General features: G+C 38.5%; 60 protein-coding genes, 3 tRNA genes, 1 pseudogene and 1 riboswitch (1 of these 65 running past the window's edge). Of the genes and pseudogenes, 10 read left to right on the forward strand and 54 right to left on the reverse strand.

Annotated elements, in window-relative coordinates; all coding sequences use genetic code 11:
• The 5 genes from secA to IGJ39_RS09795 form a co-directional block, all read right to left on the reverse strand.
• Nucleotides 1-1639 carry the 5' portion of a preprotein translocase subunit SecA gene (gene secA / locus IGJ39_RS09775; protein WP_430607662.1) on the reverse strand. The gene continues 896 nt to the left of window position 1, outside the view, so 1639 of the gene's 2535 nt are visible here — the first part of the coding sequence; its start codon is at nt 1637-1639; the stop codon falls past the left edge of the window.
• A gap of 217 nt (nt 1640-1856) precedes the next feature.
• Nucleotides 1857-2408 carry a ribosome hibernation-promoting factor, HPF/YfiA family gene (gene hpf, locus IGJ39_RS09780; protein WP_010734910.1) on the reverse strand — a complete coding sequence of 184 codons (552 nt, stop codon included), beginning with the start codon at nt 2406-2408 and terminating at the stop codon, nt 1857-1859.
• Between the two features lie 136 nt (nt 2409-2544).
• Nucleotides 2545-3246, reverse strand: a complete 702-nt coding sequence (locus IGJ39_RS09785; RefSeq protein ID WP_430607665.1) for a ComF family protein — start codon at nt 3244-3246, stop codon at nt 2545-2547.
• On the reverse strand, nt 3227-4552 hold the full coding sequence (locus tag IGJ39_RS09790) for a DEAD/DEAH box helicase (RefSeq protein ID WP_438764571.1): 1326 nt from the start codon (nt 4550-4552) through the stop codon (nt 3227-3229). Before IGJ39_RS09790 ends, IGJ39_RS09785 begins: the two co-directional genes overlap by 20 nt.
• A gap of 263 nt (nt 4553-4815) precedes the next feature.
• Nucleotides 4816-5106, reverse strand: a complete 291-nt coding sequence (locus IGJ39_RS09795) for a DUF7662 domain-containing protein (RefSeq protein ID WP_010734907.1) — start codon at nt 5104-5106, stop codon at nt 4816-4818.
• A 131-nt stretch (nt 5107-5237) separates the two neighbouring features.
• Here IGJ39_RS09795 and IGJ39_RS09800 point away from each other — a divergent pair, with 131 nt between their 5' ends.
• Nucleotides 5238-5882, forward strand: coding sequence for a YigZ family protein (locus IGJ39_RS09800; protein WP_029594000.1), 645 nt, complete (start codon nt 5238-5240; stop codon nt 5880-5882).
• A gap of 83 nt (nt 5883-5965) precedes the next feature.
• Here IGJ39_RS09800 and IGJ39_RS09805 read toward each other — a convergent pair whose 3' ends face one another.
• Both IGJ39_RS09805 and IGJ39_RS09810 read right to left on the reverse strand, forming a co-directional pair.
• Nucleotides 5966-6673, reverse strand: a complete 708-nt coding sequence (locus tag IGJ39_RS09805; RefSeq protein ID WP_430607670.1) for a GntR family transcriptional regulator — start codon at nt 6671-6673, stop codon at nt 5966-5968.
• Between the two features lie 236 nt (nt 6674-6909).
• A complete protein-coding gene (locus IGJ39_RS09810; protein ID WP_430607673.1) occupies nt 6910-11139 on the reverse strand; it encodes an acyl-CoA dehydratase activase-related protein in 4230 nt (1409 codons plus the stop codon).
• A 173-nt stretch (nt 11140-11312) separates the two neighbouring features.
• Between IGJ39_RS09810 and IGJ39_RS09815 the strand changes: the two genes are divergently transcribed.
• Entirely contained in the window at nt 11313-11921 is a 609-nt protein-coding gene (locus IGJ39_RS09815) for a TetR/AcrR family transcriptional regulator (RefSeq protein ID WP_029594141.1), read from the forward strand.
• A gap of 52 nt (nt 11922-11973) precedes the next feature.
• Here IGJ39_RS09815 and IGJ39_RS09820 read toward each other — a convergent pair whose 3' ends face one another.
• From IGJ39_RS09820 to IGJ39_RS09935, 24 genes are all read right to left on the reverse strand, one after another.
• The gene (locus IGJ39_RS09820) at nt 11974-12144 is read right to left on the reverse strand and encodes a hypothetical protein (protein WP_010734900.1); all 171 of its coding nucleotides are present in this window, start codon (nt 12142-12144) and stop codon (nt 11974-11976) included.
• Between the two features lie 115 nt (nt 12145-12259).
• Nucleotides 12260-12331 (reverse strand) — tRNA-Gln (locus IGJ39_RS09825).
• A 6-nt stretch (nt 12332-12337) separates the two neighbouring features.
• Nucleotides 12338-12418, reverse strand: a tRNA-Tyr gene (locus IGJ39_RS09830).
• 87 nt (nt 12419-12505) lie between these two features.
• Nucleotides 12506-12739, reverse strand: coding sequence for a DUF2969 domain-containing protein (locus IGJ39_RS09835; protein ID WP_010734899.1), 234 nt, complete (start codon nt 12737-12739; stop codon nt 12506-12508).
• Nucleotides 12740-12813: 74 nt separating this feature from the next.
• Nucleotides 12814-13698: an ROK family protein gene (locus IGJ39_RS09840; RefSeq protein WP_430607675.1), complete on the reverse strand. Its 885-nt coding sequence runs from the start codon at nt 13696-13698 to the stop codon at nt 12814-12816.
• A gap of 65 nt (nt 13699-13763) precedes the next feature.
• On the reverse strand, nt 13764-14213 hold the full coding sequence (locus IGJ39_RS09845) for a GNAT family N-acetyltransferase (RefSeq protein WP_430607678.1): 450 nt from the start codon (nt 14211-14213) through the stop codon (nt 13764-13766).
• 32 nt (nt 14214-14245) lie between these two features.
• Nucleotides 14246-14521 carry a membrane protein insertion efficiency factor YidD gene (gene yidD / locus IGJ39_RS09850; RefSeq protein WP_010734896.1) on the reverse strand — a complete coding sequence of 92 codons (276 nt, stop codon included), beginning with the start codon at nt 14519-14521 and terminating at the stop codon, nt 14246-14248.
• Between the two features lie 212 nt (nt 14522-14733).
• On the reverse strand, nt 14734-14910 hold the full coding sequence (locus IGJ39_RS09855) for a DNA-directed RNA polymerase subunit beta (RefSeq protein ID WP_010734895.1): 177 nt from the start codon (nt 14908-14910) through the stop codon (nt 14734-14736).
• 14 nt (nt 14911-14924) lie between these two features.
• Complete coding sequence (murA, locus tag IGJ39_RS09860; protein ID WP_065095663.1) at nt 14925-16226, reverse strand: UDP-N-acetylglucosamine 1-carboxyvinyltransferase; 1302 nt, start codon at nt 16224-16226, stop codon at nt 14925-14927.
• A gap of 95 nt (nt 16227-16321) precedes the next feature.
• Complete coding sequence (locus IGJ39_RS09865) at nt 16322-16552, reverse strand: DUF1146 family protein (protein WP_029594144.1); 231 nt, start codon at nt 16550-16552, stop codon at nt 16322-16324.
• Nucleotides 16553-16863: 311 nt separating this feature from the next.
• Nucleotides 16864-17286: a F0F1 ATP synthase subunit epsilon gene (locus IGJ39_RS09870; protein WP_010734892.1), complete on the reverse strand. Its 423-nt coding sequence runs from the start codon at nt 17284-17286 to the stop codon at nt 16864-16866.
• Between the two features lie 13 nt (nt 17287-17299).
• Nucleotides 17300-18706, reverse strand: coding sequence for a F0F1 ATP synthase subunit beta (gene atpD, locus IGJ39_RS09875; RefSeq protein WP_010734891.1), 1407 nt, complete (start codon nt 18704-18706; stop codon nt 17300-17302).
• 22 nt (nt 18707-18728) lie between these two features.
• A complete protein-coding gene (locus IGJ39_RS09880) occupies nt 18729-19631 on the reverse strand; it encodes a F0F1 ATP synthase subunit gamma (RefSeq protein ID WP_010734890.1) in 903 nt (300 codons plus the stop codon).
• Between the two features lie 13 nt (nt 19632-19644).
• The gene (gene atpA, locus IGJ39_RS09885) at nt 19645-21201 is read right to left on the reverse strand and encodes a F0F1 ATP synthase subunit alpha (protein ID WP_010734889.1); all 1557 of its coding nucleotides are present in this window, start codon (nt 21199-21201) and stop codon (nt 19645-19647) included.
• A 22-nt stretch (nt 21202-21223) separates the two neighbouring features.
• Entirely contained in the window at nt 21224-21766 is a 543-nt protein-coding gene (atpH, locus tag IGJ39_RS09890) for an ATP synthase F1 subunit delta (RefSeq protein WP_010734888.1), read from the reverse strand.
• The gene (gene atpF / locus IGJ39_RS09895; RefSeq protein ID WP_010734887.1) at nt 21753-22277 is read right to left on the reverse strand and encodes a F0F1 ATP synthase subunit B; all 525 of its coding nucleotides are present in this window, start codon (nt 22275-22277) and stop codon (nt 21753-21755) included. Before atpF ends, atpH begins: the two co-directional genes overlap by 14 nt.
• Nucleotides 22278-22378: 101 nt before the next feature.
• The gene (gene atpE, locus IGJ39_RS09900; RefSeq protein WP_010734886.1) at nt 22379-22594 is read right to left on the reverse strand and encodes an ATP synthase F0 subunit C; all 216 of its coding nucleotides are present in this window, start codon (nt 22592-22594) and stop codon (nt 22379-22381) included.
• Between the two features lie 49 nt (nt 22595-22643).
• The gene (gene atpB / locus IGJ39_RS09905) at nt 22644-23363 is read right to left on the reverse strand and encodes a F0F1 ATP synthase subunit A (protein WP_010734885.1); all 720 of its coding nucleotides are present in this window, start codon (nt 23361-23363) and stop codon (nt 22644-22646) included.
• A gap of 301 nt (nt 23364-23664) precedes the next feature.
• A complete protein-coding gene (gene smpB, locus IGJ39_RS09910) occupies nt 23665-24129 on the reverse strand; it encodes an SsrA-binding protein SmpB (protein ID WP_010734884.1) in 465 nt (154 codons plus the stop codon).
• A gap of 33 nt (nt 24130-24162) precedes the next feature.
• A complete protein-coding gene (gene rnr / locus IGJ39_RS09915) occupies nt 24163-26526 on the reverse strand; it encodes a ribonuclease R (RefSeq protein ID WP_438764575.1) in 2364 nt (787 codons plus the stop codon).
• A 2-nt stretch (nt 26527-26528) separates the two neighbouring features.
• Nucleotides 26529-27275, reverse strand: coding sequence for an alpha/beta hydrolase (locus IGJ39_RS09920; protein WP_065095661.1), 747 nt, complete (start codon nt 27273-27275; stop codon nt 26529-26531).
• Between the two features lie 202 nt (nt 27276-27477).
• Nucleotides 27478-27714 (reverse strand): preprotein translocase subunit SecG, encoded by a 237-nt coding sequence (gene secG / locus IGJ39_RS09925; RefSeq protein WP_010734881.1) that lies wholly within the window; start codon nt 27712-27714, stop codon nt 27478-27480.
• 200 nt (nt 27715-27914) lie between these two features.
• Nucleotides 27915-28190 carry a GNAT family N-acetyltransferase gene (locus IGJ39_RS09930; RefSeq protein ID WP_019724263.1) on the reverse strand — a complete coding sequence of 92 codons (276 nt, stop codon included), beginning with the start codon at nt 28188-28190 and terminating at the stop codon, nt 27915-27917.
• 90 nt (nt 28191-28280) lie between these two features.
• Nucleotides 28281-29246, reverse strand: a complete 966-nt coding sequence (locus tag IGJ39_RS09935) for an alpha/beta hydrolase (RefSeq protein ID WP_171844985.1) — start codon at nt 29244-29246, stop codon at nt 28281-28283.
• Nucleotides 29247-29537: 291 nt separating this feature from the next.
• Nucleotides 29538-29582: riboswitch (PreQ1 riboswitch) on the forward strand.
• A gap of 23 nt (nt 29583-29605) precedes the next feature.
• On the opposite strand from IGJ39_RS09935, the gene IGJ39_RS09940 reads away from it, so the two are divergent.
• Nucleotides 29606-30580 (forward strand): nucleoside hydrolase, encoded by a 975-nt coding sequence (locus tag IGJ39_RS09940; protein ID WP_065095659.1) that lies wholly within the window; start codon nt 29606-29608, stop codon nt 30578-30580.
• 6 nt (nt 30581-30586) lie between these two features.
• Nucleotides 30587-31165: an ECF transporter S component gene (locus IGJ39_RS09945; RefSeq protein WP_065095658.1), complete on the forward strand. Its 579-nt coding sequence runs from the start codon at nt 30587-30589 to the stop codon at nt 31163-31165.
• A 163-nt stretch (nt 31166-31328) separates the two neighbouring features.
• On the opposite strand, the gene IGJ39_RS09950 is transcribed toward IGJ39_RS09945, so the two are convergent.
• The 9 genes and pseudogenes from IGJ39_RS09950 to IGJ39_RS09990 all read right to left on the reverse strand — a co-directional run bounded on the left by IGJ39_RS09950 (nt 31329) and on the right by IGJ39_RS09990 (nt 37423).
• On the reverse strand, nt 31329-31949 hold the full coding sequence (locus IGJ39_RS09950) for a sugar O-acetyltransferase (protein WP_010734876.1): 621 nt from the start codon (nt 31947-31949) through the stop codon (nt 31329-31331).
• A 99-nt stretch (nt 31950-32048) separates the two neighbouring features.
• Entirely contained in the window at nt 32049-32375 is a 327-nt protein-coding gene (locus IGJ39_RS09955; RefSeq protein ID WP_019723969.1) for a hypothetical protein, read from the reverse strand.
• Nucleotides 32376-32378: 3 nt separating this feature from the next.
• Nucleotides 32379-32672: a hypothetical protein gene (locus IGJ39_RS09960; protein ID WP_065095657.1), complete on the reverse strand. Its 294-nt coding sequence runs from the start codon at nt 32670-32672 to the stop codon at nt 32379-32381.
• A 13-nt stretch (nt 32673-32685) separates the two neighbouring features.
• On the reverse strand, nt 32686-34260 hold the full coding sequence (locus tag IGJ39_RS09965; protein ID WP_065095656.1) for a cutinase family protein: 1575 nt from the start codon (nt 34258-34260) through the stop codon (nt 32686-32688).
• The gene (locus tag IGJ39_RS09970; protein WP_271553678.1) at nt 34253-34645 is read right to left on the reverse strand and encodes a hypothetical protein; all 393 of its coding nucleotides are present in this window, start codon (nt 34643-34645) and stop codon (nt 34253-34255) included. Before IGJ39_RS09970 ends, IGJ39_RS09965 begins: the two co-directional genes overlap by 8 nt.
• A gap of 338 nt (nt 34646-34983) precedes the next feature.
• Nucleotides 34984-35379, reverse strand: coding sequence for a hypothetical protein (locus IGJ39_RS09975; RefSeq protein WP_438764579.1), 396 nt, complete (start codon nt 35377-35379; stop codon nt 34984-34986).
• A 123-nt stretch (nt 35380-35502) separates the two neighbouring features.
• Nucleotides 35503-35700, reverse strand: a pseudogene (locus tag IGJ39_RS09980) (hypothetical protein); the annotation flags it as partial.
• Between the two features lie 18 nt (nt 35701-35718).
• Nucleotides 35719-36144 (reverse strand): hypothetical protein, encoded by a 426-nt coding sequence (locus tag IGJ39_RS09985; protein WP_065095699.1) that lies wholly within the window; start codon nt 36142-36144, stop codon nt 35719-35721.
• Nucleotides 36145-36520: 376 nt separating this feature from the next.
• Nucleotides 36521-37423, reverse strand: coding sequence for a PBECR4 domain-containing protein (locus IGJ39_RS09990; RefSeq protein WP_155756799.1), 903 nt, complete (start codon nt 37421-37423; stop codon nt 36521-36523).
• A gap of 853 nt (nt 37424-38276) precedes the next feature.
• Between IGJ39_RS09990 and IGJ39_RS09995 the strand changes: the two genes are divergently transcribed.
• A complete protein-coding gene (locus IGJ39_RS09995) occupies nt 38277-38657 on the forward strand; it encodes a hypothetical protein (protein WP_438764581.1) in 381 nt (126 codons plus the stop codon).
• Here the strand turns inward: IGJ39_RS09995 and IGJ39_RS10000 are convergent.
• The 9 genes from IGJ39_RS10000 to rpoN all read right to left on the reverse strand — a co-directional run bounded on the left by IGJ39_RS10000 (nt 38654) and on the right by rpoN (nt 50409).
• Nucleotides 38654-39721 carry a WxL protein peptidoglycan domain-containing protein gene (locus tag IGJ39_RS10000; protein WP_065095698.1) on the reverse strand — a complete coding sequence of 356 codons (1068 nt, stop codon included), beginning with the start codon at nt 39719-39721 and terminating at the stop codon, nt 38654-38656. The genes IGJ39_RS09995 and IGJ39_RS10000 overlap by 4 nt on opposite strands.
• Nucleotides 39722-39926: 205 nt before the next feature.
• Nucleotides 39927-41378 (reverse strand): helix-turn-helix domain-containing protein, encoded by a 1452-nt coding sequence (locus tag IGJ39_RS10005; RefSeq protein ID WP_438764583.1) that lies wholly within the window; start codon nt 41376-41378, stop codon nt 39927-39929.
• Between the two features lie 556 nt (nt 41379-41934).
• Nucleotides 41935-42429: a hypothetical protein gene (locus tag IGJ39_RS10010; RefSeq protein ID WP_019723101.1), complete on the reverse strand. Its 495-nt coding sequence runs from the start codon at nt 42427-42429 to the stop codon at nt 41935-41937.
• An 803-nt stretch (nt 42430-43232) separates the two neighbouring features.
• Nucleotides 43233-44531, reverse strand: coding sequence for a phosphopyruvate hydratase (gene eno / locus IGJ39_RS10015; protein ID WP_010734865.1), 1299 nt, complete (start codon nt 44529-44531; stop codon nt 43233-43235).
• A gap of 116 nt (nt 44532-44647) precedes the next feature.
• Nucleotides 44648-45403: a triose-phosphate isomerase gene (tpiA, locus tag IGJ39_RS10020; RefSeq protein ID WP_019723102.1), complete on the reverse strand. Its 756-nt coding sequence runs from the start codon at nt 45401-45403 to the stop codon at nt 44648-44650.
• 94 nt (nt 45404-45497) lie between these two features.
• Nucleotides 45498-46688, reverse strand: a complete 1191-nt coding sequence (locus tag IGJ39_RS10025; protein ID WP_010734863.1) for a phosphoglycerate kinase — start codon at nt 46686-46688, stop codon at nt 45498-45500.
• 106 nt (nt 46689-46794) lie between these two features.
• A complete protein-coding gene (gap, locus tag IGJ39_RS10030) occupies nt 46795-47796 on the reverse strand; it encodes a type I glyceraldehyde-3-phosphate dehydrogenase (protein ID WP_010734862.1) in 1002 nt (333 codons plus the stop codon).
• 40 nt (nt 47797-47836) lie between these two features.
• Nucleotides 47837-48928, reverse strand: coding sequence for a sugar-binding transcriptional regulator (locus tag IGJ39_RS10035; protein WP_171844984.1), 1092 nt, complete (start codon nt 48926-48928; stop codon nt 47837-47839).
• 152 nt (nt 48929-49080) lie between these two features.
• Nucleotides 49081-50409 (reverse strand): RNA polymerase factor sigma-54, encoded by a 1329-nt coding sequence (rpoN, locus tag IGJ39_RS10040; protein WP_062804886.1) that lies wholly within the window; start codon nt 50407-50409, stop codon nt 49081-49083.
• A gap of 59 nt (nt 50410-50468) precedes the next feature.
• Here rpoN and IGJ39_RS10045 point away from each other — a divergent pair.
• A tRNA-Arg gene (locus IGJ39_RS10045) sits at nt 50469-50540 on the forward strand.
• A 108-nt stretch (nt 50541-50648) separates the two neighbouring features.
• Here the strand turns inward: IGJ39_RS10045 and IGJ39_RS10050 are convergent.
• From IGJ39_RS10050 to IGJ39_RS10065, 4 genes are all read right to left on the reverse strand, one after another.
• Complete coding sequence (locus IGJ39_RS10050) at nt 50649-51278, reverse strand: hypothetical protein (protein WP_066026357.1); 630 nt, start codon at nt 51276-51278, stop codon at nt 50649-50651.
• Between the two features lie 302 nt (nt 51279-51580).
• Entirely contained in the window at nt 51581-51979 is a 399-nt protein-coding gene (locus IGJ39_RS10055; RefSeq protein ID WP_260697682.1) for a hypothetical protein, read from the reverse strand.
• A gap of 280 nt (nt 51980-52259) precedes the next feature.
• Entirely contained in the window at nt 52260-52871 is a 612-nt protein-coding gene (gene rpoE / locus IGJ39_RS10060; RefSeq protein ID WP_438764587.1) for a DNA-directed RNA polymerase subunit delta, read from the reverse strand.
• 75 nt (nt 52872-52946) lie between these two features.
• Nucleotides 52947-53378 carry a DUF1934 domain-containing protein gene (locus IGJ39_RS10065; RefSeq protein ID WP_104871761.1) on the reverse strand — a complete coding sequence of 144 codons (432 nt, stop codon included), beginning with the start codon at nt 53376-53378 and terminating at the stop codon, nt 52947-52949.
• Nucleotides 53379-53631: 253 nt separating this feature from the next.
• Between IGJ39_RS10065 and IGJ39_RS10070 the strand changes: the two genes are divergently transcribed.
• Genes IGJ39_RS10070 through yidA form a run of 3 tightly spaced genes read left to right on the forward strand, consistent with a single transcriptional unit; the run spans nt 53632 to nt 56643 of the window.
• Nucleotides 53632-54465, forward strand: a complete 834-nt coding sequence (locus tag IGJ39_RS10070) for a lipoate--protein ligase family protein (protein WP_019723162.1) — start codon at nt 53632-53634, stop codon at nt 54463-54465.
• The gene (locus IGJ39_RS10075; RefSeq protein WP_065095691.1) at nt 54449-55819 is read left to right on the forward strand and encodes an HD domain-containing protein; all 1371 of its coding nucleotides are present in this window, start codon (nt 54449-54451) and stop codon (nt 55817-55819) included. Before IGJ39_RS10070 ends, IGJ39_RS10075 begins: the two co-directional genes overlap by 17 nt.
• Before the next feature lie 14 nt (nt 55820-55833).
• Complete coding sequence (gene yidA / locus IGJ39_RS10080; RefSeq protein ID WP_010734853.1) at nt 55834-56643, forward strand: sugar-phosphatase; 810 nt, start codon at nt 55834-55836, stop codon at nt 56641-56643.
• A gap of 70 nt (nt 56644-56713) precedes the next feature.
• On the opposite strand, the gene IGJ39_RS10085 is transcribed toward yidA, so the two are convergent.
• Entirely contained in the window at nt 56714-57157 is a 444-nt protein-coding gene (locus IGJ39_RS10085; protein ID WP_019723164.1) for an NUDIX hydrolase, read from the reverse strand.
• Nucleotides 57158-57290: 133 nt separating this feature from the next.
• Between IGJ39_RS10085 and gloA the strand changes: the two genes are divergently transcribed.
• Nucleotides 57291-57665 (forward strand): lactoylglutathione lyase, encoded by a 375-nt coding sequence (gloA, locus tag IGJ39_RS10090; protein ID WP_010734851.1) that lies wholly within the window; start codon nt 57291-57293, stop codon nt 57663-57665.
• The last annotated feature ends 6 nt before the right edge of the window (nt 57666-57671 follow it).

The following is a 57671-nucleotide window of genomic DNA, read 5'->3' on the forward strand; positions in this document are numbered from 1 at the left end:
TCATCAAGTCATCTTCAAGAGACAAGTAGAATTGTGACATCCCTGGATCTCCTTGACGACCGGCACGTCCACGTAACTGGTTATCGATACGTCTTGATTCGTGACGTTCTGTACCAATAACGGCTAATCCACCCAACTCACGAACACCTAGACCTAACTTGATATCCGTACCACGACCAGCCATGTTCGTTGCAATCGTAACTGCTCCTTTTTGACCAGCATTCATGATGATCTCGGCTTCTTTAAAGTGGTTTTTGGCATTTAGTACTTCATGAGGGACGCGTTCTCGGTTCAATAAATCAGAAAGCAATTCAGACGTTTCAACAGCGACAGTACCTACAAGAACAGGTTGTCCTTTACGGTAACGATCTTTGATATCTTGAACGACTGCATTGAATTTGCTTGTCAATGTCGGATATAACAAATCTGGACGATCATCACGAATGACCGGACGATTTGTAGGGATTTGAATGACTTGGATGTTGTAGATTTCTCTAAACTCTTCTTCTTCTGTCTTCGCTGTCCCTGTCATACCAGATAATTTCTTATACATACGGAAATAGTTTTGGAATGTGATCGATGCCATCGTTTTTGTTTCATCTTCGATCTCCACGCCTTCTTTGGCTTCAATCGCTTGGTGCAAGCCATCAGAATAACGGCGTCCATCCATGATACGACCAGTAAATTGGTCAACGATCATTACTTTTCCATCTTGGACCACATAGTCGATATCTAAAATCATGATATAGTTTGCGCGTAATGATTGATCGATATGATGCGTTAAAGCAGAATTTTCGATATCATATAAGTTATCTAAACCGAAAGTTTCTTCGGCTTTTTCAATTCCCGCTTCAGTCAAGCTGATCGTTTTTGATTGAACATCGATTTTATAATCTTCTTCTTCTTTCAATCGTTTGACAAAGTTATCAGCACGCGTATATAACGCAGTTGACTTTTCTGCTTGTCCAGAAATGATCAGTGGCGTTCTTGCTTCATCGATCAAGATCGAATCGACTTCATCGACGATCGCATAGTTCAATGGACGTTGTACCATTTGATGACGATAAACGACCATGTTGTCTCTCAAATAGTCAAACCCTAGCTCGTTGTTTGTACTATACGTAATGTCACAATTGTAGGCTTCACGTTTTTCATCTGCTGATTTTGAATTGATATTCAAACCAACTGTCAAACCTAAGAAGTTGTATAACTCACCCATCTCATTGGAGTCACGGGTAGACAAGTATTCATTGACAGTAACTACGTGAACGCCTTCTCCTGTCAAAGCATTTAAATAAACAGGCATCGTAGCAGTCAAGGTTTTCCCTTCACCGGTACGCATCTCTGGAATATTTCCATCATGAAGGACGATCCCCCCCATCAACTGCACAGGGTAAGGGTACAATCCTAATACGCGTTTTGCTGCTTCACGAACGACTGCGAAAGCTTCTGGTAAAAGTTGATCTAATGTTTCCCCTTTTTTATATCTTTCCTTAAATTCGGTTGTCTTTGCTTGTAATTGTTCATCTGTTAATGCTGCCATATCATCAGCATGAGCTTCGATTTTTTTTACAATATTTTCTAAACGTTTTAGTTCTTTCTTATCATTTTCGATAATCGAACGAATAAAATTGGCCATGCGTTGTTTAATCTCCTTTTATATAATATCCAAACTATGTAGACTCTGTTTCTTATTTTATCATTAGTTGTGGATAAATGAAATAACTTAAGACAATTAAAGTGATATCTTCATAATTATTTCATATTCTTTTTTATCTATTCAATCCGAAAAAAAAGCTTGCAGTAGTCATTAGAGACCACTGCAAGTTTTTCTCATGTTATTCTTTCGTTATTTATCAATCAGTTTCGATCAATCCATATTTGCCATCTTTACGACGGTAAACAATGCTTGTACCATTCGTTTCTGCATCTTCAAAGATGAAAAAGTTATGGCCTAACATATTCATTTGTAAAACAGCTTCTTCGCTGTCCATTGGTTTCAATGACAAGCGTTTTGTACGCACGATATCTAATTCAGACTCATTTTCTTCTTCGTCTTCATTATTGAACATAACCGCCGCATTTGCTGTATTCAAACCAGTTTCACGAGATTTGCGATTGATTTTTGTTTTGAATTTGCGGATTTGACGTTCCAATTTATCTACAACCAAATCAATACTTGCATATAGATCTGGTGAAGTTTCTTCGGCACGTAGTACGAGATAAGGTAATGGAATCGTAACTTCCACTTTTGCTGTTTTTTCAGTATAAACTTTTAAATTCACATGCGCCGTAGCATCGGGAGCATCGCTGAAATAACGTTCTAATTTTCCTACTTTTTTCTCTACGTAGTCACGAATCGCTTCAGTTACTTCGATATTTTCGCCGCGTACATTATATCTAAACATAAAAACTACCCCTTTCATCTACCACAATCAAGAAGGAGAAGGACCACTCTTTCCCTCTTCTTACTTCTATTATATCGAACTCGTAAGCATTTGCAAACTAAATCGCTGTCATTTTACTGCTGTTTCTACAAAAAGCTTATCTAGCAAGTGAGAACGTCTGTACTTTATTGGGTGACTGCGCCAATAGGCAGGTTGCTGCATGGAACATCGTCTGGCCAGTCGTATAAACATCATCGATCAGTAAGATATTTTCCCCTTTAATTTTCAGTGTAGATGGCTGATAAACAAATGGTTGGGGCGCAATCAAACGTTGCTCTCTTGTTTTTTTAGATTGTGGTGTATGGTGTTTTTCTCTGATCAGCAATTCTTGAAAAGGCAGCCCAGCAGCTCTCAATAGTTCACTCACTTGATTAAATCCCCTTTCGCTGATCCTTTCTGTAGACAATGGGATCGGACAAAAAACAAACGACTTATATTGTTTTCGTAATTCTTGTAACTCTAAGCTGAATGTGTGTGCCAACAGGATATCCCCCATGAATTTATATTGTTTGAGCCAAGTACGGAACGCTTCATCATAGCGGAAGAACGCACGATGACAAAAACGATAGTCAGGATAACGCGTACGCCAATGCAAGCAATCTCGGCAATAGTCATGTTGATCAATCGCCTGTTTCGTCCATACTTTTTGGCAGCCTTCGCATTGATGGCTACTCTCCTGTTGTATTCGTTGGAATAAGAATTGACATTCCTGGCAACGTCTCGCTATTTTTTTCAGTCCAAGCAATTCACTAACTGTTATATTTCTACTAAATGTTTTCTTACAGTATACGCATCTCATCTCGTTGCTCTTTTCCTTTTTTATTCATTTGTTTGATTTCTTTACACGCTTTTGTGATAGCACGTGTCTTTTCTTCATAGAAAAAATAGACCTGACTATTGGTGAATCCTCCCTTTCGATCGGCACGTCCAGCAATTTGGACCAGTGATGATTTGCTGAATACCGGATGGTCGGCACCTAAAACAATGACTGAGATCCGTTCAAAAGTCACCCCACGCTCTAAGATCATCGTGGTCAAAAACACATCGTAGTGTTGCTGTCTCATATTTTGGACTTTGCTACTACGTGCTTCATCTTTTGATGAGGCGGATGTCATACGACATGACAATTGTTTTTTTAATTGTTTCTCCAATTGCTCCATTAAAGAGATACTCGGGCAAAACAATAGCACATGGTTTTCTTTGACTAGCTCTTGGATCAAGCGACACAATCGTTGATTCTTTTTTGGGTGTAAACAGCGATTAGCCCACTGATCCCAAAAAAGCAGTTTCGGTTCTGGCAATAATCGTTGATGAAAGCGTAAAGCCAACTGATGAACAGTCATAGCTGTTCGGCTTTTTTTCAATAACTGGTCATCGGGTGTCGCACTTAAATATATCAGTTGGCCATTTCTTTGTAGCGCGGTTTCTACTGCATAAGCTAACCCTTGATCCCCCACAAATGGAAAAGCATCCACTTCATCTACTACTAAAAGAGCAAATGCTCGGTAAAAACGATACAACTGATGCGTCGTACAAATCACTAAAGAACCATAGCGATCAGGTTCGTCTGATTTCCCATGAAGCAGGCGGATCTTTTCTTCTGGGAAGACCTTGCTAAGTCGTAGGTATAATTCCTGACAAACATCGATCCTTGGTGAGGCGATAGCAACTCTCCTACCTTTAGCTAAGGTCGTTCGGATACTGGCGTAAAGCATCTCCGTCTTGCCTGAACCGGCAACTGCCCAAACCAAATGCTCACCCGATCGTTCACTTAGATCATCCGAAATTCGCTGTTGTAGTGTTGTTAATTGACCTTCCCAACAGTGCTTTATATGACGCTTCTTTCCATTTGGTTGTTCGAATAAGTAGAGCTGTTGCAGGGTATCGCAACGCCCCAAAAATAGACAGTGGGGACAGTAGTAGATAGACGCATTGAGCCTTGCTGTTTGCAAAGTGGTCGTTTGACTGCAACGATTGCAATAAAGCTGCTTCTTTTTTATTGTGACTGCATCGACCACTACATAGTTCAATTTTTCATAAGAATGTTCATTCCCATATACTTCTTTAGTTAATAATCGCCGCCCAAAAAAATCTTCCGCTTGCATGTGTACTTCTCTCCCTTCGCAAAATAGATACGCAAAAAAAGAAATCCTTCATGCAGAATCAATCGGATTGATCCAATTAGAAAATCAGCTCATAAGCGGACGAACGAACGTGATGATTTCAATGAAAAACAAAAAAAGTATGAAACTGAGTCAGCGGGCCATTTCTTTAACAGAAACTTTCGGACTCAGATCATACTGATATATGTAGCTAGACCTAAATTTGGACTTGAATCGAGGGATCGGATCAACAGCTAGAAAAATAGTTATTCGTCAAACAACCAACTGGATTTGACTAATTGATTGAATACGATAAATTCTTTTTCTAAATTGATGACCACCACTTCATAGCCAGCATTGATCCAGCCATAGGCGCCTTTTTCAGGATGTTTATAGTCGTTCGCCCACCAATCGGTACTTTCTCGTGCAGAACGGGGCAAGGCACTACTTGGAAAAAGCAACTCATCGATTTGAGTAAATGTCAGCGTGATTTGAGAGCCACCATTTGTCTTTAAATAATGAGTGATGGCATCATACTTTTTGACTCGTTCTTTCATGTTACGCACCTCACTTTTCTTTATTATCCCATATTCCCTTCGTTAAGCAACTATTAACATAATTGTCATGCAGAAAAAAATTCTCTATACTTGAAAAGAGACGAGAACAAACAATGAAAGTAGTGAAACAGATGTTAGAACGTTATTACACGATCAAAGAAAATGGTCAAAGTGAGCTTGAAATAAAAAAATCACGTTTTATCTGCTCACTGAAACGAGTTGAAACGGAAGAAGAAGCAAAACAATTTATCCAAGAAACAAAAAAAGAACATTGGAAAGCCAATCATAATTGTAGTGCGTTCGTGATTGGTGAAAAAAATGAGATTCAACGAAGTAGCGATGATGGTGAACCGAGTGGAACTGCTGGCGTGCCGATGCTAGAAGTCATCAAAAAAAATGAACTAATCAATGTTGCAGCTGTTGTGACTCGTTATTTCGGCGGGATCAAGTTAGGTGCAGGCGGCTTGATTCGTGCATATGCGCATTCGGTTTCCCACGCATTACAAGAAATTGGCATCGTTGAAGGGACATTGCAACAAGAACTATCGATTCATATTGCCTATCCCCAGCTAGGAAAAATAGAAAACTTCTTGGCACTCCAGCAGGTGAATGTGAAAGAAATCCGCTATACAGAAAAAGTCATCGTTGTTTGCATGATCAATGAAAAAGAGGTCTCTGCTTTCCAAGAAGCAATCATTGAACTTTTGAGCGGTCAAGTGACATTTACTGAAGGCGCTGTTTCTTATCATGAACAACTCATTCAAGCAAGAGAGTGACTTGAATGGTATAGAAAAGACCAGAGAATAGAAAATGGCATATCTGCCTCCTATTCTCTGGTCTTTTTATTCAATATGAACGATCATCTTTCTAAATAAAACTCAAAGCGGTCGCCGACATATTGGGTACGTACGTATTCAAATGGCGTGCCATCTTCAAAGTAAGAAATCTGTCTTAAACGTAAAACGGCATCTCCTCGCTTGACCTCTAAATATTCAGCAATTTTTTCTGAAGCTAAGACTGCTGAAATTGTTTGTTTCGCCGCACCAATCTTGTTTCCTCTTTTTTCTTCGAGTGTTCGGTACAATGACTCCGTAATTTCTGCTTTGCTGTATCCGTCGATGATTTTTTGCGGAATACTCGCAATTTCAAAGCAAATCGGGATATCATCAGCAAAACGAATACGTTCCATTCGTAAGATAGTATCATCTTTTTTTAGTTGCAATTTCTCCATTTCACTCGAACTTGGTGACGTGAGAAAATAAGAAATCGTTCGACTGGATGGTACACGATTTTGTGATTCCATGATTTCGGTAAAACTGGTTGCACCAGACATCTTTTCTTGGACTTTTTCTCGTGCCACGTAGGTACCTGATCCAATTTTTCTTTCAAGGATTCCTTCATCGGCTAAGTTTTGGATTGCTTGTCTTAAAGTCATTCGACTAACATTGAACTTGATGGCTAATTCTCTTTCTGAAGGAAGACGATCTCCAATTTTCCAGACGCCTTGCTCGATTTCAGTTTTGATTTGATCGTGAATTTGTATATATACCGGTAATTGATTCGACATAACATCTACCCGTCCTTTCATTTCTATTTTATTATAACTGGTATATACCTAATTCTCAACAAAAAAGAGCCCATCATGCGGTTCATTCCACTGCCTTGCCCTCCGACATAATAGCGTTTGGATAGAGACCTATGATCATTCACTCTTATTCAATAAGTAATTAAAGTAACAAGCCCTTACTATTCTTGCTCGGAAACGACAGAATCAAAAAGGCTGGCTCAAGTTTACCCAATTAATCATTGATCCAATGTTTTCATGGCCGTTGCCATCATCAAACGGATTCGATTCAATTGATTGACTACGGAAGCACCTGGGTCATAATCGATTGCCGTAATGTTGGCTTTTGGGTAACGATGACGAAGCTCTTTGAATACCCCTTTGCCTACAACATGATTCGGTAGACAGCCAAATGGTTGCATACAAACGATATTAGGCACATCAGTTTCCAACAATTCAATCATCTCCCCGGTTAAAAACCAGCCTTCACCAGTCTGATTGCCAATTGATAAAATCTGGCTTGCTTCCTCTGCTAATTGATGAATTGGTGTTATTCCATCAAAGCGTTGTGATTTCCTTAACGCTTTATCCATTGGCTTTACAACCTGTTCAATCAAGCGGATAAGAAACTGCGCGACCCATTTGCTTTTTTTCGAATGACCTAAATGTTCATATTTCCAGATTTGGTTGTATATCGAATAATTCATAAAGCCCATGATATCAGGAACAACGACTTCAGCTCCTTCTTCTTCTAATAATCGGACGATATCATTATTGGCTGTCGGTGAATACTTGACTAGGATCTCTCCAACAATCCCTACTTTAGGTTTCGTTTGGTTCGTTAGCGGAACCGTGTCAAAATCATGGATGATTTTCGCCATATTTCGATTGAAATTTGTCAAAGAACCATTTTTGACATTGCGTTCCACTCGTTCAAGCCATTGTTGGTGCATTTCATCAATCGTGCCTTTTTCTATCTCATATGGTCGAGTGCGGTAAACGACTCGTTCAAAAAGATCGCCATATAAAAAAGCAACAGCTAAACGTTTCAACAATGGCAATGTGAACGTAAAACCAGGAGAAGATTCTACCCCTTGATTGCCGAAAGACACTGAAACCACAGGTATCTGTGGGAAGCCAGCTTCATCAAGCGCCTTGCGAAGTAGTGGGATATAATTAGTCGCTCGGCATCCACCTCCTGTTTGGGTCATCATCACGCTGGTATGATTTAAATCATATGTGCCACTTTCCAATGCCTCGACTATTTGCCCAATCGAGATGATTGCTGGATAACACGCGTCATTGTTGACATACTTCAACCCAACATCAACGGCACTGCCACTTTCACTTGGCAAACAAACGACTCGATATCCCGAGGATTTTAGAGCAACATCAACTAAACCAGATTGATGGATAGGACTCAACATTGGCAATAACAAGGTATGTGTTTTCTTCATTTCTTTGGTAAAGGTGATTTTTTCTGGTGTCAGAAATTGTTTTGTTGGTTGAAATTGTTGTTTGGTTCGTGCATTGACTGCCGCTTTTAATGAGCGCAAGCGTATCCTGATAGCACCTAAATTTGCGCCTTCATCGATTTTTAGGACAGTGTATAACTTGCCATATTGCCCCATGATTTCTTCCACTTGATCCGTTGTCACCGCATCGATACCGCAGCCGAAAGAGTTTAATTGCACTAATTCTAACTCCTTAGATTTGGCGACGACTCGGGCAGCTGCATATAACCTTGATTGATAGACCCATTGATTCACTACTCGTAATTGCCCCACATCTCCTAGATGAGCAATGCTATCTTCTGTCAAGACATGGAAGCCTTCTTGTGTGATCAATTCTGCAATCCCATGATTGATTTCCGGATCTAGATGGTAAGGACGACCTGCAAGGACGATGCCACGTTCATTGTTTTGATGCAGCATCCTTAAGGTTTCTTCTCCTTTTCGCTGAATCTCTTTTTTAAAATCGGCTAATGCTTCATATCCTTGGTGTAAGGCTTCTTTTATTTGATCTTCTGAAAATCCATAGTCAGAAAATGTTTGGTGTAACGTCTTTGCCACTGATGCTTCGTTCGCTAGATTCAAAAACGGTTGACGGTAATCGATCCTTCCTTCCCGAATCGCATCGACATTATTTTTGATGACATCTGGATAACTTTGAACGATGGGACAATTAAAATGATTGTCCGCTTGGTTGTTCTCCTTTTGCTCAAAGATCACGCCCGGATAAAAAATGCAGGAAACCCCAGCATCGATCAGTGACTGGATATGGCCATGCACCAGTTTTGCTGGATAGCAGACGGTATCACTGGAAATCGTGTCGATTCCTTGTTCGTAGATTTCCTTACTCGAACGAGGGGATAAGACTACTCGAAAGCCTAAAGTACGAAAGAAAGTCTGCCAAAGAGGAAAGTTTTCATACATATTCAATACTCTTGGAATCCCGATTTCCCCGTTGACAGCTTCTGTTTTTCGTAATGGACGGTAACGGAATAATTGCCGAGATTTTTCAGCCACTAAATTGATTTTCTTATCGGCTTTTTTGATTTTGATCTGTGCCCCACGTTCACAACGATTACCAGAAATCAACTTCCGACCATCAGAAAATAAAGTGACCGTCAATAGGCAATTGTTCTCACACAACCCACAGTGCGTCAATTCTTTTTCTGTGGTCAACTGAGACAATTCTTCGAATGAGAGTACTTCACTTATTTCCCCTTTTTGATATTCTTCCAAAGCAATCAAAGAAGCCCCATATGCACCCATCAATCCTGCGATAGAAGGACGAACAACTTCTCTTCCACTGATTGTTTCAAATGCTCGCAAGACTGCATCGTTGTAAAAGGTTCCACCTTGGCACACGATCTTATTGCCTAGATCTTCTGGTTTTCTGATTTTGATCACTTTGTAGATCGCATTTTTGATCACAGAATAAGATAGACCAGCCGAGATGTCTCCAACAGAAGCGCCTTCTTTTTGGACTTGCTTGACCTTTGAATTCATGAAGACCGTACATCTGGAACCTAAGTCCACAGGGTTCTTGGCTGAAATAGCAGCAACCGCAAAATCTTGGATTCCATAACCTAATGACTTAGCAAATGTTTCGATAAATGAACCACAACCTGAAGAACAGGCTTCGTTCAATTGAATCGAGGACAATGCACCGTCCTTGATCGTCATTGCCTTCATGTCTTGTCCGCCAATATCTAAAATAAAATCGACACCTGGTTGAAAAAAATTTGCTGCTTTATAATGCGCCATCGTTTCGACTTCACCAATATCGATTTTCAATGCACTCTTGATCAACGCTTCACCATACCCAGTCACTACCGCTTTACCGATAAAGCAGTCTTTGGGCATTTGCTCATACATATTTTTCAATACGTTGATGGTTGTTTCTAAAGGCTGTCCTTCATTGTTTCCATAAAATGAGAATAATAGCTCTCCTGATTGATTGATCAAGGTGACTTTCGTCGTTGTCGAACCAGCATCAATACCTAGAAAAGCCACCCCCTGATGGGTAGCTAGCGCACGTTCTTGCACCTTCGCTTTTTCGTGTCGGCTGCGAAAATCAGCTAACTCTTGATCGTTCTGAAACAATGGCGCTAAAGAACGAGATGGATGAAGCAACTCTTGCTCTTGGCTTTTCAATTTCTGGATTAATTCACTGAGTGTTTTTTCCTTTGAAGTTTTTGCGTGATAAGCTGCCCCTAATGCTACGAATAGTTGCGGATTTTCTGGAAAAATCACTTCTTCCGTCGATAGACCGAGCGTTTCAATAAAGCGTCGCCGTAATTCAGACATAAAGTAAAGTGGGCCACCTAAAAAGGCGACCTTTCCTTTGATCTTTCTGCCTGCTGCTAAACCAGCGATCGTTTGATTGACGACGGCTTGAAAAATACTAGCAGCGATATCGGCTTTCGCCGCTCCTTCATTGATCAGTGGTTGTACATCCGTTTTAGCGAATACACCACAGCGAGAGGCAATTGGATAAAGCTGTTGGTACGCTTTAGCTAGTTCATTCAACCCATTTGCATCGGTTTTCAATAGTGCTGCCATCTGATCAATAAACGCGCCTGTCCCTCCCGCGCAGCTACCATTCATGCGTTGTTCTAAAGAAGAACCAAAAAAAGTGATTTTGGCATCTTCTCCCCCTAATTCAATTGCTACATCTGTTTCGGGAATCCTTTCTTCAATCGTTTTTGTACATGCAATCACTTCTTGGATAAAAGGTAATTGTAGATGTTCCGCTAATCCCATACCGCCAGAACCAGTGATGGCAAAAGCAATCCCCTGATCTTGTAAGGTTGTTTTGGCTTCTTCTAATATGTTGATGGTTGCTTTTCTGATATCTGCATAATGTCGTTCGTATTTAGCAAAAAGAGTTTCGCCATGGTTATCAAGAATCACTAATTTTACTGTCGTTGAACCTACATCGATACCTCCGTACATTTTCATCGTCTCGCCACCTTCTTAAAAAAACGCTTTGTTGAACATTGAACAAACCGTCTGTTATACTACATATATCTATTTTAAAACGATTTAGAGCGATTGCAATAAGCAATAATCGTCAGTTTGTGAGATAAACAACAATCGTGTGCGATTTGTCGACCAAAAGTGAGGAGATTTTTATGATGAAGAAAAACGATCTTCGAGTGAAACGTACCAACAAAATGATTATTGAAGCGTTCTTACGTTTACTAGAAACAAAAAGTATGGAGCGAATCACGATCCAAGAAATCGCCGATGAAGCAATGATCAATCGTGCGACTTTTTATGCTCATTTCAAAGATAAACAAGATCTCTATGAGCATTTATTCCATATCGCTATCCAGACATTTACCTCGATCTTAGATTTGGAACCCTTGATGGAAGGCAATAAATTGAAGCTGAAACGGGTCAACCGCGCCTTAACTCAAATTTACCAATTGGTGGCTGAGAACAAAGCCATATTTATTACGACTTTGGACGGCACTTCGATCGAGTTTTTCAGAAAAAAGTTGAAAATTTTCTTATCAGAAAAATATGCCACTATCTTTGATCGTCTAAAAATCACAGAGAACGAACTAGAAGTACCTATTGACTTTATCACAGAATACATAACTGCCATTTTCACCGGTACTTTACATTGGTGGGTCACTAGTGATACCGAGATGACACCACAGCAGTTAGCTACTTTAGTCATCAAATTAGTGGGAAATGGTCACTTGACCGTCTTAGGGATCGAGATTGAAAAATAACAAAAGCTCTGAAGAACACAAGATTATGTGAACTTCAGAGCTTTTGTTATTCTTAACGATTTTTAGACAACCATTTTTTGGTATGATTTGTTGGACGTTTCGCTTTGATTTGGACAAATTTTTCTGATTTTTTCGGTACATGGATCTCTACATTGTACTTCTCCGATTTGATCATATCGTAAATTTTTTCTGCTGTTTCATCTACTTTTTGTTTCCACTTCATTTGTGCCGCCTCCTTTTTTCTTCTTATATCTACTCTAGCCTATAATAGCAAAATCAGCAAGAAACAAGGTGTTTTACACAAAAAAAGAGTGATCTGCAACTGATCACTCTAGGAACTGGGGTAGCTGGATTCGAACCAACGCATGAGGGAGTCAAAGTCCCTTGCCTTACCGCTTGGCTATACCCCAATGAAATGGAGGAGAGTGGATTCGAACCACTGAACCCTAAGGAACGGATTTACAGTCCGTCGCGTTTAGCCACTTCGCTACTCCTCCGAAAGGTTTGTATCAACCTGACTTAGTTATAATACCTAATTTTCCAAGTGATTGCAACCCTTTATTGAAAATTTTTTTGATATTTTTTTATTCGTGTAAATTCCAATGACGAATTACTGTTTCTATCGCATTTTCAAGACTTTTTTCTTTGCCAAAGTCTTCTTCTCCCAAGAAAATCTCAAATTCTTTTGGGCCATACGCTAAAATTTCACCGATCATTTTTTTACCAATAAATAACTGCGTTACCTCATATGTGTTCCCTTTGATCGTTTTTTTGATCTCTTCGGTACGCACTTCAATATCTTTATTCTTTTTTGACATTATTTCCCACCTCCTCAATAGTTTATCACATTTAACGGCAGAAAACATTCACTGCGTGCCTTCTATTTGATAATTTATTTTCCTGCTTCTTGTTGCGCTAGATAATTTGCTGCTGCCCCTATCAGGTTCGCATCATTGCGATACTCACACAGGGTGATCAATGGATCAAAATCATTCAACCCAAAATGATTCGTCAATTTTTTCATCCGTTGATTGATTTCTGTCAGTAATCCCTCTTTTGCAGAAATTCCGCCACCCAATACGATCACTTCTGGATCAAAAGAAAATTGAATACTAAATAACCCTTTTGTTAAATAATCATAAAAAGATTCAACTTCTTCTTGTGCGAGAGGATCACCATTTTCTGCTAATTCAAAGACTTCTTTTCCACTAAAGGTATGTTTATCTAATCCTTTGCGTTCACAATACCGCCACGCCATTTGGACTGCCGTTCCTAATGTACTGAATGTATGCTCCCCATTAAGAAACATCAAGCCAAATTCTCCGCCATAAAGATGAGCGCCTTTATTCAATTCACCATTAGTGAACATCGCACCACCTACGCCTGTACCAATTACTACAAAAGCAACATTTTGATAGCCACGAGCAGCACCTTCATAAAACTCAGCCATTCCCGCGCAATTCGCATCATTTTCCATAGCAACTGGCAGACCAAACAATTCCTCTAATTCAGTATAAATATCAAACCCATGGATATAAGGGATCGCGCTGATACCTTCAATCACTTGTCGTTGGCTATTCACAACACCTGGTGCACTAAAGGCGACCCCACTGATTGCTACTTCTTGTGATAATTGTTGGAATACCAATAATAATTGCGCTTTCATTTCTTTCCATGTAGCTGGTGTTGTGAACTGACCTTTATGTGTTAGTGTTTCTTGTTCCCAATAACCATATTTGACAGCTGAACCACCAAAATCGAATGCTAAAATCCCCATAATTATTTGTTCCTCCTCGATAGTTTTTCATCATTAGTTTCACTGTGAAACGCTCTCTTTTTATTCTATAATTCTTTGGCTAAAGTGACTTGATCTCTTAGAAGTATTCCTTCTTCATAGATTGGTTCTGGGTAGTTATTGATGAAGTAATCCTTTTCTCTTGATACTTCTTTAAAGCCTTTTTTCTGATAAAGATGTAACGCTGGATTCGTGATGCTTCCTGTACGGATCAGTATTTTTGTTGGTTGTTTGCATTCTTTGCTCAACTGTTCGAGTGCATGGTCAATCAGCTTGCCACCGATTCCTCTTCCTTGATGCGCATCAGCAACAGAAACATTCATGATCTCACATTCCGTTTCTCTGATTTCATAAACAAGCACACCAATCACTTCATCCTGCTCTTTCCAGATAAATCCATCGCCATTGGTCACATAAGTGATCACTTTGTCTTTATCAGGATCGGCTTCTAGTAGTAACGCCCATGGTAAGTCACTTTTGTTCAATTGTTGAAACATCGCTTTCTCCCATCTAATAAAAATCAATGACTCTATTTTTTGTATTTTTTATAGTCTGGCATCGATTGATCTTCTTTATTACGCGTCAAACGAAAGTTACGAGGCACATAATCGATACCGCCTTTCACAAATGGGTGGCAACGAAAGATGCGTGCTGTTCCCATTAGGGTTCCTTTGAGCGCACCATGTACTTGGATGGCTTGAATCATGTAATTGGAACAAGTTGGATAATACCGACAACTTGGTGGGAACGCAGGTGAAATAAAACGCTGGTATCCTCGAACTAAATAAATTAAAATCTTTTTCATATTTTCATCTCCATAAAAAAGAGGATTGGTCATACATCCACTTACCATCCCCTATAACCGGATAAACGGTGTTCTAAAAGCAACTCCTACAGAAATAAGCGCCAAAACCCAAAAATATGAAAAGCTATTTTCGGATTTTGGCGCTTATTTCTCGGAGCTGTACGCTTTTGCCACAACCTCTTTTTATCTTATCTGTTACCTAGTGTACACACTTAACTAAAGAAATCAAAGATATGCAACCATAAGCTCGGTTGAAAGACCTTGAATGGACTTCCACCGCCAATCAAACCATATCCGATCATTGTTCCAATGATGAATAATAGGAGTACAAGTAAAATGACAGCTAAAATTTTTACCAAACTTATCAAAATATAGCGTGGACTCGTCATCTCTCGTCACATCCTTAAGCGATTGTTTGTGGTGTTTTTTCGACTGGTGTTTCTTCTACATTTACACGTTCCACATCTGCACCTAATTGTTGCAATTTAATATGGAAATTATAATAGCCACGATCTAAATATTTTAGGTTACGAACGCGTGTGATTCCATTTGCTTTCAAACCAGCTAATACGAGCGCTGCTGCTGCTCTTAGATCTGTTGCATAGACTTCAGCACCTTGTAATTCGTGATTACCATCCATGATTGCAATGTTACCATCGATTTTTACATGTGCATTCATTCTGCGCATTTCTTCAAGATGTTGGAAACGGTTCTCAAAGACTGTTTCAGTCACAACACTTGTACCTTCTGCAACCAACTGAATAGCAGTCATTTGTGCTTGCATATCCGTTGGGAAACCAGGATGTGGCATTGTTTTTACATCTGTTGGTAAAATATGTTTTGGTCCGATGACACGAACGCCACCGTCTTCTTCAGTGATCGTTGCACCCATTTCAATCAATTTAGAGATCAATGGACGATTATGCTCAGAAATCGCATCAGCGATCAATAGATTGCCTTCAGTCATTGCTGCTGCTACCATGAAAGTACCAGCTTCGATACGGTCTTGGACGATTGAATGGTTGACTGCATACAAATGATCAACGCCTTCGATACGCATCGTTTCTGTACCAGCGCCATAAACATTCGCACCCATTTTATTTAAGATATTCGCTAAATCAACGATTTCAGGTTCACGTGCGACGTTTTCAATGATCGTCGTGCCTTTTGCTTTGACAGCAGCCATCATGATGTTTTGTGTCGCACCAACACTTGGAAAATCTAAATAGATCGTATTTCCGATCAGTTGATCGGCGATTGCTTCGATATAACCATTCTTTTGAATGATTTTTGCACCCAAGGCTTGAAAACCTTTTAGGTGTAAATCGATCGGACGTTTTCCAATCGCACATCCACCAGGCATTGCAACTTTTGCATGACCATTTCTAGCCAATAATGGTCCCATCACAACGATTGACGCACGCATTTGGCTTACGTATTCATAAGGTGCTTCAATTTCTAATTCTCTCGATGCATCAAGTGTCACACGATTATTCTCTTCATCAAACGCTACATCTACGTTCAAATGACGGATCACTTGATTCATAGTGAACACGTCAGAAAGAATTGGCACATTATCTAAAACGGTCGTTCCTTCTTCAGCCAATAAACTTGCGGCTAAAATCGGCAATACCGCATTCTTTGCTCCTTCGATCTTTACTGTTCCTTTTAATTGATTGCCACCTTTTACGATGATCTCTTCCATGTTGTTCCCCCCAAAAAAATCCGTTGAGTATACATTCGCTCAAAATCTTTTTTATTATATCACTTCTTGTTTTAAAATAGTACCTTTTTTTAAAATTATAGGCTGACGAAAAGATTTCGACATAGCGCAATGATCTCTAAGAAAAAACTGCTCGCTGTATACCCTAAAAAAATTGAAAAAAGGACAATTGCCATTCTAATTTGTGTCGTATGCATTGAACGAAAAAAAGCGTCAACGCGTAAAGAACGCAAAGACCAAAAGGCTAAGTAAATAAATGCCAAATGACTAACGATCCGAATGATTGCATCAATACCATATACTTGCATCATTACGCCCTTTCTAACAAATGTTTTTGATAACTAACACACTGATGATACCATAAATTTTATAAAAGTAGAAATTATTGGTTGTAAAAATGATAAATCTCTGTAATTTTCTTGACAAACTCTGAAAAATGGATGAAAAATATCATTTCTTTACACTAAAAAAATAAATTTTATCCTAACAATGAATGATAAAGAAAAGAAGAGATCGGGAAACACACGTGGCTGCATTAGCACCCATAAGTGTTTGTCCCGATCTCTTCTTTTGGGAGTTGTTCTCCCACCATAATTCAATTACTTGTCAATTATAGTAATCACTTATGTTTTGATACATTGATACGGTTCACTGCGCGGTGTAACGCAACAGTTGCCCGTTTCAGTTCATTCTTATCTTCTTTTTGTTTGGCTTCTTCGATTTGGCGTTCAGCACGTTGTTTTGCGCGTTCTGCTCGAGTGACGTCGATATCTCGTTCACGTTCCGCACTATCTGCGACGATTGAAACTAAGTTATCGCGAACTTCCATGATGCCGCCGTTCACAGCGATCCAGTCAACGTGTGTATCTGAATCTGTCCGCTTCACACGAACTTCATCGATTGTTAAAGGCACGATGATGGGCGCATGCTGTGGTAAAATACCAAGTTCGCCAGCAGTAGTGCGTGCAACAACGATTGCCGCATGGTGATCATAAACTAAACCATCGGGAGTAACCACATTAACAGTTAAATATTGATCCATGGGGCACCCCTTTCTAGTAGCCTAGTTTTTTCGCTTTTTCGACAACGTCTTCGATTCGGCCGACACTGCGGAATGCTTCTTCAGGAAGGTCATCGTATTTACCTTCAAGAATCTCACGGAAGCCTTTGACAGTTTCTTCAACTGGTACATAAGAACCTGGAAGACCTGTGAATTGTTCAGCTACATTGAAGTTTTGTGATAAGAAGAATTGGATTCGACGAGCGCGTGAAACCAATATTTTTTCTTGATCTGATAATTCATCCATCCCTAAAATAGCGATGATGTCTTGCAATTCACGGTAACGTTGTAATACATGTTGTACTTCAGTCGCTACTTTGTAGTGTTCTTCTCCTACGATTTCAGGAGATAACGCACTTGATGAAGAAGCAAGTGGGTCAACGGCTGGATAGATCCCTTGTTCGGTCAATTTACGTTCCAAGTTTGTCGTTGCATCTAAATGGGCAAATGTCGTTGCTGGCGCTGGGTCAGTATAGTCATCCGCTGGCACGTAGATTGCTTGGATCGAAGTGATCGAACCTTTTTTCGTTGAAGTGATCCGTTCTTGGAGTTGTCCCATTTCAGTCGCTAAGGTTGGTTGATAACCAACCGCTGATGGCATACGTCCTAGTAAGGCAGATACTTCCGAACCTGCTTGGGTAAAACGGAAAATATTATCAATAAATAAGAGCACGTCTTGTCCTTCGACATCACGGAAATATTCCGCAATCGTCAATCCAGTTAGTGCGACACGCATACGAGCACCTGGTGGCTCATTCATTTGTCCAAACACCATCGCTGTTTTTTCGATTACGCCTGAATCTTTCATTTCGTAATACAGATCGTTTCCTTCACGGGTACGTTCACCAACACCGGTAAACACTGAGATTCCCCCATGTTCTTGGGCGATATTATGGATCAATTCTTGGATCAGTACGGTTTTACCAACACCGGCACCCCCAAACAATCCAACTTTCCCACCTTTTAAATAAGGTGCTAATAAGTCAATGACTTTGATCCCAGTTTCAAGAATCTCTGTACTTGTGCTTAATTCATCAAAATTTGGTGCTTTCTTGTGGATCTCGCTTCTTTGGGCATCCTCTGGAAATGGTGCTTCCAAATCGATTGTTTCACCTAACACGTTGAACACACGACCTAATGTTTCTGTTCCAACTGGTACAGAGATCGCTTTACTTGTGTCGATGACTTCCATTCCACGTTGTAGTCCATCCGTCGATTCCATTGCGATCGTACGGATCACACCGTCACCTAATTCTAATGCTGCTTCAAGAACAACTTTTGATTTTTGCTCATCATTTTTATAAACAACTAATGCGTTGTTGATATCTGGTAAGGATTGGTCTAAAGAAAATTCCACGTCGACAACGGGACCGATTACTTGAACAATCTTGCCTGAACTCATCTTTTTTCCTCCAATCTCCTTGCTATTCTAGTGCCGATGCTCCGGCAACAATTTCGGTAATTTCTTGGGTGATCGCCCCTTGTCTTGCACGGTTATAAGAAACCGTCAGATCATCGATGATGTTCGCAGCATTATCTGTTGCGGTTTTCATTGCAGTCATTCCCGCGGCATGTTCTGCCGTTTTCGCATCGACGATCGCACCATAAATCAAACTTTCGGCATATTGCGGCAACAGTTGAGTCAAGATTTCTTCTTTTGAAGGTTCAAAAATATATTCTTGCTCAAAGCTTTTCGCTTCTCCCGGATCTAAATCTGAAATAGGTAACATTTTTTCTACACGAAATTGACTAGTCAATGAATTGATATGATGGTTATAACATACATACAATTCGTCAAATACTTCATTTTGATACATGGTCGTTGCCATGTTCACGATTTTACGAACCTCATCAAAGCTAGGTTGATCAGACAAATTGCGCAGTTCATACGCTAAGTTGATGTCACGAGCTTTAAAGAAATCCGCTCCGGTACCACCAATGGCGATCATGACATATTCATCTGGTGATTGATGATCTTCTTCCAAGATGGACATGGTTTGTTTCAATATGGAACTATTGTAGCCACCGACTAACCCACCATCAGCTGTGATCACGATATAACCGGTTTTTTTAACTGGTCGACTGATCAGCATACTATTATAATTGACATCTCCTCTTGGATTAGCCGAAGCAATGTCAGTTAATTGTGTTGCTGTTAAATGCGTAACGATTTCTCTCACCTTATTGGCATAAATCTGGAACTTCTGTGAAGAAGCTTCAGATTTTGTCAATTTAGAAGCTGAGACCATTTGCATGGCACGAGTGATTTGGCTCGTTTTTTTCGTTGACGCGATTCGTGTCTTGATTTCATTTAATGAAGCGCCCATTCATCTCACCTCACTATGCATTTTGAATGGATTTCAATTTGTCTTCTGTTGAAGAATTATTTCCTTTTGTTGCCATAAAGATATCTTTGTACTCTTGAATTGCTTGGTTCAACGCTTCTTCTTCTGGAAGATCTTTCGTTGTACGGATCGTTTCAAAGAGATCTGCATGATTTGTCTCAAGATATTCAAATAACTCATGTTCAAAATCTAAAATGCTATCTACAGGGATACTGTCTAAGTAACCGTGTGTCAATGCATATAAGATGACTACTTGTTTTTCCACTGCAAGAGGTGCATGTAATTTTTGCTTCAAGATTTCTACTGTACGACGACCACGATTCAATTTCGCTTGTGTCGCCGCATCTAAATCAGAACCAAATTGCGTAAATGCTTCTAATTCACGATAACTTGCTAAGTCTAGACGCAATGTTCCGGCAACTTTTTTCATTGCTTTGATCTGTGCTGAACCACCAACACGAGAAACTGATAACCCTGCATCTACGGCTGGACGAGTTCCTGCATAGAACAAATCACTTTCTAAGAAGATTTGTCCATCAGTGATCGAAATGACGTTTGTTGGAATATAAGCAGAGATATCCCCAGCTTGTGTTTCAACAAATGGTAAAGCAGTCATTGACCCTCCACCTAGATCATCACTTAATTTTGCTGCACGTTCTAACAAACGTGAGTGCAAGTAGAAAACATCCCCTGGATAGGCTTCGCGGCCTGGTGGTCGACGAAGTAATAAAGAAAGCTCACGATAGGCAACAGCTTGTTTAGATAGATCATCAAAAATGATCAATACATGTTTGCCGTTATACATGAATTCTTCACCCATAGCTGTTCCAGCATAAGGTGCGATGTATAGCAATGGTGCAGGTTGAGAAGCGCCCGCATTGACTACGATCGTATAATCCATTGCGCCATATTTTTTCAATGTTTCTACTTGTGTACGTACCGTTGAATCTTTTTGTCCAATAGCTACATAGATACAAATCATATCTTGACCTTTTTGGTTGATGATTGTATCGATTGCAATCGATGTTTTCCCTGTTTTACGGTCACCGATGACTAATTCACGTTGTCCACGTCCGATCGGTACTAACGCATCGATCGCTTTCAACCCTGTTTGCATTGGTTCGTTGACTGATTTACGTTGCATAACACCAGGTGCCATCGCTTCAACTGGACGTGTTTTGTCCGTCACGATTTCACCTAGCCCATCAATGGGTTGTCCTAAAGGATTGACGACACGTCCGATCATTGCGTCCCCTACAGGTACTTCCATGATCTTTCCTGTGCGTTTTACTTTATCCCCTTCACGAATGGATTCAAAATCACCTAAGATAATGATTCCGACATCATTTGATTCCAAGTTTTGTGCCATACCATATGAACCGTTCGAAAATTCAAGTAGTTCACCACTCATGGCATTTTCAAGTCCATGCGCACGTGCGATTCCGTCACCAACATAAGTGACTGTACCGATTTCTTCGACTGAAAGCACGTTTTCATAATGTTCAATTTGTTCTTTAATCAAGGCACTAATTTCTTCTGCTTTGATAGCCATTCGATTCACCTACCTCTTTGTACTATCTATTTAATTGATTACGCAATTTTTCCAACTGCGTCCGAATGCTTCCGTCGATCACTTGATGATCTGCTTCTACAATTGCCCCACCAATGATCGTAGAATCAACTTGTTGCTTCAATTCGACCGTTTGATAGTTCATTGTTTTAGCGACATTTTCTTCAAGTCTAGTCAATTGTTCCGCTGAAAGTGGGACTGCTGTAGTCACACTTCCCAGTAACAAACCATTATTTTCATTGTAGCGATGTTCATATTCGTCGATCATCAAAGGTAGATCGTTCATCCGATTGTACATGAACACGACTTCTAAAAAGTTTTTTACAATTCCTTGATAACCACTGACTAATTTGTCCATGATCAATCGCTTTTCATGAGGTTCCAACCGAACATCACTAAGGATACTCCCTAATTCAGGAACATCAGCATAGATTTTACGTAGACTAAGAAGTTCTTGGTAAATTTCTTCTGTATTATTTGAATCGATCGCCAGTTCAAATAATGCTTTTCCGTAACGTCTACCTACTGTATATTTATCTAGTTTCATTTGACGAACCTAGACCTTCGATGTATTGATTGATTAAAGATTCGTGCATTTCTGGAGATAATTCTTTATTCAAGATTTTTTCCGCGATTTGAAGAGAAAGTTCAGCTACATCGTCTTTGACTGAGTTCAATGCCGTATCACGTTCCATCGTGATATCCGATTGGGCTTTACTTTTTAGACGAGCAACTTCTTCTTGCGTCTCCTTCAAAATATTTTGGCGGCTTAATTCTCCACTTTCTTTCGCATGTTTGATGATATCCGCAGCATCAGAGCGAGAAGCCAACAATTGTTGCTCACGTTCTTGTTCTAATTTTGCTGATTTGATGCGAGATTGTTCTGCAGAATCTAAATCATTGGCGATCTTATCTTCACGTTTTTTTAAAATATCGCTGATCGGTCCCCACGCAAAGTGTTTTAATAGGACCATTAATATCAAAAATGAGCCGCTGACAACGATGATATTACCTAACATCGGATTGCCAACTTCTGCAATTGCCAATTGATTCAGCATAGGTTAGCCTTCCTTTCTCTGAGAATCCAGTTTTCTTAGATTGCGTATTTAATAAAATAGTAGATAGCTTTTTTGACTATCGCGCAACCTGAGCATTTTTATTACACACCAAAAACTAGGATCAAGGCGATAACAACACCTAGAATAGGAACGGCTTCGACTAAGGCTACCCCGATGAACATCGTTGTACGTAATTGACCTGACATTTCAGGTTGGCGTGCCATTGATTCGATTGTTTTAGAAATTACTTGACCATTACCGTAACCAGCTCCGATAGCTGCCCCTAAGATTGCGATTGCTGCTGCGATATAATTCATAATTTACTTCCTCCTAAAATAGTTTAAATAGTAATTAAATCTAGTTGTTTTACTCTTCTACTTCGATTTTGTGACTCATATATACCATTGATAAAGTGACAAAGACAAATGCTTGGATGCTTCCGATAAATAGTGAGAACGCGATCCAAACCATCTCTAACGGAATTGCTAAAGGCAATGAGAACCAGCCTAAGCTTGTCATCATTTTTGCGATCAAAGTTAGCAATACTTCTCCCGCATAAATATTCCCATAAAGACGTAAAGCAAGTGTTAACAAGTTTGTGAACTCTTCGATCACCTTCATTGGAAACATAAAACTATAGGGTTTTAGGAACGAGTTGACAAAGTAACCTTTGAAACCGAGCTTCTTCACCCCGAATAGATGAGTAAGTGTGATCATAATAAATGCCAATGTTAAAGTTACAAACGGGTCTGCTGTCGGACTTTTCCAAAGTGTCGTTTCGCTAGGTAAGACGATTTTTGTAACTAAACCGATATTGTTCGCAACAAAAACGAAGAGAAACAAGGTAAATGCCAATAAATGAAAATTATTCAATTCTTTTCTAGGTACATTATCTGTAACGATCCCTCGTGTAAAATCAATGACCCATTCAAGTGCATTTTGCTTCCCAGTTGGCTTCATCTTTAGATTTCTTGTAAAGAAGTAAACTAAAAAGAAAACGATCAAACAAGTTAACAACACCATCAAACAAACAGTCCCATCAAACCAAACCGGTCCAATGTGGAACGTTAGCGAGCGTTCATCCAATCCATTTCACCTCTTTTCCCCGAATTTCACATAAAATCAATTTCATGTGTGTATCTGGTTTTTCTTTATCGGTTTCTAACCAAACGGTATCATACCACCACGAAATAGAAATTTCAAAGTATTTTCATGAAAATTAGACACTTTTTTATTTCAGTCTAAAAATCATCAAAAACATGGATGATATGATGTCTGGAAACTCAGAAAAAACCTGTGATAATCATGTTTCATCAGATTAAATGCTAACAAATTTTATCATTAAGTAAATCTAAAAGCACCGAATATGCGAAAAAGGATAATGAAATTATCTAGAGAAATTTTTTAATGTACGATCAATTTGTCGATCCACATCTTTTCGCTTCAGATCTTCTCGCTTATCATACGATTTTTTCCCTTTGGCCAATCCGATCAAGACTTTCGCATAGCCATCTCGGATATAGACTTTCAAAGGAACAATCGTGATTCCGGTATTTTTTGTTTCATTCAATAAACGCGCAATTTGCTTTTTATGCAATAACAATTTTCTAGTTCTTAGTGGATCATGATTAAAGATATTCCCTTGCTCATAAGGGCTGACATGGACATTATGCAAAAAAGCTTCGCCGTTTCTCACACGAACAAATCCATCTTTTAAGTTGATACGACTATTGCGAATAGATTTGATCTCTGTACCTTGTAAAACCATTCCTGCTTCCATTGTGTCGATGATCGAATAATCATGGCGAGCTTTTTTATTTTGCGCAATCAGTTTTCCCTCGCCTTTTGGCATTGGACATTCCCCCAATTCATTTTCATTTTTTATTTATTTTTTCTTTTTCTTCTTGGTGACGCCTTTGTAAAAAGGTTTTTTTCCTTTTTTCCCTTTTTCTTTTTTTGGACCATATTTACTATCGGCTTTTTTCGGACGTTTTTTCTTGTCCGTTTGCCGTCCATTTGAATGTTTTGAAGAACCTCTATTTGCTTCTTTTCTTCTTCCTTTTGGCGCTTCCAGCGGTGCCAATTCTTCTGCTGAGACTAATTCAAAATCAACCGCTCGCTCAGTAGGATCAGCCTTGACTACTTTCACTCGTACTTTTTGCCCGATCTTGAATGTTAATCCTGTCCGCTCACCAACGAGCGCTAGATGGTTTTCAATGTAGTGGAAGTAATCTTGTTTTAATTCATTGATATGAATCAAACCTTCTACTGTATTTGGAAGTTCGATGAATAACCCGAATTTCACCACAGAGCTGATGATCCCATCAAATTCTTCTCCCACTTTATCCATCATAAACTCGGCTTTCTTCATTGAGTCCACTTCACGTTCTGTTTCAACTGCACGTCGCTCCATTTTCGAGCTATGATCGGCAATATCAGGCAGTGCATTTTCCCAATGCGTCTGATTGCTTTCACTTGGATCTTGACCATATGAACGAATCAAACGATGCACGATCAAGTCTGGATAACGACGGATCGGTGACGTGAAATGTGTATAGTACTCTGCTGCTAATCCGTAATGACCAAAATTATCCTCAGAATAGCGTGCTTGTTGCATACTTCTTAACAACATGGTATTGATCACTGCTGACTCCGGTTTTTCTTCAACATCTTTGATCACTTTTTGTAAGTCCTTAGGTGTGATCGTGCCCTTCGTTCCTTTGACTAAAATTCCTAAAGCAGATGCAAAATCAAAGAATCGTTGCATTTTCTCTTCTTTTGGTTGCTCATGGATACGATAAATAAAAGGGAAATTCGCACGTGAATAATGTTCTGCCACCGTTTCATTGGCTGCTAACATAAAGGATTCAATCAAACGTTCTCCTACACCACGACTCCGCAAGAGGATATCTTGAGGGTGACCGTCTGGATCAACCAAGATTTTGGCTTCCCGATCTTCAAAAGAGATCGCACCACGACGAATACGCATCGTCTCTAAGATCTCATGCAACTCACCCATCGCTTGAAACATAGGAACCAATGATTCATAGCGAGCCATAGTTTCTTCGTCTTGCTCTTCTAAGATCTGATTGACTGCTGTATAAGTCATTCGCTCTGTTGTTTGGATCACACTTGGAAAAATCTCATGAGAAATGATTTTCCCTATTGGGTCGATCTCCATTTCACAACTCATCGTTAAACGAGGAACCTTAGGATTCAGCGAACAAATACCATTTGATAAACGTTGCGGGATCATCGGAATCACACGATCAGTCAAATACACACTTGTTCCACGTTCATAGGCTTCACGATCTAATTGACTGCCTTCTGTCACATAGTATGAAACATCGGCAATGTGGACACCTAAAAAGTAATTCCCATTATCTAACTTTCTAACTGTGACTGCATCATCTAAATCTTTGGCATCTTCGCCATCGATCGTCACGATCAATTGGTCACGTAAATCTCTGCGACCAATCAAATCTTTGTCACTGATACTATCTGGTACAGCATCTGCTTCGCTTAATACATCATCCGGAAAATGGGTCGGTATCCCATTGGCTACGACAATCGATAAAATATCCATCCCAGGATCATTCTTATGACCAATGACTTGTTTGATGATTCCTTCTAAACTCGTTGCATAGCTTTTTTCTGGATAATGGGTCAATTCGATCAGCACGATACTTCCATCTACTGGACGGACACCTTCTGCTGCGGCGTACACTTTGAATTGATTCATTTTTTTATCTTTTGGAATGACTACTCCATAAAGATCCGTTTCTGCCATTTCATCTTCTGTATAAGCGATGAACTCTCCGGCAATTTGTGTGGTTGCGCGTTGACGAATCTCAACGACCTTTCCTTCGGCTCCACGATCCGAAAAGGCATCCGCCGTTTTGACGATATCGATTGCAACAGTATCCCCGTCCATCGCATAGCCAGTCGCTTCTTTGGGGATATACACATCATCTTCTTCAGGATCGATCGTGACAAACCCAAATCCTCGCTCATTTGCGCGGAACGTTCCTTCAATCAAAATAGGCTGAAGTGGCAGTTTGATTTTTCCTTTTTTGGTAAATACGATACTTTGTTCTCTTTCCATCTGTGCGATGGTTTGCACTAGTAATTTAAAATCTTCGCTTTTTTGAAAGCCAAGACCTTCAGCGATTTCTTCCATCGAAAAACTTTTCTTACGACTGCTTTCAATAAAGAAAATGATTTTTTCTTTTAATGTTTCTTTTGTCATTATTATTCCTCATTCCAAGGTAAGTTCTCTAGAAAATCCAATACATCCTTTTCAAACGCTTTTCTTGCTATTCCTACTGTGATCACATGCTTACTTTCTGGATACCAGTGTAAGGAAATGTCAGTTTGCGTAAGTTTTTTTGCTGTCTCGTAGACACCATAAGGATCAATCATTTCATCTTGACCCGCTTGAGCCATGAATACTGGTTTTTGGATATCTGATAACTTACTTTCTGTTATTGCTGCTTGCTCTTGAATATCTATTAATTGTTGCTGTACTCGTGGCCGAAAGCTTTCGACTTGTTGTTCGATCATCGACTCCGATTCACCGGCAATTTTCAAGACCTGGCGTACATAATTCTCAAAATTCTCCGGCACATGATTTTCTACTGGAGAAATTGGCGAACAAAAAAATCCGCCTCCTATCATCGGAAATTCTGATAATGCTCGAACGGCAAAAATGCCACCCATCGACAATCCTAATACGGCGATGTCAGAAAATCCTTCATCGTTGAGAAACTGGATCGCTTGTTTCGTGTCTTGCCACCACGTCTCAGCGTCCTGTTCTAAGATCTCATTTGGAGCAAGCGTGCCATGTCCTGTAAACATTGGGGCATAGACCGAATAGTTTGATTTCTCTAAAAAACGGGCTAACATCCGTACATCATTTGGACTACCTGAATACGCATGCAATAAGAGGATTGCACGCTTCCCATGTTTTTCATAAATAGGTTGTGGTAGACTTTTCATTTTATTCACCTCATTAGCCTTATTTTACCATAGTTAGCAAATACCTTCTTATATAACGGTTCTTTTTCTATTCAACAAAAAAGGTCTGGGAGCATTTCGTTTCCCAGACCTTCTATTTTTTTGAACAATCGATGAACCATCCGTATATCCTCAAAATCTGAATGAAGCAAATGATCACTTCTGATCATTGGTTTCGAACGATTTATTTAGAAGATAAAAATGCAAGTACGAACAACAGAATCATCCATACAGCGCCCATAACAGCTGTCGAGCGTTGCATTACTGCTTCAAATCCACGTGCTTTTTGCTTTCCGAATAATTGATCTGCGCCACCTGTAAATGCACTTGCTGCACTATTTTGTTTGCTTGGTTGCATCATGATTGCAATGACCATCATAATCGAGATGACAATGACGATCCCTAAAATAATATTATACATCAAACAGCCTCCTTTCTCAAAATATCGTCCTTCTAACTTTATCACATAACACGTCTTGTGACAACAGTGTTTCATAAGATGGGCGATGTTTTAAAGAACATTTCTAGGCTTTTTCACATCGATTTTTTTGCAGGTTCTGTGACAAACGATCCACCTGTATCCTCCTCTAAAATCAATGCTTTTTTGCTAACCATTAACGCTTATTTTCGCCAAACATCATGATATTCAGCTTTTCTCTCAAACTCCGCTTTTGCGTAGGGACATAACGGAATCACTTTTCTGCCAGTACGTCTGGCTACTTCTACTCCTGTAGCAACCAATTTTTCTGCTAATTTCTGTCCACGAAATGCAGGATCAACAAATGTATGATCAATGATCATAATATCAGGACCAGCATCAGACCACGTCATTTCTCCTATTTCATTTTGTTCATCGTCCAATAACACTAAGCGATTTTTTTCTTCTTTGATTTCCATCATTTCACTCTCCCAACCCTAAAATAACGAACAGTTTCTTTATTCAATTTGATTTTACCAGTCCTATTTTTTTCAAACAATCATTTGTACTTATAGACCCACTCTTTGCTCAATGAATGAAAAAATCACTGTCCAGTAGGTCTCTGGATCTTTACTGACTGCTTCTAAATGTTCTGCTCCAGGCACTAGCAGTAAGGCTTTATCTCCTGCCGTTGCATTTTGGATCGTATAAGCTGCTTCCATCGGAACAAAATGATCATGTTCACCATGGATGATCAGAACGGGTAAATGATTGCTCCCTAACTGTCTCGTTGCTGATGCCTGTTTCAAAGAATAGCCTGCATATTTTTGTGCGTAACGATTCGCATGTCGCATAATGATTTTTTTTGGAAAAACTGTCAATTTGCTTAACATATAACGAAATTCTGAATAAACGGATACAAAGCCACTATCAAGGATCAAGCCTTTGACAGCACTCGGCAACTTCTCGCCACTAGCCATCATGATCGTAGAAGCCCCCATTGAGCCTCCATGTAAGATGATCTTAGCCTCTGGCTCTCGTTGCAAGATCTCATTGATCCAGAGTATCAGATCTAATCGATCCAACCACCCCATCCCAATGATCTCCCCTTCACTTTCCCCATGGGCACGCAAATCAGGGATCAAGACATTGAAGCCTTTTTCTGCATACTTTTTCCCGATATAAGACATGTCTTTTTTTCCTGTGCTGCGATAGTCATGGACACAGACTACCCATTTACCTTTGTTCGAATAAGTAGAGAATATCCTCCCCTTCAATTTTAACCCCTCTTGACTTTTGGTCATAATGGGTTCTCCTTGTTGCCAAAAATCTTCTGCTAGATCTTCTAAACGTTGGCGTTGCTCTTCGACTGTCGTCAAAGAGGCAGGGTCCATGAGTTGATGACCTGTCTCTTCATACCAAGCATAACCACGTTGTAATCCAGTTTTGATCAACTTCTTTGCGTACAGATAAGCAATAAAATGATAACTACCGATCATTAATAACATAATTAATAAACTATAAAAAACAATCACTTGCATCCCACACTTTCTACTTGGTGATTGAAACAAAAATTCAAGTATGCTAAATGGTGCTCTAGCTTTCTCCTACGTATTTCAACGTTCATTTCTATTGTACCACGTTCTACCAAAGAGGCAGACAGTGAACCATTGACCAGCTGTAATTTTAAACACCTTATTCCTTACAAACGATCTTCTCTTCCTACTTCTAACACTCATAAGAGATAATGAATTGTTTGCATAACATTTACATTCTTCATAAAAATAAGTATACTAATGCCGTGCATTGGAATCAAGGGTTGACCCCTTGGACTGGTTCGGAAACTTCCCAGGATAAAAAACTAAGTGTCTCTAAAGAAAGGAGATTGGAAATAATGCGAAAAGTTATTATTGATTGCGATCCCGGTATCGATGATACATTAGCGCTATTGTTTGCATTAAAATCACCAGAAATCGAAGTTGTCGCAATCACCACCGTTTGTGGGAACGTCCCCGTACATTTGGGAACTGAAAATGTGATCCGTTGTTTGGAACGTTGTGACCGTTTAGACATCCCTGTCTATCAAGGTTCTGCAACACCACTCAACACGCCATTTATCAGCGCTCAAGATACTCACGGCATGGACGGTCTAGGGGAAACGAACTTCCCATTAGTAACAGACAAGCAAGCCGAAACGATCCACGCTGTTGATTTTTTAGCGAGTTATTTTGCTGAACAAAAAGATACTTCAGTGATTGCGTTAGGGCCGCTAACAAATGTCGCTTCTGCTTTACAAAAGAATCCACAACTAGGAAAGCACATGGATCGATTTGTTTCGATGGGCGGCACGTATAAAAGCCACGGCAATTGTTCACCAGTAGCAGAATACAATTACTGGTGTGACCCTGATGCCGCAGCTTATGTATTTGAACATCTTGGTCAAATGATCGAGATGGTCGGTTTAGACGTGACACGAGAAATCGTCTTTACACCAACGATCCTAGAATATTGTTGCCAACTTGCACCTCAAGAAGGCAACTATTTAAAAGCAATCACACGCTTTTACTTTGACTTTCACTGGCAGCAAGAACGCATCCTTGGTTGTGTCATCAATGATCCTTTAGCAGTTGCTTATTTCATCGATGAACAACTGTGCCAAGGATTCACTAGCTATACTGCTGTTGAAACACAAGGCATCAGCCGCGGACAAACCTTGGTTGATCGTTATGATTTTTGGCAGAAAAAACCAAACAGTCTAATCATGACAGATGTCGACACCTCTCTTTTTTTCCGGAAGTTTTTAGCCGTTCTTTTACATGCACAAGAAGAATTGATAAAAAATGATCTGGAAAGATTAAAGATAGGATGAAAAAAGATGACACAAAAGAAAATCACGACAAGAATGATCACAATCATGGCACTAAGTATCGGAATCAACTTTCTCGGTGGAACGATTGCTTTATGGCTCCGTTTACCGATTTATCTTGATTCGATCGGCACGATTTTTGCCGGTGCCTTACTCGGACCAATTCCTGGTGTTTTGACAGGATTGAGTAGTAGTTTGCTTAGTGGCGTGACAATGGACATGTTCTCTTTGTATTATTCACCCATACAAATCGTCACTGGACTATTAGCAGGGTTGATTTTACCACAGAAATTACAGGCACACGGTTTGAAGAGTAGACTTTCATTATTGGCGTGGACATTTGTCCTTTCAGCGCCTGGAACCATACTATCCTCGATCATCACGATCCAATTATTTGGCGGTATCACCTCATCAGGTTCAAGTGCCATCGTCCAACTTCTTTACGGATTAGGACTAAACCAAGCTGTAAGTGTCACGATCGTTCAAGCAGCGACAGATTATTTAGATCGGCTGCTATCGGTCCTTGTCGTTTCACTCGTTGTGTTGAAATTACCAAACCAAGTAGTGGCAAAGACAAGAAATCGTTGATGCGTATTTGTACTATAGCTAATCACTAAATGCAAAAACCCGAACGTCGAATCAATTTCTCTCATCTCTATGAGAAGGAATGATCCATCGTTCGGGTATTGTTTGTTATCCAAAAGTTTTTGTCTCTTGTTTGACTGAAAGAGACTTTCCTGAATCCAGTATGCTATCGTTCCATCAACAAGGCACTATCTTGGACTTTAATATTTTTTTCTCGATCTTTATACGTAATCGGTCGGATCACTTTACATGGATTCCCCGCAGCAATCACATTTTCTGGTATATCTTTTGTTACGACACTTCCTGCCCCAATGATGCTATTTGCACCAATCGTCACCCCTTGAAGAACATGGACTCCCGCTCCTAACCAAACTTTATCGCCAATATGGATCGGCTTCGCATAAACGACATGATCAGCACGTTCAAATGGATCTTCTGCATGATTGGCTGCATACAAACCAACTCTCGGCCCTACATAAACGTCATTTCCGATCGTCACCTCATGACAATCAAGAATGATCATATCATGGTTCAAATAAACATTATTTCCTATAGAAATGTTGAATCCAAACTCACATTGAAAATTCGACTCGATATAGACATTCTCACCCATTGAAGCGAATAGCGCCCGTAAAATGGGGTATTTATAATGATTTTCTGAATTCACGAGAAAATTGTATCTCCTGCATTGTCTCAAGGCATGATTTCGTGCGTGTACTACTTTAGAGTCCATATCATCGTATGGCAACCCTGTATTGGTTATCTGTTTCACATCATCTTCGCTCATCTTTCTCCCCCTATTATCTTATTTGCTTACATGTATTATAACAGAGAGTCTATTTTCTATAAGGAAGAGAGATTTGTGAAAGATCGTGACACTTTTTTTCTAGTAATTGGTTTCGTGAATTCGCTCTATCTCTTTTCGATAGGATCTTGTTAATTCTTGCTCTTTTTCTTCTAATTGTCGTGCATAGTTTTGAGCCGTATGGATCAGGTTACGATCTATTGCCTCCATTTGATGATAGAATTGTCGGCTATCCCAATGATCATTCTTCGTCAAATACATGATTTTTTGTACCAATTGACCTGTTTCTTTCCTAAAGTTTACTAACTGATGATCGATTTCTTCTTGTTGACGGTGTATCTGACGTTTGTTTTGATAGAATTGCTCCTCTAAATCTTGTAGTTTCCGTTGTTTCTCTACTGTCCCCATTCTTTACCCCCTTTTCACAGGTGTGACCAACGTTGGTTGTTTCATTTGTTTGACATACTGTTCTGCTCCAACGGCACTTTCCCCTTCTAAAGCGCCTTTCAAAGTAGATGGTAAGACACTATTCGTTTGTTGATACATTCCTTCTGAGATCTCTTTTAGGGATTCGATCGAAGTTAACTTGGCCTGAGCGATGCGACTTTCCTTTGCCAGAATCAGCGCTTGTATGGCTACTCGTTCCCGTTCCTTTTGTTCTTGTCCAAGTCTTTCTAAAAATTCTTGTAATTCTCTATCTTCCATGGATAAACTCCTTTCACTTGTTTTTGAACAAAATATTTCCTGCCTGTCTGTCATACTCTGTAAGATGATTTGCTACTACCGCCAGTTTATTACTAAATTCCTCCAGCTTCTCTTTATATTGTTTCACTTGATTCGTATTTAATGAGGCTTGTCCGCTGTCCCATAAATTATTTATTCCATACGGGGAAACCATCTCTTGTACTTCCCAATAAGTCAAATAGTTTTTGATTGCTCCCGCACCAGCCAATATTTCTTTCGATATTGCCGTAATCTCATCTTCAAATTCTTTTTGGGCATTTTTAAAGATGATCTCGTACTCTTCGCCTATATTTTTCGCCTTTTGGATGATCGATTGAACTAACTCCGATTGTAAAGTGATTTTTTTAGAACCTGAAGCATTAGAAATTCTTTTATGTAATTCGTTGACCGTCTCGTTCCATTCACTAGCAACTTTTGCCTCTGCAATAATCTTGGCATATTCTTTTTCAAAATCTTTATATTCTCCAGATAGCAATAATTTTATGACTTCGGTAAAAGATAACCCACCTTCTGGTTTTTCTTTTACTACACGATTCAAATATTTATCTATCAATTGGGAAACCTTTACCCCCGCAGCAAAAATGTAGCCATGTTCCTTTAAATTAGCTTCCTGAAGTGTGCCATCAGGATTTATTTGAAACTGTCCAAAATCATGACTCGAGCCGTTTTGATCTTCCATATCAAACGTCGTGTTAAAAGATTTCGGTAGTAAATAGCGAACATTCCCGATTTCATCTACTCCAGGCTTATTTCTATTCAACATGGAAACGATATCAAAAGCATTGACGTAATAGTCGATTTTCCCATGCTCTTCCAACTTCTGGATATTTTTTTGTGCCTGTTCAGACATTTTATTGATACTTTCACGCGCATCAGGTCCTTGAAACAAAACCACTTTGTCGATTTTAGCAATATCTTTTTCAGGGAGATTCGCCACAGCCTGAATCGACACCATCGTTCCCAGAGAATGACCTGTGACAGACATTGTAGCATGAGGTGCTTGTGTGGTCATTTCCGTTATCTTCTGGTGCATGGCTTGATTTGCTAATTTTGCTTGCGGAATATAAGCATTTTTTGTTGTAAATGCCTGGTTATTATGCCACCAGTCATTAAGATTCAAATTACTTGAAGAAATACCATCACTGCCTCTAGTAACAAAATAAGTATGCTTAGTCTCTATCGACAACTTAGGCGTATCCGTCACATAATAAGCATTGAATCCAGCTTTTTCATCCGTCAAGAGTCCTTGCTTATATGTGTTTTTCACATAACTTTGTACTTCATAGCCTCCGTTTACTTTCGGCACTCGTATGTTTCCTAACTCCTTGACTGTTTTGACGGTGGTATCGGGTTGGAGGTAGACCACACCGTTGTTGGGTAACTTTTTACCACCTTTTGTTAACTTTCCATTAATTTTTTTATCTTTAGAGAAGTCAAATTTTATTACTCTCTCTCTATTTTGGTAACTTGTAAAAGAATTGGGACGATTATTATAAGCACTTTCTGCTAGGCTAGCAAAAATATTATCAAAACTCTCTAAATTACTCATAAATCATTCCTCCTACATATAATGAGCTTAGAAGCCCTATTGTATCAAGCTTAGGCATATTTTTTTCATCCACTCCAAAACTTAATATAAAGTTTGACTCCTTAATATCATTAAATTTCCCATTAATGGTCATTAATTTTCCAGCGCCCATAGGTGTCCCATTTCCTATATCATCGACTTTCACACTATCCCATTCATACTTAACACTTTGAATCTTCGGGTTTTGAGATTTCACATACTCTGTCATTTCTGCTTCATGTGCCCTTAAAAAAGCTACTTGTTTTTCTCTTTCTGTTGGCTCGCTCATTTTATTCACTCCTATCGTTGTCAAAATGACTAATAATATACCTACACTTACTAAAACCAACCATTTTTTCTTCCCCATTTGATTATCTCTCCATTTCTTGCACCTAAAATATTTAGATATATTCAGACAGAATATCGGCACTTTCACACATTTTTTACTTCATCCTCCGTTTACTTTCGGCACTCGGATGTTTCCTAACTCCTTGACTGTTTTGACGGTGGTGTCAGGTTGGAGGTAAACTGTGCTTAAATCATTTACATGAGCATCTTTTGCATTTGGGAAGTTGAATTTAACAGAATTATTATTGTCTAGTTTCTTTTTTTTACTAAAGCTAAGCTCTTCATAAGGAAAGTTAATCTCACGACCTGTATAAGATCTTTGTGCAAAATTTGCATATATTATTTGTATTTTCTAAATCAGACATGATGTTCTCCCTCATAATTTATTTTTTGACCATAATGTAAAGTTGACATATCAGGTATATTGTTTTTATTTAATTCTATATCAAGCCTGAAATCCATATTTGGCTTATTATTTACGAATCCAAAAATTTGAATTTTTTTACCTGCACCACTAGGAAGACCATTTCCGATAACCACTTGATTAACATTGTTCCAATCATAATTAATCGCTGTTACTTTTTTACCTTCAGATTGATTAATATATTCTGTCATTTTACTTTCATGCTCTTTCAAAAAAGCAATTTGGTTCTCTTTTTCTGTTGGTTCGCTTATTTTATTCACTCCTATCGTTGTCAAAATGACTAATAATATACCTACACATACTAAAACCAACCATTTTTTCTTCCCCAATTGATTATCTCTCCATTTCTTGCACCTAAAATATTTAGGTATATTCAGACAGAATATCGGCACTTTCACACAGTTTTCACTTCATCCTCCGTTTACTTTCGGCAGTCGTATTCTTGCTAATTATTTGACTGTTTTTACGGTAGTATCGGGTTGCAGGTAGACTGTACTTAAATCATTTCCATGAGCATCTTTTGCATTTGGGAAATTGAATTTAACAGAATTATTATTGTCTAGTTTAGTACGGTCTTTTTCCAAAAGTACTTCATAAGGAAACGGTTTTGGAAGTTCTGTATACGCACTTTGCGCTAAATTAACATATATATTATAGTTATCTTCAAATCAGTCATTTATTCCCTCCTGAATATTAGAATAAATAGGGTCATTTAAAACCATCAATTCCCTTATTTTATTTAATTTTTTTAAATCAGTTTTTACCCTAAGTACATAACCTCGATTGTTATACTCTGATTTTGAACTGTCACTAATATCAAATTTGACAATCAATACAGGTTCGGAAAATGCAATACCTGTATTTACTGCTGTTGTCTCCCAATTAAACGTAATCTTCCCATCTTGAGAACTATAACTTTTTATATACTCCGTGATTTCCTTTTCATGCGCCTTTAAAAAAGCGATTTGTCTTGCTTTTTCTGTAGGTTCCAATATCTTTCTTATTCCTAAAATACTCACTAATGTTAAAAACGTAATTATGCAAACCACAATGATTTTTTTCTCACTATTTGCCCTCCTAACCACTACTTTCATTCATCTCAAAAATCGAGCCTCTCTTTCTCTATATATACGCATTCCATGTTAGCTATTTTTATTTGTGCCCTTATTTGGCCATCAATTATAACGCTTTCATAAACATTATAACAAACTATAATCTATCCTTGGATAAAAACCTGATTAGATAGATCATGTTACTTAATTTTTAGAGTCAACAGGTTATCTACGAAATGTGTCATATATCAATAAATAGCTATAAAAAAATGAAGCCAGAGACTGATACAGTCTTGGCTTTATTTTCTAGTTAAATTTATTTGAAAAATATGTATACTGAAACGGCTCTCTTGCTTCTACCTAAATAACAAGATAGTTAAAAATAATAAATAAGTTTATGATTCTTTTAATCAAAGAGCTATTTTCTTTTTTTATTTTTCTTTTTCAAAGATTTTTCCGCTTGGAGATACTTTGTATAGTCATCATGCCTTATTTTTTGCCACTTTCCATTGGGTAATCTTTCATATTCAATGATTTTTGAACATTTATATACATTTCTAAAAGAAGTATTATTTTGTGCTTCATTATCTTTTTTTAAATTAAGACAAGTGCGAGGTACTGAAAATTCAGGATTGTCATGATATAGCCCTAATCCCAAAAATGTTCTATGTATACTTAATGTGTTAGTCATTGGTATAGTTCTAAGTATCCCATATTTTCCAACTCTAACATTGTCAGTTTTAATGTCTTTGATATATTTAAGAACTGACATTTTATCTTTTACTTTAGCTAAACTTTCAACCCAGCATTTTGAAAAGTCCAGTTTATTCGATTCAAAATCACGATAAAAACTTAAAGCAAAACTTGGCTGATTATATAAATGTATAGTATGTCTCTCATGGGAGGCATAGTAATTAATTCCAAATAAATGCATAATACTTTCTTTAGGTACACATAAAGAGATTTTTTGCTGTCTCTCTTTTGTTCCCGCTTTAAAAAAGTAATCTATTTTTCGATGTACAAATTCCTCTTGAAAAACTGTAAGTAAAGAAATCATAGTCTGGCAAAACAAATGAAATTCATTGCTCTCGGTGAATAACTTAGATAATTGATAGGTTTTCACAAATTTTTTTGAATATTCCATTGTAAGCTCTCTTTCTTTTCTATTTAAATTGTAATTAGTAAAAAAAGCGAACATGCATACTGCACATTCGCTTTCCCAGTTCTCTTTTAAGGGTGCTTGTTTTTGATAACTGTGTATCAAGGCTTCTCCTAAGCCTATGTTTAAATACGTGATATCGTAAGTAAACACTTCATTCATTCGTAACAAAATTACCTTCGCTACAAAATAAGGATTACATTTAAGTCAGCACCCAATGACTTTGAAAGTAAGATTTTGATGAATGGCTCTTTCATCACGTCAGATAACTGATACCCTTTCAGGCAAGAAAATACATTCTTCAAGAATTCCAATTAAGCCCAAGAATTCTCGACTTCTTTCAAAAATATAGTACCACAATTTAATTGCCTCTACAAGTGAGTTGTAATATTAGTCAGGTACGTCCTACTAAACCGAATAAATATGATGCTATAATTCACCGTAAAACAAGTACTAAATAAATATGAACCTAGACCAATGTTTTTACTTTATCATTTACAATCAGCACATATATCAATAATTTGACAAACTACAATCAACTAAATATTATTCTCCTATAGTTAGTAAAACTTGCGTTAACCCATTCTACTGAAGGAGGATAACTATGTTAAGAAAAACAAGTTTAGTAGTTGGTTCTATTGTTCTAGCAATTTTAGGTTTTAGCCCGATGCTATTATCGATCGTTCGAAAAACAACTCCTACGTGGATATAAAATTAACCCCAAAGTATTATGAGCAGTCAGAAGAGTCTCTGTTTATTTTGGAAAATCAAAAAGAATAAAGCATTGTTTGTTTTATGGACGATACCAGACATGTCTTGGTATTGTCTTTATTGATATGGATGTGTCCTTTACTGTTTGATGTATTACATAGGCTATAATGAAGTTGACCACCTCTTTTTTAACAATAAAAAGCTAGTGTATACATAATAAAACTCACTATATTCATTACTCAAACATCATTCGGAGGTGACCTATCATGAAAAACCAACTCGCTTTTAAATTTTTACCCAAGTTATGGACTTCTATTTTGTATCTTGTAGTGATTGCTGTTGGATCTTTTATGTATTTATCAAAACATTGGGATATAACGATTTTTACCTCGATCTATTCGGATTTTTATTTTCATATTTCAACTTTTCCATTAGTTTGATTTTAGGTTTGATTCCTTATTTTTGGTTATTGATGGGTGCAAAGTTCAATTATATCATCATTTTTTCTTTACTTTTACTTGTAGCAAATGCGCTATGTGAAACTGTACTCGGGTTTATAAACACGCCGGATATCATTGATATGTATTATGGCTTTGCTGGTACCGGAATTTCTTTTCTCACATTATTGATCATTTATAAATTTGGCCTTTCGCCTAATAGCGAAAAACGAGAATCGCAGCCTTAGCTGTTGATTCTCGTTTTCTTATATTTAAGATAAAGTATTACACTTATGACAATCAATAGAGTAGAAAAAATGATTAATAAACCAATCACCCATATATTGTTGGTTTGATTGACAACAACATGATTCGAGCCGTTTGTTTGTTCAATCAATTGTTCAAGCGCCTCTTTTGTATAGCTAAATCTAGTTATTTTCTCCTTGCCATCAACAGTTATGATGAATTGATATTCCCCAGATACCAATTCTGCGTCCCTAACTAAGGGCAGATTCAGCTTTGTTTTAGTCATTGGCGTCAATGCAATTGAGCTTTCTTCAATTTCTCCTTCAGAAATGATATCCCCGTTTGGATTGATTACTTTGTATGAGCCGCTTTCCGCAAAAGTTACTGTAGGATCATTGTTGGCTATATAGTAATCAAGCCTTATCGCATCCTGTGAGCTCACAAACTCAAACTCATCATAAGTTTGTTCTTTTTCAGCCTCTATTTCATCCATCTTGAGATGAAATAGGATCACTTTCTCATAGACATGAACGATATCTACAGCATCTTCATGACTTTCTTCACTTAATGTCTGAGAGAAATTCACCCCACCTAAAACTTCTCCATTAAGTTCCTCAGTCACATTGATCAAAATTGCTATCGTTTCACTTTGTTTCGCTTCAACTTTGATTTTCCCGTCTTCTAGTTCGCCATTAGCATCAGTTATCTTCACGTATTTACTAAAGTCATACTTTTCATCTAAAAGATTTTCTGTATTTTCAACATAAGTGACACTTCCCATCGTTGATATAGCAACCGATGGATAGACAGTAACATCTAAGTCTTTGTCACCTATATTTGTAATCGTAGCAGTGAACTCATAGTTCTTATTAAGTTCTGGAGTAAACTGCAGATAGCTATCTCTGATCTCATATTCTTTGGGTTGCACATCCACTAGGATCGATGCAGTATCTTCCTCGGACGCCTCTACTGGTTGTATGTAAAAAAAACATCCCATCAATAAAACGAAAATAAGCGAACAGAAGTCAACTAACTTGTATTCTTTGGCTTGGCTATTTTTTGTCATTATTTCTCCTATTCATTTTCCTATCAAGTATCTTAAATCTCTATATTTTTTCTTGATCATTCTTATTCCTCTTTTTCACAACAGTAGTTATCCTATCATCATACTTTGTATTTTGATTCATCAGAATGTTTCACTTTTCCCTGATCAAATTGAAAAGAATAAGTTTCCTTCGAGATTTTTTTATTATCTATATTTATTAAATTCATTACTCTAACTTTAAGATAATTCTTGCTTGGACAATCGCGTTTAAATTGTCCCAATGATCCTTATTGTGAATGTCTCTAAAAAAAGCAAAATCTTGGGACTCTTCGTGGTACACAATCCCATCAGACACCAAAATATCTGCATCAGTAAAGTCAGAAGTGAAATGAATGATTTTTTTATTAAATATCGTTAGTAATTTACTTTCGATAACTGGTACATATTCCGGATGATGCAACATCGATATAGCAATAGTCACTCTTTCATTGTTTTGGATAGGCAAATAATACGAAAGGATATGTGCTAACTTGTTCGCAAATATTTGTCTATCCCCAACTTGAAAATTCCTGTTTTTGACTATTTCCAATAGTAGCTGCTTCACTTCATGGATTCTACTATTGGGACTATTTTGATTAGCCACTCCCTTTAAATTCTCGAAATAAATATTTTTGTATGCCCAACTATTGATGACACTTTCATATAAAATCACATGTTCCACATCGGAATTTATCTTATATTTTTCTGATAATGTTTCGACGACATTCATAGAAAAATCAACGATTTCGTTCTGTTTATGCTCTTTGAATTTTTTGCCTAAGACTATCTTGTCCTGCTTGCTTGTCGTTTCAGGGATGAGAAGTTGTCTACAAAAATAAAAGAATGCAACTTCTTTTTCTCTATCTTCCATGTTTCGCGTTGGTATCAACTTTGTTAGCGAGTCCTCTTCATACAGTTCTTTCATATCAGCGAATAGTTCTATCGCTGTTTTGTCCAAATCTTGTATGATATACCCACGTGACACAGCATTTTCAAGTATCGAGAATAGAATGTCATGCTTTGCTTTTGTTGTCTTCAACCTCTCATAGTGTCCACCTACTAGGTCAATATTCACTCTTGTTTGGCTATCTGCGAAAACATTATATGCCATGATTTGTACCAGGTAATGATATGTTCTGATAGACATCTCATTGCCTTCCAAAGAAATTGATTCAAAATTACTATTAATAGTTATTGGTATTTTTTGATAATGAAAGATATCTTTCAGCCGACTGATCAATTTATAACTATAAGACTTACTAAACATCAACTTTTCGGAAATATCGACTACACGAGTTTTTCGGTGTTTCAAGAGATAGAGCAATAATTGAAAATAAGGTGATTCATTAAAAAACTTTTTTTTCAAATTAACAAATACTTGAAGCAACAGTTCCTGATTAACACCTTCGATTAAACCAATCGTCCCCTTTTCTAGTAAAAAGAAAGATGAAAATGTAAAATTCAATTGTTCGAAGTTTTCTTCGAGTTCAACCAGTAATATTTTCGTTTGATACATCGTTAAGTTTAACCGCTCACTTAATTTATTCAATGACAAATATTTTTCTGTCACTAGAACCGTAAACAGTTGCAACATTTCGTTTTGCTTTTTTGTTAAGTAACGGCTACTAAACGTATCCATTATATATTCCATTTCTTCTACCAACCTTCATTTTTAGAGGATTCTATACTAAGAAGAATTCATTTAGTCAGAATGTTTCATTTTTTATTTTCAGCGAACTATACCGATGTCTCCTAGTTCAACTTGCATGGCTGTTGTATTGGTCTTGCCTGTACATTTTGACTTGATTACTAAGGTAGTGAAGCTTTGATCATGTATATTTGTCTTTCTACGGAATTATTATTTAAACACCTTCACTTATTTCTAATAAATTTCTATTGATTAAAATTTTCTCTGTTTGCATTACTAGATTCATAAATCTGATGGACCAACCAGCGACAGTAGAAGCTTGCAACTACACGAAAGAATAAAAGAAGGAACACTGATCAGGCAATCAACAAGAGTAGTTTTCATTGATTGGATCAGCATTTCTTCTTTGAATATTCTATAGGACAGACGGATAGATCTACGTATTCTATATTATGATCCATCGTATTCTGTCAATCTTCGCACACTTAACTCTTTTTATCTGGCAAGCCTTTCACAACTGAAAATAACTATTTTTTAGTCCGGAGTATTATCCCCAAGGATTATTTACTTCTTGTGCTGTCAAGATGATTTTGGCGCTATCATCTCTGTTTGATCGCCATACGTAATCATTTGCATCTAAAATGACATCGAAATCTTTTTCGATCTGTACCGAACTCATTCGCATTACCTGTTGTGCTTGAAGATGTGGGTTTGAAGGTTGAATGTCTAGTCCATTTCCATATTGGTCAAGTTTTGCAAAAATATTCACAAAAACATCCTGTGATTTTGTATTATTTACTGTAGCAGTTGCTTTCAAGACCTTCGTTTGTTTACGCATATCTGAGTTTAAGTCAAAATCAGATAATTTGAAATCGACTTTGTTTGTTGTTCCTTCATTGAAAGTGATATCTAGTTTTCCATCTTGGACTTCAATCGGTATTTGTTTTTCACTGACTGCCTCGGATGCGTTTACTAAGCTTGGGTTACTACCTACTAACAACAAAGTTGATAGCATAACTGTTGTGGATACCTTTTTTTTCATTGTTGGATAGCCTCCGGAATTTAATATTTTTTTCACAAAATCAGTTTACATTAAATTTCCTTATAGGGTTTATCCGAACATTCAACTCTTTTTTTAAAAACAGGATAATCTTTCACCACGTTCTTTGCTACATGATAGAAACTTGTCCGGAAAGATGGACTAGGCTCACTCCTTACCTCTATAAAAGCTCCCTATTTGTCCTTTGATCAGAGTTATTAGACCTTTTAGGCGTGATATTTCGACCAAAACCGTATCCGGTTATCAAAAAAATTTCCATGAGAACTTATTCTCTTACATTCATCAAAAATCAACTTATTTATATTGGAACCGAACACTATGCGGGTTTTGTTTATATGGCAACATATGATGATGACGTCAAAAGACTTGGTGGTTAGGTTGAGGAAGTAAGAGAAGCAAATGATAAAGAAGAAATTCTTCGGAATCGTTCGTCGTTTAGATAATCAATAGACTATAACACACTATATAATAAAAAGAAACCCCACATAGTTGTCGATCTTCAAGTTTATAGGAGGTACATTCTTGTTCTCAATCGTCTCGTTTTCATCATCCATGATAAAGACGCGATGAATTAAGAACAGCTTGGTTAAAGCTAATTAATCGATTTTGTGCCTAATAAAATATGAGGAATGATGATCTTTATTTATATTCATAAGAATCTATGATTTGTTTCTATCATTCGTTTCTTTAAGTACTAAAAATATTTTTTCTGATTAATCATATGCCTAAAAAAAATACCCCTCTCATGTCATTGACATAAGAAGGGCATTTTTACATTCATTTAATTATTTGTTTTTTAAGTTGTAGAAAGATTTCAAACCTTTGTACTCTGCAACTTCACCAAGTTGGTCTTCGATACGTAATAATTGGTTGTATTTCGCAACACGGTCAGTACGTGATAGAGAACCTGTTTTGATTTGGCCAGCGTTTGTTGCAACTGCGATATCAGAGATTGTTGAATCTTCTGTTTCACCAGAACGGTGAGAAACTACTGCAGTGTAACCAGCTTCTTTAGCCATTTCGATTGCTTCGAAAGTTTCTGTCAAAGTACCGATTTGGTTAACTTTGATAAGGATTGAGTTAGCAATTCCTTTTTCGATACCTTCAGCAAGTTTTTCAGTGTTTGTTACGAACAAGTCGTCACCCACTAATTGAACTTTGTCGCCTAGAACTTCTGTCAATTTCTTGAATCCATCCCAGTCGTTTTCGTCTAATCCATCTTCAATAGAGATGATTGGGTATTTAGATACTAATTCTTCGTAGAATTTGATCATTTCGTCAGTTGTTTTTTCGCCTTCGCCTGAATCAGCTAATACGTAAACACCTTTTTCTTTGTCGTAGAATTCTGAAGAAGCAGCGTCCATTGCAAGAACAACGTCTTTACCAGGAACATAGCCAGCTTTTTCGATTGCTTCGATGATTACTTCGAAACCTTCTTCGTTTGAACCAAGGTTAGGAGCGAATCCACCTTCGTCACCAACTGAAGTTGCTAATCCACGAGATTTCAAGATTGCAGCTAATGCATGGAATACTTCCGCACCCATACGTAGTGCTTCTTTGAATGTTGGCGCGCCAACAGGCATGATCATGAATTCTTGGAAGTCGATTGAGTTATCCGCATGTGATCCACCGTTGATGATGTTCATCATTGGAGTTGGTAATACTTTTGTGTTGAATCCGCCTAGGTAGTGGTATAAAGGTACTTCTAGGTAGTCAGCAGCTGCACGAGCAACAGCGATTGAAACACCAAGAATAGCGTTCGCACCTAATTTACCTTTGTTAGGAGTTCCGTCTAAAGCGATCATTGCTTTGTCGATAGCCATTTGGTCACGTACATCGTAGCCAATGATTGCTTCAGCAATGATGTTGTTTACGTTGTCAACAGCTTTGATTACACCTTTACCGCCATAACGAGATTTGTCTCCGTCACGTAATTCAACTGCTTCGTATTCACCAGTTGAAGCACCTGAAGGAACCATTCCACGGCCGAAAGCACCGCTTTCTGTGTATACTTCTACTTCGATTGTTGGGTTACCGCGTGAGTCTAGAATCTCGCGAGCGTAAACATCAGTAATAATTGACATGTTTTGTCTCTCCTTTGAGTTTGGTTTTTTCCTAAGGGATTTCCCTCATATACGATTTTAGTTAATTTTGTGTCTTTGTGCAAACATTTCTTGCATTTTTCACAAATTTTCAATAATTATTTTACAGCATCAAGTAATGCTAAGAATGAATCCGCTTCTAAGCTAGCTCCGCCAACTAATGCGCCATCCACATTTTCTTTTGCCATATACTCAGCAATGTTCTCAGGTTTTACAGAACCACCGTATTGGATACGAACTGCTTCTGATACTTCTTTGCCGTAAAGTTTTTCAACTGTTTGACGTACCACGCCACAGATTTCGTCAGCGATTTCAGCATCTGCTGATTTACCTGTACCGATTGCCCAGATTGGTTCGTAAGCAATAACTAGATTACTTACTTGACCTTCTGTTAAGCCTTCAAGACCAGCAGTGATTTGTCCTTCGATCCACTCAGCAGTTTTGCCTGCTTCATATGTTTCTAATGACTCACCACAGCAAAGAATTGGGATCATACCGTTTGCGAAGATTGCTTTCGCTTTTTTGTTGATATCTTCGTCAGTTTCGTGGAAGTATTCACGACGCTCAGAGTGACCGATGATCACATATTGTACACCTAGATCAGCTAAAGCTGCTGGTGATGTTTCACCAGTGAATGCACCTGAGTTTTCCCAGTAAGAGTTTTGTGCAGCGATTTTCAATTCTGTACCTTCAGCTGAAGCCATTAATTCTTGTAAGAATAATGCAGGAGATCCAATCACTGAATCTACTTTATCATTTGAAGGGATCTTGTTTTTTACTGCTTCTGCAAAATCTTTTGCTTCAGATGCAGTTTTGTTCATTTTCCAGTTACCAGCGATAATTGGTTTACGCATGATATGCACTCCTATTCAGAATGTAAGAGGACTACAGATTTGAGCAATCTGTAGATGGTCCTCTCACCATTTTATTTATTCGTTGATTTTATGCTTATTTGTCGTTGATTGCAGCTAGTCCAGGTAATTCTTTCCCTTCAAGCAACTCTAAGCTTGCACCGCCACCTGTTGAGATGTGAGTGAATTTGTCTGCAAAACCTAATTGTTCCGCAGCAGCAGCAGAGTCACCGCCACCGATGATCGTTGTTGCATCTTCAAGGTTAGCGATTGCTTCACAAACACCGATCGTACCTTTAGCGAAGTTACTCATTTCGAATACACCCATTGGTCCGTTCCATACAACTGTTTTCGCACCTTGTAATGTATCAGCAAATAATTTAACTGATGCAGGGCCGATGTCTAATGCCATCAAGCCTTCAGGAATATCTCCTTCGATGACTTGTGTTTCTACATCATTTGAAAATTCAGGGGCACAAACGTTGTCGATTGGTAAAACTAATTTGTCGCCTGCTTTTTCGATCAATTCTTTTGCTAAAGCTACTTTATCTGCTTCAACTAAAGAGTTACCGATCTTGATGCCTTTTGCTTCGTAGAATGTGTAAGTCATTCCGCCGCCGATCAAGATTTTGTCTGCTTTAGGAATCAAGTTTTCGATGACACCGATTTTATCTGAAACTTTCGCTCCACCTAAGATCGCGATCATCGGACGTTTTGGTTCTTCAACTGCTTCGCCAATGAACTTGATTTCTTTATCCATCAAGAATCCAGCAACTGTTGGGATACCTGTTGAAGCGATCCCTACGTTAGAAGCATGGGCACGGTGAGCTGTACCAAACGCATCATTGACAAATACATCACCTAAAGAAGCCCAGTATTTACCTAGGTCAGCATCATTTTTGCTTTCTTTTTTGCCGTCGATGTCTTCAAAACGAGTGTTTTCAAAAACAACTACGTCTCCGTCTTTCATGTCAGCAATTGCTGTTTCTAATTCTGAACCACGAGTTTCAGGAACGAAAGTTACTTCTTTACCTAGCAATTCGCCTAAACGTTTTGCCACTGGTGCCAAAGATTTTCCTTCTTTGTCTTCTTCTGTTTTCACACGTCCAAGGTGAGAGAAAAGAATCGCTTTTCCGCCTTGCTCCAACACATAATTGATTGTTGGTAACGCAGCTTTGATACGTGTATCATCAGTGATGACGCCGTCTTTCAAAGGAACGTTGAAGTCAACACGGACAAGGACTTTTTTATCTTTTAAATCAATATCTTTGACTGTTTTCTTAGCCATTTGATTTCCTCCTAAAATAAACATCTTATCAAAAAAAGCGGAGAAGCGCGATTGCTTCCCCGCTTTTAAGTGTACATGGATATAGGTTACACTTGTACGATTTATCTTATAAGTTAGCGAAGTATTCTAAAGTACGTACTAATTGTGCAGTGTATGACATTTCGTTGTCGTACCAAGCAACAGTTTTAACTAATTGTTTGTCGCCAACAGTCATTACTTTTGTTTGAGTAGCATCAAATAATGAACCGTAAGTCATACCAACGATATCTGAAGAAACGATTTCGTCTGTGTTGTAACCGTAAGATTCGTTAGCTGCTTCTTCCATTGCAGCATTTACTTCATCAACTGTTACGTTTTTATCAAGAACTGTAACTAATTCTGTTAATGAACCAGTTGCGATTGGTACACGTTGAGCAGCTCCGTCTAATTTACCGTTCAATTCAGGGATTACTAAACCGATTGCTTTAGCAGCACCTGTTGAGTTAGGAACGATGTTTGCAGCAGCAGCGCGTGCACGGCGGAAGTCACCTTTAGGATGAGGTCCGTCAAGAGTCATTTGGTCACCTGTGTAAGCGTGGATAGTTGTCATTAATCCTTCAACAACACCAAATTTGTCGTTCAATGTTTTAGCCATAGGAGCTAAACAGTTAGTTGTACATGAAGCACCAGAGATAACTGTTTCTTTACCAGTTAATGTTTCATGGTTTGTGTTGTAAACGATTGTTGGTACATCGTCTCCACCAGGAGCTGAGATAACAACACGTTTAGCACCAGCTGTTAAATGTTTTTCAGCAGCTGATTTTGAAGTGAAGAAACCAGTACATTCTAGAACGATGTCTACGCCTAGTTCGCCCCAAGGTAATTCTTCAGGGTTACGGTTAGCTAATACTTTAACTTCTTTTCCGTTTACGTTGAATGAACCTTCGTGAACTTCAACTGTTCCGTTGAAACGTCCTTGAGTTGTATCGTATTTTAACAAGTGTGCCAACATTTTAGCATCTGTCAAATCGTTGATTGCTACTACTTCGATTCCATCTACATCTTGGATACGACGGAACGCTAGACGTCCAATACGTCCAAAACCATTAATACCTACTTTAACTGTCATTTAAGATTTCCTCCTTATGAAAATCAAAAAAATATTTATTTTAAAGGGATACCCCTTTTAAAATCTCATTAGCAGCGGCTTCATCTGTGATGAGCCACGTTTGTTTTGGTGCATTATTCATATACGCTCGAATTGCTTTGGCTTTGGCTTTCCCTCCTGCAACCGCAAGAATGATCGGGACTTTAGCTAAGTCTTTTAATTCGATGCCGATTCGTGGGACTTTATAAACGACTTCTCCTTTTTCATTGAAGAAATAGCCAAAAGATTCCGCAACGGCATTGGCTTGTTTCAACATCAGCAATTCTTCTTCATTCATCTTTCGTCGCGCTGCCATATGCAACGCCCGTCCAATACTATGAATAACACAATTCGCCTGACTTATCAAGTTTAAAACTTCTTGTATAGACGGCTCATTGAGTAATGAATTGTAAGTAGCCAAGCTTAATTGTTCCGGCACATATAGTGCTCGGTGTTTTCCATTTGCCTTTGTAGCCATTCTAGCACTGACTGAGTTCGCTTGTACAGTAATCGCCTCGCCGATCCCACCTCGCGCAGGAACAAACAAGTTATGGCGCTTGCTATTTTCTAAGCTAGTCAGTTGCTCTGCAACGATCGCCATCGTCGTTCCTCCCATGACTGCGATGATATTATCACCTTCCGGAAGTAGTAGATTCAGTGATTCGTCCAAGGCTTCGCCAAAAGCATCTGCTACTTTTGGTTGTTGTTCACTGTTTCCAGAAACAACGATACAGCGCTGGTTCCCAAAATACTCAGATAGTTTCATTTCAATCTGATGCATTCCTAAAAGTTGGTCCATAAAGCCTTCGAGGCTTTGATAGACTTCCTCTCCTTTTTTCGTCAGCGTCATACCACTTTTAGAGGCGTTGATCAGTTCAAGTTGTTTGAGCAGATCCGTTTCTGTTCGTAAGACACGTTCGGTCATGCCCATGCTTTCCGATAAACTACGACGACCAATTGGCTGCATCCAGTAAATATTGCGCAAAATCTTATAGCGTTCTTGCAAAACATCCATGATGTCTGGCGCAACAGCTTCAATCAGTTTCAATTCATCTAACATAGCGATCTCCTTAGTTGGACATTTTTCGTCCAATGTAGACTCAAAACGACCCATGTGATCTAAAAAAATAAATCGGACTTTCCAACTTGCACGTTTTCTACTAGGAAAATCTCAACCTCACATGACATAGTCTAACAGTTTTGTCCGTATTTATCAACAAAAAAAGACTAGAAAAATGTTTAAGATTCTTCCAGTCTTTCATTCAATTATTTATCATACCGTTTTCTTTTCGATGAACTAGGGATTCCTAACAAATCACGATATTTGGCGACTGTTCGTCGAGAAATCGAAATTTTGTCATTTTTCAGTAGTTCTACTAATTTTTGGTCAGATAATGGTTTGCTTTTATCTTCCGCATCCACTAGTTCTTGGACTTTTTTCTTTGCGGTATCTGCTGATAGGTCTTCAGTACTCTCTGCATTTGTAGGTTGGAGTCTCGTCGTAAAGAACTTTTTCAATTCGAAGACACCAAAATCGGTTTCAAGATACTTGCCATTGACTGCTCGACTGACCGTTGATTCGTGGACGTCGATTTCTTCTGCGACTTCTTTTAAGGTCAACGGACGGATCGGGCGTGCGACATTTGTAAAGAATTCTTTTTGCCGAGAAACAATGATTTGCGCCACACGCATGATCGTATCACCGCGTTGCAAAATCGTTTTTTGCAGCCATTCAAATTCTTGTTTTCGTTCTTTCAAATAGGCTTGAGTCTCTTTATCTGCTTTTTTTTGCATCTGTTGAAAATAGGCTTCTTGAAAACGTACATTCGGCTGGTTGCCTCGATTTGAGATGACTTGAACTTCTTCACCTATTACGACAACTTTGACATCGGGGATGATATACAAACCGCTACTATGGTCAAAGACTCGTCCAGGACTTGGACTAAGGGTTTGGATATAGTCAAAGATCCGTTGTACATCGCTTAATGGAATCGCAAAATGTTGGGCGATCTCTTTCCATTTGCGTTCAACTAATTGATCAAACCATTCTTCCAAGACGATGTAAGCCAATTCGGGCGCATAATCGTCTCTTTCGGTTTGTAACATCAAACATTCTTGTAAACTTCGCGCCCCAACACCTGCTGGCTCTAACTGCTGGATCAGCGTCAATGCGTCAAGCATTTGGATTGGTGTCGCATTCGTTTGTTGGATGGCGTCTTCTAAAGAAATAGTCAAAAAACCATTCAGGTCGATATATTCAATCAAATATAAAATCAACTTACGTAAGAAAGTATCTCGGTAATTCAAATGGACTTGTTCGATCAATGATTCAAAAAGTGAGCCTGTTGTATCAGGAATTTGATTCAAGTAGCTCGTCTCTTCTCCCTCATAACTGGCATTACGTTTTTGGTAATCGGGTTGCCAATCCGGTTCGATCACTTCTACTAAGGGGTTTTCCAACGCCTGATTTTCAACAAAAGCCAGTAGCTCTTCGCTGTTATACTGCAAGACTTGGATGGACTGTTGGAGCTGTTGTGTCATGGCAAGTTTTTGTGTTTGTTGTTGTTTTTGTGAAAAATTTTGTTCAAATTTCATTTTTTTGTCCATTCCCCTTGTAATTTATTTTTGATTTCGATACAATTGTTGCAGTGCTTGCGTCCTTAGTGTAGTGGATATCACGTAAGATTCCGGTTCTTGAGACGGGGGTTCGATTCCCTCAGGACGCGTCTATTGTTATCTTAGCATATTTGTGAAGATTTTGCTTTCAAATTTCTAAGAAAAAAAGCGGTTTTCCTATCTAGGAAAACTGCTTTTTTTGATTTCTTCATGGTATTTCAAAAAGTAAACCAATCTTCTATGTAACTATAGTAGAAATGATTTGTTAAAGGTCCAGGAGTATAGCGCTCTGTCACACCCCCACCTTGACGAAGCGTTAAACCGTTTCTTAAAGTGGCTGTTTTTTGATCATAAAAATCACCATTGATGAGATAAAATATTCGGTTAGGGTCCTCTAAATAAGCAAATACATCTCCTGTAAAATGTTTTTCCAATCCTTGATCAGCGGATTTCAACTGAACGGATAAAATCGACTTGATTGCTCGGAAATTTCCACTTTCACTCGTTTCACAGTATAACAATAAATTTGGTTGGTATACTCTGTTGACAGTTATGTTTTGAGAAAAGATACGGTAGATTGCCCCATTATGTATTGCGCTTTGCACCATTTGCTCAGTATAGCCGAGCTGTTTTTTAGCTTCTTCTTCGGTTAGTTGATATTCTCTCGAAATGACACGAAGCAGTTGCTGAAAGTCCAACTTACTGGACATTGTACGATATGTATTTTCTTCATTTTTCGTTGAAAGATTCAAAGAGGTTTGCTCTTTTGGTGATGAATGGACCAAGAGAAACAACCCAAATAAAATCACAAGAAAACCGATTACTTTTATTCGTATTGACTTTTTCATTGATTACTCCTATTTATTTGTTATTCTTCTGTCTATAATCATAATCGGAAATAGCCAATGAAGCAAAGAGTTTTTATAAAAAACAAACGTTTTTTATTTTCCGACTTGATTCTATAACCTGTTTCCTCAAGAAGTCACTACAGCAGTGTTTAGCCTCAAAAAATAAGGCGCCATCCACGAAAATTATTTTTCAAATTTTGGTGGATGGCGTCTTATTTTTCGAAGAGTTACTTCTGTTTCCGCCGTATATTCGATTTTAAATGGTGCGAGAGGATTATTGTCCCACTCTCTTTCATTTTTTATCAATCATAAGGAACATAATCTTCGTAACTTTCTTCGTTGTTCAATGCTTCATTTTCAATAAAATAGTTCATACCGCCCATCAATTCCGAACTCATTGGTCCGTTTAAAGATAAATCATGACGTTCAATCATTTCCCGGTATTCATCTGCACTGATCACCGCACCGGTTTTCAAGCTTTTGTATTGCTTCGGTGTTTCCTCCACTTCTTTATCCAACTTTGAAAAATCTGTTTCTTTGTATGTCACGAAATAGCCATGAGAAAGTTTCCGTTCGACTACTTCATTGCATTCAGGACAGCGGATCGGCATTTCTTTTTCTCGATGCTTCACAATGTGACGTACTTCATTATAATAGAATTTGGTCTGACAATTGGGACATTTTAATTGATCATCTAACATATCGATCGTCTCCTTTTATATTTGATTGTCATGTCTCAGTTTCACTTTCATCATACTCTTTTTTACAACAAATGAAAAAAGATTCGCTGATATCACCTAATGCTTTTCTCTGAAACATTTCTATAAATCACAGAAATATGCCTTCATCCTTAAGGAGAAACACTTTTGGTTTCTAGTTGACGTTCTGCCTTACTCTCTAGGACTTTTTCTTTTATTCTAATACAAAAAACTGCAAGGCTACTTTTACAAGTAACTTGCAGTTTTTTGTGATTTCTCTTACTTATTCTTCTGGGAAATCTTCGTCTTCAAATTCTTCGTCTTCTTCGTCATCGTCTTCGATAATGCTTAGATCTTCTTCGATGTTTCCTGGGATTTCTTCTTCTTCGTCTCCAGTATCTGCACCAATTTCTTGTAAGTCTGAATTGTATGCAGCGATTTCTTCATCATCGTCATCTTCATCTTCAAAAAGATCATCATCGTCTTCGTCAGACAGATCAGTATCTTCTGGGTCATCATCGTTATAATCGATGGCATCTTCGTCATCATTGATAAAGGCATTGACTTTTTTGCGTTTACGACGACGTGGTGTATCCTCGTCTTCTTCGTCGATTCCATGGTTGACTTCTTCATCGATCGAATCGATGGCATACCATGAACGCAAGCCCCAACGATTGTCGCCTAATGAAATAAAGCTACCGTCGATATTTAAGTCAGTATAAAATTGTGCGAGTGAATCACGAATGTCACTATCTGATTTGCCAAGATATGTTTGAATCTCATTTGCTAAATCAGAAAAGTCCATCACATCACCACGCTGCTCTAAGATCGCGTGTGCGACTTCGATCATTGATAATTCGTTTTTGTTTGCACCTTCAAATACACTAATTTCCAATCAGGACACGTCCTTTCACAGTCTACTCCTTATCATACAAAATCACAGGTAAAAAATCAAACGTTTCTTTGCTATTTATGCAGTAAAATCTAAGACCATCTCATATTCGCCTATTTTTTCTACACCCATGAACAAATCGTAATCGATCATGACCTTGCCAGCCGTTGGACGATCTTTTAGACTGACGTGTAGTTCTTTTGTGAATGTGTCGACTTGGATCATTCCATAAGGCGTGCGGTAATGGGTTTCTAGACGCTCCCGATAGGCAAATTTTAAACGCATACGCATTTCACCAGCACGGATCAATTGCACGTGACCATCCGGCATGATCTTGATTGTGACAGGAATTTCTTCTTGTCCTTCTTGGATCTCTTTATAGCGTATGTATAAGGTATCGCCAATTTTGACCATCTGTCCTTTCAGATCAAAATAAAAATCTTGATGCTCTCCTTGTTGTTTCACTTTTGTACGTAATTGTATCGAAATCGGTAATCCAGATCGTTCCATTTGACATTCTCCTTTTCTCATAGCTACATTGTTCCCACTTTCCACTGATTTGTCAACCGACAGGTCTAAAGAGCAGATAACTTTTTCCTCTCTTCTTTAATAATTTGGAGTATAATGAAGGAAGTGGGCGTGAGACTCCTATTGTATTATAACGATTTGGGGGCTGTGACATGATCCTCTCGTCACACCTAAGTTCAAATAAAAGATAGGTAAAGCACCCGTTCTCAAACAGATTTAACTAGGAGCTGAGTACATGACATCCATCATTTTGGATCAAGAAGTCTACCACACAAACGATTTTTCTCCGTTTGCTTTAACGGATATTTTAACAGAGAATTCAAAAAAAAAGCAACAAACTTTTCTACATTTTTGGCAATATCAACAGACAGTTATTCTTGGTATGAAAGATACTCGGACACCCTTTTTAGCTGATGGGATAAAGGTTATCCAACATGCGGGATTTACCCCAGTGATTCGTAATGCCGGTGGACTTGGCATCATTTCCGATCAAGGAATCTTGAATATCTCATTGATTTTCCCGCAAGAGGATGAGAATAGGATCTCGATCGATGAAGGCTACGAAAAGATGCTCGCTCTGACTCGCCAAGCTTTTCCTGTTTACGCCGACAAAATAGAAGCCTATGAAATCAAAGAGTCCTACTGTCCAGGTACGTATGACCTTAGTATCGATGGTAAAAAATTTGCCGGGATTGCCCAACGTCGCATTAAAAACGGGATTTCAGTCATGATGTACCTTAGCGTGAATGGGGATCAAGAAAAACGAGGCGAACTGATGCGACAGTTTTATCAACAAGCGTTGAAAGAACAGTTTGGTACGGATGGCTACCCTGCCGTGAGACCAACAAGTATGGAGACATTAGAAGAGTTATTCGCTACGTCATTGACGGTCGTGCAAGTAAAAGAGTCATTTATCAAGGCATTTGATACAATGTATCCAACAAGTATTTCGATGGATTCTGACGCTTGGCAAAAAGCCAATGTCTCACCAGATGAGTGGCAAGCACAAATCGAGCGTATGAACCAACGAAATGTACTAAAGGAGATGGCTTATGACAACACCTTATAAATACAAACTGTTACCAATGGAAAAAGTCTTTAGAGATCCAGTGCATAACTACATCCACGTGCAACATCAAGTGATTTTAGACTTGATCAATTCGAAAGAAGTCCAGCGATTACGACGGATCAAACAACTCGGAACTTCGTCATTTACTTTCCATGGCGCAGAGCATAGCCGTTTCACTCATTCACTCGGTGTATACGAAATCTCCCGACGCATCTGTGACATTTTTTCAAGAAATTTCTCCATTGAAAAAATCGGCCCTTCTGGTTGGGATGATCGGGAACGTCTCGTGACTTTATGTGCCGCCTTACTCCATGATATTGGCCATGGGCCTTATTCACATACCTTTGAACATATTTTCCAGACCAATCATGAAGCAATCACTGTAGAGATCATTACTTCGCCAGAAACGGAAGTCTATCAGATTTTGAATCGTGTCGAAGAAGGTTTTCCTGAGAAAGTGGCTAGTGTGATCCAAAAAACGTATCCAAATCCACAAGTCGTCCAAATGATCTCTAGCCAAATCGATGCCGATCGTATGGATTACCTTTTACGTGATGCCTATTTTACAGGTACAGAATATGGAACGTTCGATCTGACAAGGATTTTGCGTGTGATTCGCCCCTATCAAGGTGGAATCGCCTTCTCCATGAATGGGATGCACGCAGTAGAGGATTATATCGTCAGTCGCTATCAGATGTATGTCCAAGTATACTTTCATCCAGTTTCTCGGGGAATGGAAGTCGTCTTGGAGCATCTGTTGCATCGTGCCCATGAACTTTATCACCAAGATGATGATAGTTTTGCACGTCATTCACAGTTACTGTTGCCATTTTTAGATGGCACATTTAGTTTAGATGAGTACTTAAAGCTGGATGATGGCGTCTTGAATACGTGTTTCAGTCAATGGACGGATTCATCTGATCCAATCCTTAGTGACTTAGCCAAACGCTTCTTAAATCGTAAACCATTGAAATCAGCAATGTTTTCTGGTGATCGTCAGTCCCCACTGATTGCTGAATTGACCTCTTTGGTCGAAAAAGTGGGCTACAATCCAAACTATTATACAGCCATCAATTCAAGCTATGACCTGCCTTATGATTTTTACCGTCCAGAAGAAGGCAGACATCGCACACAAATTGAAATCTTGCGAAATGACGGAACTTTGGTAGAATTATCAGAGGTCAGTCAATTAGTTGCTGCACTCGCAGGGCAAGAACAAGGAGATGAACGCTTCTTCTTTCCGAAAGAAATGGTCGATCCTACCTTGCGTAATCACTATGATCTTTTTGATGAAACCTACCAAGAATTTGCGCGTCATATCCATAATGGCGCATTGATTGAAGAAATAAACTAACTAAGGAGAATGTTATGTCTATCAAATTAGTCGCTATCGATATCGATGGCACCCTTTTAAACGAAAAAAGAGAAATCACACAAGAAGTAAAAGAAGCAATTGCAAGCGCTGTGGAAAAAAATGTGGCAATCGTACTATGTACAGGTCGTCCGCTTCCAGGAGTCAAAAACCAATTGAATGAATTGGGATTATACCAAGACAACGATTATGTGATCACTTATAACGGTGCGTTAGTCCAACAAACAAAATCCGGCAAGATCATTGCTCGTCATGGCTTGACTTATGAAGATTTCTTGGAGATCGAAGTCATGGCCAGACGTGTGGGAAGTCATTTGCATTCGATCGATGATCAAACGATCTATACAACAAATCGTGATATCAGTCCCTATACTGTCCATGAAGCTTTTTTAGTCAACATGCCATTGAAATATCGGACAGCTGATGAAATGACACCTGATATGAGTATCGTGAAGATGATGATGATCGATGAACCAGCGATCCTAGATGCTGCCATCGCTCGTTTACCACAAACTTTCCGCGAAAAATATACAACTGTCAAGAGTTCACCTTTCTACTTTGAGATCTTGAACAAAGAAGCTAGTAAAGGCGCTGCTGTTGCTAACTTAGCCCAACATCTAGGAATCAAACAAGAGGAGATCATGGCAATCGGTGACAACGAAAATGATTTGTCGATGATCGAATACGCTGGATTAGGCGTGGCGATGGGAAATGCCGTTCCGTTGATAAAAGAAGCGGCTAATGTGGTCACTGCAACCAACGATGAACACGGTGTGGCCGAAGCAATCAAAAAATATGTCTTGTAAAAGTAATGAATAAAAACAGCTCATTTCGAAGACCGAAGTATCGGCTCTTTCTTATGAGCTGTTTTTTTGTTCAATTTTGCTTCATCGCTAACCATTTTTCCACTGCCCAACGATGACTTCCTCGTTTTAATTTTTCTAAGGCAGTTTCAGGAGTGACCCACCAGATCGATTGGTCTTTTTCGGTTGGTTCCCCTACCTTTTGCCAACTCTTTGCTACATAAAAATAGCCAGGATTGTGGAAGTAAGTTTTTCGATGGTTTGAGTAAAAATATTCCGCTGCTTCCCCTAGATAACAAGCAATCTCTGCGCTGATCCCCATTTCCTCCAGTAATTCACGAGAAATCGCTTCTTCATTTGTTTCCTGTCCCTCTTTTTCACCGCCTGGCAAAAAAAAGGCACCATTTGGCGCTTCGATCATTGCGATTTTCCCATGTGTTTCGACAATGATATACGCTGCGTAACGGTCTTGGTAATTTGCAGACTCGTCTTTTTCGCCAAACATTGGGTTTTCCATAGGTATTGTCCCTTCATCTTTTTCTTTCTATTCTACATGAGAGTTTTCTCATAAACAAGCACAAACCCATAGCGTACTTGAAATTTTTGATATGATAATGTGGAAAAGGTAAAAAAGAAAGGAAGATATACTTATGAAAATGGCTCACACTTGCGTCCGCGTTAAAGATCTTGACGCTTCTTTAAAATTCTATCAAACAGCATTCGGCTTTGAAGAAAGTCGTCGTCGCGATTTTCCAGAAAACAAGTTCACGCTGGTTTACTTGACTTTACCAGGAGATGATTACGAATTAGAGTTGACTTACAACTATGATCATGAAGGCTATGATTTAGGAAATGGCTACGGTCATATCGCTATTTCAGTTGAAGACTTAGAAGCACTTCATGAAAAACATCAAGCAGCAGGCTTCAACGTGACTGACTTGAAAGGACTGCCAGGAACAGCTCCGTCTTATTACTTCGTTGTTGATCCTGATGGTTACAAAATCGAAGTGATTCGTACAAAATAAATAGAG

It is taken from the genome of Enterococcus sp. AZ140 (genome assembly GCF_051714405.1).
Taxonomy (GTDB): Bacteria; Bacillota; Bacilli; order Lactobacillales; family Enterococcaceae; genus Enterococcus_B; species Enterococcus_B pernyi.

Bases quoted from the DNA above. Each gene is read 5' to 3' on its own strand.
- gloA (WP_010734851.1), top strand. From the start codon at position 57,291: ATGAAAATGGCTCACACTTGCGTCCGCGTTAAAGATCTTGACGCTTCT.
- IGJ39_RS09815 (WP_029594141.1), top strand. From the start codon at position 11,313: ATGATGAAGAAAAACGATCTTCGAGTGAAACGTACCAACAAAATGATT.
- IGJ39_RS09855 (WP_010734895.1), bottom strand. From the start codon at position 14,910: ATGACGAGTCCACGCTATATTTTGATAAGTTTGGTAAAAATTTTAGCT.
- IGJ39_RS09960 (WP_065095657.1), bottom strand. From the start codon at position 32,672: ATGGAAGATAGAGAATTACAAGAATTTTTAGAAAGACTTGGACAAGAA.
- atpE (WP_010734886.1), bottom strand. From the start codon at position 22,594: ATGAATTATATCGCAGCAGCAATCGCAATCTTAGGGGCAGCTATCGGA.
- IGJ39_RS09810 (WP_430607673.1), bottom strand. From the start codon at position 11,139: ATGAAAATGTACGGAGGTATCGATGTAGGTTCAACGACAGTAAAATTA.
- IGJ39_RS10085 (WP_019723164.1), bottom strand. From the start codon at position 57,157: ATGGAAAACCCAATGTTTGGCGAAAAAGACGAGTCTGCAAATTACCAA.
- tpiA (WP_019723102.1), bottom strand. From the start codon at position 45,403: ATGCGTAAACCAATTATCGCTGGTAACTGGAAAATGAACAAAACTGCA.
- IGJ39_RS09795 (WP_010734907.1), bottom strand. From the start codon at position 5,106: ATGAAAGAACGAGTCAAAAAGTATGATGCCATCACTCATTATTTAAAG.
- atpA (WP_010734889.1), bottom strand. From the start codon at position 21,201: ATGGCTATCAAAGCAGAAGAAATTAGTGCCTTGATTAAAGAACAAATT.
- IGJ39_RS09995 (WP_438764581.1), top strand. From the start codon at position 38,277: ATGGACTTCTATTTTGTATCTTGTAGTGATTGCTGTTGGATCTTTTAT.
- IGJ39_RS09950 (WP_010734876.1), bottom strand. From the start codon at position 31,949: ATGAGCGAAGATGATGTGAAACAGATAACCAATACAGGGTTGCCATAC.
- IGJ39_RS09945 (WP_065095658.1), top strand. From the start codon at position 30,587: ATGACACAAAAGAAAATCACGACAAGAATGATCACAATCATGGCACTA.
- IGJ39_RS09820 (WP_010734900.1), bottom strand. From the start codon at position 12,144: ATGAAGTGGAAACAAAAAGTAGATGAAACAGCAGAAAAAATTTACGAT.
- IGJ39_RS10005 (WP_438764583.1), bottom strand. From the start codon at position 41,378: ATGGATACGTTTAGTAGCCGTTACTTAACAAAAAAGCAAAACGAAATG.
- atpF (WP_010734887.1), bottom strand. From the start codon at position 22,277: ATGCTGAATCAATTGGCAATTGCAGAAGTTGGCAATCCGATGTTAGGT.
- IGJ39_RS09930 (WP_019724263.1), bottom strand. From the start codon at position 28,190: ATGGAAATCAAAGAAGAAAAAAATCGCTTAGTGTTATTGGACGATGAA.
- yidD (WP_010734896.1), bottom strand. From the start codon at position 14,521: ATGAAAAAGATTTTAATTTATTTAGTTCGAGGATACCAGCGTTTTATT.
- IGJ39_RS10075 (WP_065095691.1), top strand. From the start codon at position 54,449: ATGACAACACCTTATAAATACAAACTGTTACCAATGGAAAAAGTCTTT.
- murA (WP_065095663.1), bottom strand. From the start codon at position 16,226: ATGGAAGAGATCATCGTAAAAGGTGGCAATCAATTAAAAGGAACAGTA.
- atpD (WP_010734891.1), bottom strand. From the start codon at position 18,706: ATGAGTTCAGGCAAGATTGTTCAAGTAATCGGTCCCGTTGTCGACGTG.
- smpB (WP_010734884.1), bottom strand. From the start codon at position 24,129: ATGCCAAAAGGCGAGGGAAAACTGATTGCGCAAAATAAAAAAGCTCGC.
- IGJ39_RS09970 (WP_271553678.1), bottom strand. From the start codon at position 34,645: ATGGGGAAGAAAAAATGGTTGGTTTTAGTAAGTGTAGGTATATTATTA.
- hpf (WP_010734910.1), bottom strand. From the start codon at position 2,408: ATGTTTAGATATAATGTACGCGGCGAAAATATCGAAGTAACTGAAGCG.
- rpoN (WP_062804886.1), bottom strand. From the start codon at position 50,409: ATGAAATTTGAACAAAATTTTTCACAAAAACAACAACAAACACAAAAA.
- gap (WP_010734862.1), bottom strand. From the start codon at position 47,796: ATGACAGTTAAAGTAGGTATTAATGGTTTTGGACGTATTGGACGTCTA.
- IGJ39_RS09870 (WP_010734892.1), bottom strand. From the start codon at position 17,286: ATGGATCAATATTTAACTGTTAATGTGGTTACTCCCGATGGTTTAGTT.
- IGJ39_RS09940 (WP_065095659.1), top strand. From the start codon at position 29,606: ATGCGAAAAGTTATTATTGATTGCGATCCCGGTATCGATGATACATTA.
- IGJ39_RS09800 (WP_029594000.1), top strand. From the start codon at position 5,238: ATGTTAGAACGTTATTACACGATCAAAGAAAATGGTCAAAGTGAGCTT.
- IGJ39_RS10035 (WP_171844984.1), bottom strand. From the start codon at position 48,928: ATGGGTCGTTTTGAGTCTACATTGGACGAAAAATGTCCAACTAAGGAG.
- IGJ39_RS10055 (WP_260697682.1), bottom strand. From the start codon at position 51,979: ATGTTAGATGATCAATTAAAATGTCCCAATTGTCAGACCAAATTCTAT.
- IGJ39_RS09845 (WP_430607678.1), bottom strand. From the start codon at position 14,213: ATGTTTCAACAATTGAACAAAAGTGACTTACCATGGGCGTTACTACTA.
- IGJ39_RS09880 (WP_010734890.1), bottom strand. From the start codon at position 19,631: ATGGGCGCTTCATTAAATGAAATCAAGACACGAATCGCGTCAACGAAA.
- eno (WP_010734865.1), bottom strand. From the start codon at position 44,531: ATGTCAATTATTACTGATGTTTACGCTCGCGAGATTCTAGACTCACGC.
- IGJ39_RS10000 (WP_065095698.1), bottom strand. From the start codon at position 39,721: ATGACAAAAAATAGCCAAGCCAAAGAATACAAGTTAGTTGACTTCTGT.
- IGJ39_RS09955 (WP_019723969.1), bottom strand. From the start codon at position 32,375: ATGGGGACAGTAGAGAAACAACGGAAACTACAAGATTTAGAGGAGCAA.
- IGJ39_RS09835 (WP_010734899.1), bottom strand. From the start codon at position 12,739: ATGTCAAAAAAGAATAAAGATATTGAAGTGCGTACCGAAGAGATCAAA.
- IGJ39_RS09865 (WP_029594144.1), bottom strand. From the start codon at position 16,552: ATGCAAGTATATGGTATTGATGCAATCATTCGGATCGTTAGTCATTTG.
- IGJ39_RS10070 (WP_019723162.1), top strand. From the start codon at position 53,632: ATGACATCCATCATTTTGGATCAAGAAGTCTACCACACAAACGATTTT.
- IGJ39_RS09920 (WP_065095661.1), bottom strand. From the start codon at position 27,275: ATGAAAAGTCTACCACAACCTATTTATGAAAAACATGGGAAGCGTGCA.
- IGJ39_RS09805 (WP_430607670.1), bottom strand. From the start codon at position 6,673: ATGTCGAATCAATTACCGGTATATATACAAATTCACGATCAAATCAAA.
- IGJ39_RS09985 (WP_065095699.1), bottom strand. From the start codon at position 36,144: ATGAAAGTAGTGGTTAGGAGGGCAAATAGTGAGAAAAAAATCATTGTG.
- IGJ39_RS09790 (WP_438764571.1), bottom strand. From the start codon at position 4,552: ATGCAAGCGGAAGATTTTTTTGGGCGGCGATTATTAACTAAAGAAGTA.
- IGJ39_RS09965 (WP_065095656.1), bottom strand. From the start codon at position 34,260: ATGAGTAATTTAGAGAGTTTTGATAATATTTTTGCTAGCCTAGCAGAA.
- IGJ39_RS10050 (WP_066026357.1), bottom strand. From the start codon at position 51,278: ATGAAAAAGTCAATACGAATAAAAGTAATCGGTTTTCTTGTGATTTTA.
- IGJ39_RS09840 (WP_430607675.1), bottom strand. From the start codon at position 13,698: ATGGGGATTTTAGCATTCGATTTTGGTGGTTCAGCTGTCAAATATGGT.
- yidA (WP_010734853.1), top strand. From the start codon at position 55,834: ATGTCTATCAAATTAGTCGCTATCGATATCGATGGCACCCTTTTAAAC.
- IGJ39_RS10065 (WP_104871761.1), bottom strand. From the start codon at position 53,378: ATGGAACGATCTGGATTACCGATTTCGATACAATTACGTACAAAAGTG.
- IGJ39_RS09785 (WP_430607665.1), bottom strand. From the start codon at position 3,246: ATGAGATGCGTATACTGTAAGAAAACATTTAGTAGAAATATAACAGTT.
- IGJ39_RS10010 (WP_019723101.1), bottom strand. From the start codon at position 42,429: ATGAAAAAAAAGGTATCCACAACAGTTATGCTATCAACTTTGTTGTTA.
- IGJ39_RS10025 (WP_010734863.1), bottom strand. From the start codon at position 46,688: ATGGCTAAGAAAACAGTCAAAGATATTGATTTAAAAGATAAAAAAGTC.
- secG (WP_010734881.1), bottom strand. From the start codon at position 27,714: ATGTATAATATTATTTTAGGGATCGTCATTGTCATCTCGATTATGATG.
- atpH (WP_010734888.1), bottom strand. From the start codon at position 21,766: ATGAAACTAGATAAATATACAGTAGGTAGACGTTACGGAAAAGCATTA.
- rnr (WP_438764575.1), bottom strand. From the start codon at position 26,526: ATGACAAAAGAAACATTAAAAGAAAAAATCATTTTCTTTATTGAAAGC.
- IGJ39_RS09990 (WP_155756799.1), bottom strand. From the start codon at position 37,423: ATGAATGAAGTGTTTACTTACGATATCACGTATTTAAACATAGGCTTA.